Here is a 54832-nt window from a genome sequence, read left to right on the forward strand (position 1 = left end):
ACTTTGGTGGCCGAGGGCCGCGCGATGATGACCGCCGCAGCTATGGCGACCGTCGCAATGACGAGCGCCGTGGTGAACGCCGCGACAGTCGTGGAGGCGAGCCTGAAAAGCGCCATATCCCCGGCTCGTTTGTGTCGGAAGCAACCCGTCGCCCCACAACCGGCATTCGCACTTATCGTCCCGCTGCAGATGGCTCGGACCGCGCCATTCCTGTGAAGCGTGCTCCCGAAGTGGAAGCGCGCCAGGATGATCGTCCCGGTGCTATCCGCATCAACAAGCGCATTGCCGATATGGGCATGTGCTCGCGCCGCGAGGCCGATGAGTGGGTGGAAAACGGCTGGGTCACGGTCAACGGCGAAGTCGCGACTATGGGCCAGAACGTGGTGCCCGGCGACAAGATCGAGATCGATCAGAAGGCCCAGGACCGTCAGGACCAGCAAGTCACCATCCTGTTGAACAAGCCCGTGGGCTATGTGAGCGGCCAGGCCGAAGACGGCCACGAGCCCGCAGTGGTGCTGATTACCAACGAAAACCGCTGGAACGAAGACCGTAGCAAGACGCGTTTCAACTACAGCCAGCTCAAGGGTCTGGCACCTTGCGGCCGTCTGGACATCGACTCCGTGGGTCTGCTGGTGCTGACGCAAGACGGCCGTGTGGCCCGCCACATCATTGGTGAGGAATCGGAAGTCGACAAGGAATACTTGGTGCGCGTGACCTTTGGTGATCGCGACGTGGATGTGCAATCCGTCTTCCCGGAGGAAAAGCTGGAACTGCTGCGCCACGGTCTGTCGCTGGACGACCAACCTCTGCAGCCCGCCAAGGTGGACTGGCAGAACCCCGAGCAGCTGCGCTTTGTGCTGACTGAAGGCAAGAAGCGCCAGATTCGCCGTATGTGTGAGCAGGTGGGGCTGCGCGTGGTGGGCCTCAAGCGCATCCGTATCGGTGGCGTGACGCTGGGGAATCTGCCCACTGGCCAATGGCGTTACCTTGCTCCGCATGAGACTTTCTAACCCCCTGAGCGGCTTTGCCGCTTCCCCCTTTCTCTACGCGCTTTCGCGCTAAGGAAGGGGGACGATGCCTTCGCCGCGAGGCGGCTCTTGCTCGGCATCTCTGGGTTGGGGTAGTGGCGGTTTTTAAGTGAAATTGGCCTCTAACCCTTTATAGATAATCGCAAGCAGCTATTCTTTTTGAATGGCGCTTGCGATTTTTTCTTGTCCGAATAGCTCTTGAAATATCAGAGGGCAGGCCTTAGCTAACACTGCGCATCGCCTTGAGTGGATCTCCGGGCGGCTTTTGATTTCAGTTTTTCGCTCAAAAAGACATGACAAAGCAAACCCATTCCTTTCAGGCCGAAGTGGCCCAGTTGCTGCACCTGGTCACGCATTCGCTCTACTCCAACCAGGAAATTTTCCTGCGCGAGTTGATCTCCAATGCCTCGGATGCTTGCGACAAGCTGCGCTTTGAAGCGCTCAATGATTCCAGCCTCTATGGCGATCAGCCCAATTTGGAAGTGCGTGTGACCTTTGACAAGGCCGCCAAGACGCTGACGATTACCGACACCGGTATCGGCATGACCGAGCAGGAAGCCATCGACAACCTGGGCACGATTGCCAAGAGCGGGACCAAGGCTTTCATGGAAAAGCTCTCGGGTGACCAGAAAGCGGATTCGCAGCTGATCGGCCAGTTCGGCGTGGGCTTTTACTCCGGCTTCATCGTGGCCGACAAGATCGTGGTGGAATCCCGCCGCGCCGGCTTGGCTGCGTCTGAAGGTGTGCGCTGGACCAGCGGCGGCACGGGTGACTTTGAGATCGAGCAGATCGAACGTGCTGAGCGCGGAACCAGCATCATCTTGCATCTGCGTGACGACGCGCTGGAGTTTCTCAACGCGTGGAAGCTCAAGGAGATCATCGCCAAATACTCAGACCATATCAGTCTGCCCATCCTGATGGAAAAGGAAGAGTGGAAAGACAGCGACAAAGAAGGCGAGCCTGGCCAGATGGTTAAGACAGGCGAATGGGAAACCATCAACAAGGCCAGCGCGCTTTGGACGCGCCCCAAGAAAGACATTACCGAAGAGCAGTACCAGGATTTCTACAAAGCGATCAGCCATGACTTTGCAGATCCGCTGACCTGGAGTCACAACCGTGTCGAAGGCAATACCGAGTACACGCAGCTGCTCTACATCCCCTCGAAAGCTCCTTTTGACTTGTATCAGCGAGACAAGCATGCGGGCATCAAGCTGTATGTGAAGCGCGTCTTCATCATGGACGACGCCGAGGCGCTAATGCCCCAGTACCTGCGCTTCGTGAAGGGTGTGATCGACTCCAGCGATCTGCCACTGAACGTCAGCCGCGAGCTGCTGCAGGAGTCGCGTGATGTACGCCTGATCCGCGAGGGCTCGGTCAAGCGCGTCCTCTCCATGCTGGAAGACCTTGCCCGCCACGATAAGCACGAGGCGTCCGCTGAAGGCGCTGAAGTCACCGATGTGGTGGATGCCGACGACAAAGCCAAGGAAGGCAAGTACAGCCAGTTCTACGCCGAGTTTGGCGCTGTGCTCAAGGAAGGCTTGGGCGAAGACTTTGCCAACAAGGAGCGCATTGCCAAGCTGCTGCGTTTCGCCACCACCACGCACGAAGGCCTGAACACTTCGTTTGCCGACTACAAGGCGCGCATGAAGGAAGGCCAGGACGCGATTTACTACATCACGGCCGACACCCTGGCTGCCGCCAAGAACAGCCCACAGCTGGAAGTGTTCAAGAAAAAGGGCATTGAAGTGCTCTTGATGACCGACCGTGTGGACGAGTGGGCGCTGAACTATCTGCACGAGTTTGACGGCACACCCCTGCAGTCCGTGGCGAAGGGCGCCGTGGACCTGGGCAAGCTGCAAAACGAAGAAGAGAAGAAGGCCGCTGAAGAAGCTGCCGAAGCCTTCAAGCCCGTGCTGGCCAAGCTCAAAGAAGCTTTGAAGGACAAGGCCGAAGATGTCCGCGCGACTAGCCGCCTGGTAGATTCCCCCGCCTGTCTGGTGGTCAGTGACGGCGGCATGAGCCTGCAACTGGCCCGCTTGCTCAAGCAGGCTGGCCAGGCCGCCCCCGACTCCAAACCCGTGCTGGAAGTGAACCCCGATCACGCCCTGGTCAAGAAGCTGGACGGCTCCGTCCACTTCAACGATCTGGCGCAGATCCTGTTTGACCAAGCTGTGCTGGCCGAAGGCGGTATGCCTGAAGACCCCGCTGCTTACGTCAAGCGTGTGAATGCACTGCTGGCTTAAACGGCTTAGCTCTCAATAAAAATCCCCGCAGAGTGGTGGCTCTGCGGGGATTTTTTATGGAATGCGCTTGACGGCAAGCGGCCATTGATGGCTATTGGTGCTCGTCAAATGTCATGGCCTCAGAAGCTGAAGATTACGGAGTGACATCGCTTCAATCGAAAAGCCAGAAATATGCGACCGAAGCTGCACATGCCAAAGCCATTACCAGGAAGACCAAGGGCATGCCTGGAATGCCTCCGGCTCCTGTGCACTTGTGGGAGCGTGAAACCCCTTGTTCTCTCACTGACAAAGGGTCAACCCCCACCGCTCTGCCAGACACGGGGGGAACCGCCCAAACAAAGTTGGGCAAATCGTGGAAAAGTGCGCTTATTCTCGCCAAGCAATATCTTTTTTTGGGGCGCTCGCTGCTCCGCATTGTTGGGACGACTGGATCTTCAGCTTCAAGAATCTTCATGCGATAAGCACACGAGAAAAATAGCATCCAGCGCTTGCTCATAAGGCGTTTGAATAGGCTGCGGCTGTCTGGCTGCGCAGGGGCTGGCCCGCACTTCGGATGGCAAGGCTCACTGTCGCGGTACCGGCAGGGTACGTGCCCGGATGCTGATGCCTCCAAGTACGACTGAAAGAAGGCCAAGGCATGTGCAGAAACCGATCATGGCGCCAGTCAAGCCAATGTGGTCAGACAGCCAGCCCATGCCCAAAATGGGCACGATGGTGCCGATGTAGCCCACGATTAGGTAAGTGGACAGCAAGCCCGTGCGGTTGGTGGGCTTGGAGACCTTGTTGACCACCGCCATGCCTGACAGATTGCACAGCGCGTGTCCGCAGGACATGCTCAACACGCTCAAGGCGAACAGCCATGGCGAGCCCGCAAACAGATTGAGAATCAGCAGTGCATTGGTAAACGCTAGGGCAAAAAAACCGATGATGGCCAGTTGTTTGGTGGGGTAGGGCCGGGCGATCAGCTGAATGCCGGCCGACAGAAACAGGATGACGCCGATGGACAGGCCAGAGACCGCAGGCCCGTGCCAAGGCAGCATCTGGGCCATGAAGCTGGGGGCCATGGCGGCGAACAGGCTGAACATGCCGAAGGCGGAAAATGCCGCCATGCAGCCCAGTGCGTAGTGATAGAGAAAGGGCTTGCGAGGCTGGGAAATGCTGGGCAGAACGTCATGGAGTCTCAGGCTGGAAGTTCTGTGAGTGCTTGCATGGGCCGCAGGCAGCTGGATCTTGAACAGTGCATAAATACCCAAAAAGCTCAGTGCAATCGGCGGCAGGTAGCTGCTGACCAGAGGGAATGGCACCCATTGCGCCATCAATCCGCCCACCACGGGCCCCAGGCCGAAGCCGAAGGCAATCGTCAGACTTGTGGTGGCTGCCGCACGCTGCAGGTCTCCCTTGTTGTTGAGCTGAGTCATGCCGATGGAGGCCGAGGTGGTGACAAGACCCGAGGCGAGCCCGATGATGAATCGGGATGCGCCCAGACTCCAGGCATTCCATGACAGGGCCGAGCCGATGACGCCTACGGTCATCACGATCAGGCCCAGACGCAGCACCTTGAGAAATCCAAAGAGGTTGGTCAGCCGGCCCAGAAACAGCAGGCTGATCAGCGCACCCAGCATATAGGTCACGAAAATCTGCGTGATATGGCTGGCCTGCAGCCCCCAGGCTTGCTGATAAAGCGGATAGAGCGGGCTGGCAAGAGCTGTTCCCATGACGCCTACGCACATGGAAAAGCAGACCCAGGCATAGGGGCTCAGGCGAGATTGCATGGTGAAAATACGTGGTGGATTCGGCATTCCTCATGTCTTATGTGGAGAAATCTGCCGAGACTAAAATTATTAAAAGTGACTTTCTGGTCAATTTTGTCCATTCTAAAAAAGGGCCTCGAAGAATGAAGCATGGCAAGGCTGCAGCCCTTTCTACAGACTCGGATATAGCGGCGCAGACAATGCGGCGGCGCAGAACGCGCGGTCCCAGCGTGGACAAGACGGCGCAAACACGCCAGCTGATTGCGGAAGCGGCACTGGCTGAATTTGCGGAGTCTGGCGTGGCGCGCTGCACCATGGAGCGAATTGCACGCAGAGCCGGTGTTGCAAAGGGGACGCTGTATCTGTACTACCCGTCCAAGGATGAGCTGCTGCGCGGCGTGGTGGCGCATGCCCTGAGACATTCGGTTGTCTACCAGCCACTCAAGCGCAGGAAAGGCGAGACTGTCAAAGCCTTTCTGAGGCGCAGTCTGCTGCCAACGCTGGAGGCGGTGGAGAGCAGTGAGCGCGGCACGCTGGCGCGGCTGGTGCTCAGTGAGGCGCGCCATGCTCCGGAGCTGGGCAGGTTGTACAAAGAACTGGCCTTTGATACCTGGCAGCACTATGTGCAGGACTTGCTGGCACTCGCTGTCAAGGAAGGGGAGCTTAAAACACGCTCCGTGCACCGCAGTGCACAGTTGCTGGCCAGTCCGTTCTGGATGGCCTTGGTACACAACAATCTGCTGGCTCCCGGTGCATCCCAGAAGCTGGCCCTGAAACCCTTGATCGAGCTACTCATTGATAACCTTTTTGCCCGTGCAACGGATGACAATGAGACTGTTGAAAATGAATAAGTTGACGGATATGAACACTCCCTACAGACCTTATCGCGGCAAGGCACTGGGCGCAGCCTTGGCGACGGTGCTGATTCTTGCCTTGCCTGCCTGCGGCTCTGTGGGCGCAGGAGTGGGTGTGGGTATTCCGGTCGGGCCTTTTTCTGTAGGCGTTGGTCTTGGCAGCGGGGGCTTGAGTGCGGGTGTGGGAACAGGTGTTGGCCCTGTCGGTGTGGGCGTGGGAGTCAATCAGCGTGGGCAGGTCCTCGGCAGTGCCGGGGTCGGAGCCTCGACCGGAGTGGGTGCCGCGAGCGTTGGTGTTGGCGTGGGTACGTCAACCGTCTTGCATGATCCCCATCAGCAGCCGCGCCCCGCACAGGAGGCAACTGTGTTGCCTGAGCCTGTCGCAGTACCCGGCTCCAGCAATGTCCAGTGGCGTGATGCGCACGGACAAGTGGTGCCCGAATGTCGGCTGCAGGGGCGGTGCTGAATGAGTCGGTAGTGGCAGCGAATAAAGCACAGGCCGCAGGGCGGGCTGTGCTCATGGATACGCAAGGGACTCCGGCTCAGGCGTAGAGCGGCTCTGCCTGCATGGCTTCGATCTGCTCGTTGAGCATGTCCACCTGGCCTTGCCAGTAGTCAAAGCTGCCAAACCACGGGAAGTTGATGGCAAAGATGGGGTCTTGCCAGCGGCGTGCCAGCCAGGCGCTGTAATGCAGCAGGCGCAGCGTGCGCAGCGGCTCGATCAGGGCCAGCTCGCGCCGGTCAAAGGGGCGGAACTGCTCATAGCCTTCCAGCAGGGCCGATAGCTGCTGGGTTTGCTGGCCTCTGTCGCCAGACAAGAGCATCCACAAGTCCTGCACGGCCGGTCCGCTGCGGGCATCGTCCAAATCCACAAAATGCGGGCCGCCGTGGCCGTTGTCGTCCAGCGGTGTCCACAGAATATTGCCGGGGTGGCAGTCGCCGTGCAGGCGAATCTGCTTGGCACTTTGCAAGCCAAAATGGCCTGCAGCGCTTAGTCCGTCTGCAGCAGGTGCTATCAAGGCAAGAGCGGTCTCGCAAGCCTGTTGCCAGCGGCTGCGCACCTCGATAGCGACCACATTGTTGTCCAGCAGATAGCGCATGGAGTCATGGCCAAAGCTTTGCAGATTGAGCGCCGGGCGGTGCGCAAACGTCTGGGCCGAACCCACGGTGTGGATGCGGGCCAGAAAGCGGCCAATCCATTCCAGCACCTCCCAGTCATCCAGCTCGGGCCTGCGCCCGCCGCGCCAGGGACTGACGCTGAACAGAAAGCCTGCATGCTCATGCACGGTCTTGCCTTCCAGCACCAGCGGCGCAACGGCGGGAATTTCCTTGGCCGCCAGCTCTTGCGAGAAAGCATGCTCCTCCTCGATCTGCGCCTGGCTCCAGCGGCCAGGGCGGTAGAACTTGGCCACCACCTTGTCGCCATCGTCCTGATGGGCCAGATAGACGCGGTTCTCGTAGGAGCTGAGCGCCGTCAGGCGCCCGTCCGGCAGCAGACCAGTGCTGCACAGCGCATCGATCACGCAGTCCGGCGTGAGGGCGGCATAGGGGTGAGAGGGGTCTTGCAGTTCGCTCATCTAGACATTGTCATGCGCAAAGCCAAGGCTGGGTCGCAATTCACCAGACTTTGAGGTTGCGCACATTGCTTTTGATTTGATAGCTGGTTGCGCTTTGCCAGCATGGTTTAGAGTGCGATTTCTATTGAATACGCCGTAGGCAAGAGACCTCTTTGCAAACTGGCACACTCACCATCATGAATGCCAGCTACGCCCTGTCACAGCCCTGCGAAGACCGAGATTTTGCCGAGTGGCACCAAGGCTGCCCCTGGTGTGCCGTGTGGGTGGTGCTGATTGATTCCGAGGCAGTTAACGCCACGGTGCAGGCCGCACGCCATGTGCTGGGCGATGCGCTGCTGACACGCTATGCCCGCCAGCCGCATCTGACGCTGGCCTATCGTGGCCTGTGCGATGCCACACCCCACGCAGCGGCTGAATTTGCGGCTGAACACCTCCAGGCTGATCTCCACACCCTGAAAGCGCTGGCCCAGCCGCCATTTGCCGTGCAACTGCAGGGCGTGGGCAGCTTCACCACCGTGCCGTATCTGAGCGTGACGCAGGGCGCCGATATGCTGACCCGGCTACACGATGCACTACAGCCCTGGCCGCCAGAGCCGGGTTGGCACTACCAGCCGCATGTGACCCTGGGGCACTACGCCAGAGAGCTGCCATTGCTATGGGCGGTAGACCATTTGCAGTCCGCCGGTGTGGGCTTACCGCAACTGTCGATAGACGTGCAGCAACTGGCGCTGGTGCGCTACGCCAGCCACGATATTGCCGGCCCGCTGGTGGTGGAAGGCCTGTGGGATTTGCAGCGGCAGCAATACCAGCCGCAACATGGCGCGCTGTGGGCGCAGGAGCGCCCATAAAAAGCCGGGCGTTGCCCGGTTGGTGTGTGGAGCACCTGCCCAAAAGCTGGCGCGATCCAAGCCAGAAACACCGAGCAAGGGCCGCCCCACAGCGAGGGTGTTGTCCCCTCGCCCGAAGTGCGCAGCACTGCGAGAGCGAGGGGAAGGCGCAAAGCGCCACAGGGGAGTGATCGCGATTAAGCGATCTTCAGTTCCACATTGATATTGCCGCGCGTAGCGTTGGAGTAGGGGCAGACCTGGTGAGCAGCGTCCACCAGTTGCTGGGCAGCGGCCTTGTCCATGCCGGGCAGGTTGATGGTCATGCGTACTGCAATGCCGAACACCTCGCCCACGGGGCCCAGGTCCACTTCTGCGTCCACGGACAGGTCGGCGGGTAGGGCTGTTTGTGTGCGTGCAGCCACGGCCTTCATGGCACCGATAAAGCAGGCGGAGTACCCCGCGGCAAACAGTTGCTCTGGGTTGGTGCCCTGGCCAGCGCCGCCGGGGGCGGTCAGCTTGATGTCCAGACGGCCATCATCGGTGCGCGAAGCGCCCTCGCGGCCGCCAGTGGTGTGGGCGTGGGCGGTGTACAAAACCTTGTCGAGTTGGGCCATGGTGATCTCCTTGGGTTGGTAAAAGACATACGCTAACCCATGTTGATGACGCCAGTTGCTCGCAGGGGGGAGAGCGCTTGTGCGGAGAATGCACGAATCTCTGTCAGATTTGCCACCAGCGCTTTTGTGACAAGCGCTGGCAGCTATGAATTTGAGAAAGCGGCCTTAGTCGTCGTAGGGAAGATCAGCGGGGTTGACTCCCACAAAATCAGGCGCTGGTGTGACGTGCAGGCGCTGCGCCAGGATGTCCTGATGGCCCTGCACCAGCCGCTTGACGGCGCGATGCATGCCGTCCATCAGCCGGCCTTCGGCATCCAGCAAAATGGGGTAGCCGGTGTCGGCGGCATCGACGAGCTTCATATGCTCTGCAATAGAGCGCGGCGTGGGCTTGTCACCGGGCTCGCTGAACCAGAAGCACTGGTCGAGCTCGGCGATTTCGCTCAGCAGCACGGGCTGCGGCTTCAGCTTCTGATCCACTGTCAGCGCGATGAGTTTGCGCACATCCCAGGCCAGCGGGTCCTGTGCGCTGGGGCGGATATGGTATTGGGCTCGAATCGACATGCGGGCGATGATAGGTGAGGAGTCTAGAGTGATGATTGAAACTCTGGCGCAGGCATCAGGGCCTGCGCTGCGCAATTCGTTCAGAGACTACGCGCTGGACGGCGCGCTGCTGCGCTTTCATCCAGCAAGCGGCACCCACATTCGCATTGCCAATGTGGCCACGCAGCATCTGCGCCGCGTGGTGCCGCGTGTGGCGATGTTTGGCATTACCAATAAGTGCAACCTGAGCTGCGATTTCTGCTCGCGCGATGTGCAGCGCGAGAGTGCGTGGACAGTGCAGTCCGCCGCCCAAACGCTGCGCGAGTTGAGCGCAGCCGGGGTGCTGGAAGTGGCTTTCGGCGGTGGCGAGCCCTTTGCGTTTCGCGGCTTTGCTGATTTGATTGAGGAGCTGCATGAAACCACGGCGCTGGCCCTTAATGTCACCACCAATGGCTTGCTGATCCGAGACAACAGCCTTAGCCGCTATGCAGGCCGCTTCGGGCAGGTGCGGCTATCTATCTACGAAGACCCGCGCTGGCGCGATGCGGCGCAGATTTTGTCCAGCCACGGGCAAAAGTGGGGCGCTAATTTGCTGGTGGATACGCAGGCGCTGAGCTCCTTGCCCGCCTTGCTGGCGCAACTGGCGGCGCTGGGTTGTCACGACGTTTCGCTGCTGTCGTATATCGGCCCTGATCTGCGCCGGCATCTGGGGCATGAGGGCAAGGCGCGACTGGCGTCCATCGTGCAGGACTCGCCCATTGCCTGCCGTCTTTCTGTCTGCTTTGGCAATACCGTGCCGCTGCCCCGTTTGTTTGATGGTGCAGACGGCAGCGGCGACTGTGGTGCGGGCGTGGACTTTGTCTCCATCACGCCCGATCAGCGCATGCAAGGCTGCTCGTTCCATGACGGTGGCCTGCCCGCACGCAACGCCCAGGAAATTCTGGATGGCTGGCGCTTGCAACGCTCGCACCTGGCGCAGCCCAGCTTGCGCCACGGCTGCATGGGGCGCAGGCGCGGTGCGGCGCCGCATCAGCCCACCGAGAGTTCAGTTCGCGTGTGGCAGGCGTTTTCAGGCAATAACAGCGGCGAATGTGTGATGGTGGCGCGCTTTGACACCATCGACGATGCCAACGTCTATCTGGCGCAGTTGCTGCCTGGCTGGAAGCCTGAAGCCGATTACTCGCCAGAGTGGAAGCAGTTGTTTCAGGCACAGGCCGTTGCCGGGCCCGGTCTGGCGCATGGCGAGATGCCCCGCGATTTGGTGGCCATTGGCCGATCTGTGGTGGCTATGAGCTATGGCCTGGACGATATGTTCCCTGAGCTTCGTGCACTGGCCTGGAAACAGGGTGCGGCAGTGATGTCTGATGGTGTGCATTGTCATGAGGTGACGCTCTTGGCCGCAGTGCGCACGGCCAGCGCCGAGGAAGCGCGCAGTCTGGCTGCATTTGAGTTTGCTCCTGAAATGCAGGTCAAGACCTTTGTGTATGGCGACAGGCTGTTGTTGTCCATGGGCTTGTTGGGCAGCGATGGTGAGCTGGCAGATTGCAAGCAGATGCTGGAAAAACTGGCGGCGGGCAGGCCCATGGCCGCAGAAATTCTGGCCGAGGTGCTGACGCCGGAAGCGATGCTGGAGGTGCTTAAGTGCCTAGGCGTAAGCATCGACCAGAAGCCGAGATTGCTGCTGCACTTCTGGAGCGCTGAACCTGCGAAGGCACTGCAAAAAGCAGAGCGCTTTGCGCAGATGGTGACGGAGGCTGAGGTCACTTTGGCTGCTGGTTGTGTGCTGGTGACAGGCCTCGCACGGCGCAAGCGGTTGGCGGTGCTGGCCTATCGGCAAGGGGCGCAGGTGGCGGCGCTGGATACCGCAGAGCTGCAGATTCACGCTCGCATTTCCTTGCCCGAACTGCCCAGGCAGAAGGGTGTGCGTGCCGTACAGCCGCAGATCGACATTCAGGCGTTGCGCTATGTGCTGCAGCAAAGCCTGTGGGGCAAGGGAAAGCTGGAAGTGACGGAGTCCTATCGTGGCGCAGCGCAGGTGCTGGTGACCACGACGCAGCCCGAATGGGTGCTGGAGCAGCTGAAACAGACGGCCAGCAGCTTGGGGGCAGATACACGCTACTGGGTCAGCGAGACTCAGTCTCTGGCGATGACGGTGCGGCGTTTGATGGAACAGCTCAAGGAATAAGCAAAAAAGCGCATGTGGGTTTTGCTCCCACGTGCGCTTTTCGTTGTTTGAGCTCAGTCTCAGTAGGTGTACACGCCCTGGCCGGTCTTGCGGCCCAGACGGCCAGCGGCCACCATTTCGCGCAGCAGGAAGCAGGGGCGGTACTTGCTGTCGCCAAATTCCTTGAGGTAAACCTCCATCACGGCCAGGCACACGTCCAGACCAATCATGTCGGCCAGAGCCAGCGGTCCGATGGGTTGGTTGCAGCCCAGCTTCATGCCGGCGTCAATGTCTTCGGCGGTGGCCGTGCCTTCGGAGAGCACCTGGAAGGCTTCGTTGATCATGGGCACCAGAATGCGGTTGACTACAAAGCCGGGGGCGTTCTTGACGGTGATAGGAGTCTTGCCCAGCGTCTCGGACAGGGTCTTGACGGCCTCGTGCGTAGCGTCGCTGGTCTGCAGGCCACGGATGATCTCCACCAGCGCCATCATGGGCACGGGGTTGAAAAAGTGCATGCCGATAAAGCGGTCGGCGCGCTGGGTCACTGCGGCCAGCTGGGTGATAGAGATGGACGAGGTGTTGGTCGCCACGATCACGTCCTGATCGAGCAGGCCGTCGAGCTGCTTGAGGATCTTGACCTTGAGGTCGAAGTTTTCGGTCGCAGCTTCGATCACCAGCTGGGCGGCCTTCAGGTCGTCGTAGTTGGTGGAGGTCGTGATGCGGCCCAGGGCCGCGGTCTTTTCAGTTTCGCTGATCTTTTCCTTCTTGATCAGGCGGTCCAGGCTGCCAGCCACGGTGGCCAGGCCTTTTTGCACAGCGGCGTCAGAGATATCGACCATTACCACGTTGATGCCCGACACGGCGCAAGCCTGCGCGATGCCGTTGCCCATGGTGCCGGCGCCAATGATGCCTACGGTTTGGATTGCCATTTTTTGTCTCCATTCAGATAAATGCGATTGAACTGGAAAATGTTATCCCGGATCTGACCGGGTTTGACCTTAGTCGGGCATGGTTTTGCATGCTAGGCGCCACGATCATTGCTTGTCGCGTGCTTGTCAGAGGTGCTGGCTTGGGAGGTTTGAGCCTTTTTACCTCAGATATGGGCGTCTGAGGTCGGCGGTGCTGGTGGCGTCATGGTGCGAAACACCACGCGTCCACGGGCTTGTTTCTTGGCTTGCTGCAGAGCCTCGGTGGCTAGATCCGACAGTTCATTCAAGTGCAAATCCTGCCAGACAGTTGGCACCAGTACGCAGCCGGCACTGAAGTCCAGGCTGACTTGCAGTTCATATTGGGCACCCATCTGGATGGATGACTTGATCCGCGTGATCAGGGATTGAACACCGGCTTGGTTGGCATGAACCAGCAGGCAAAAGGACTCACCTTTCCAGCGAACCACCACCTCGTCGCCTCGCATCTGCTTTCGCAGGGTCAGTGACATCAACTGCAGGGCCTCATCACCCGTTTGATAGCCGTGCTTGCGGTTGACGCGAGAAAAGTGGTCCATATCCATCAAGATCATGGCCAGGGGAAGCTGCTCGCGTCTTGCCCTGTGCAGCATGAAGCGAGCCTGATTTTTGATGGCCTGCCGCCGCGGCAGCCCGGTCAGGCTATCTTCGGGAGAGTCGTAGGCTTGCTGGCGTAGCTCTTCATCTCGGCAGGCCATGAGTATGGACAGAAAGAGAGTTGCCGAGAAAAAAGGCATCAGCCATGAGAGCTGCAAGACAGGCAGAGGGGCTTGGAAGAAGCTTTGCCGCCACGGTGTTGGCAAGGCAGAGTAGCCTTTGGAGATCAGTACGTAGGCGAGCCCCATCGCCGACACCACGAATAGCGTGCGCCAGACCTTGCCGGTGTTGTGCTTGGGGCGCAAAGCGAGGCAGGCCAGTGCCGCGACGCACAGGCCGTACATGACGCTGAACCAGGCCAGGCGATAAGACTCGCTCAGGATCAGCACTATTGCGCCGGCAAGGGTCAGGAGGCACAGCACCGCCAAGGCGCGGCGCAGCTGCAGGTTGCGCGGACCAAGCCAGCCCTTGAGGGCTTTTTTCAGCTGCCACAAAGCACCTGTTGCTGCAGAGACTGCAGCGATGAACAGCAGAGAACTCCAGAAAGTGGACGCGACTTTATCCGCCGCAAAAATCAGTAGCCAGCTCAGGCCGTGCAGCAGCAGAAACTGCTGGGCATTTCGTACAGGGCGGCTGGTCTGCGAGCCCATGAACCATGGCAGGGCAAAGGCGACCGTCATCAAATTGACGGCCACCATGAGCGACATGGAAAACTGGTCGGCTTCAGGCATGCCAATGCTTACTGAAACGCCACTTCATCAAAGCTGCGCAACTTGCGACTGTGCAGTCTGTCCGTTCCGCCTTCTCGCAAGATGTCCACTGCGCGCATGCCTATGCGCAGATGCTGGTCTACACGCTCGCGATAGAAATGGTTGGCCATACCGGGCAGTTTGATCTCGCCATGTAGGGGCTTGTCGCTCACGCACAGCAAGGTGCCGTAGGGCACGCGAAAGCGGAAGCCATTGGCGGCAATGGTGGCGGATTCCATATCCAGCGCCACGGCCCGGCTTTGACTGAAGCGGCGCTGGGGAAGGTTGTCTGGCAACAATTCCCAGTTGCGGTTATCGGTGCTGGCCACGGTGCCGGTGCGCATGATGCGCTTGAGTTCGATGCGATCCATCTGCGTGACATCGGCCACGGCCTGCTGCAGGGCCACCTGAATTTCGGCCAGTGCCGGGATTGGTACCCACAGTGGCAGCTCTTCATCCAGCACATGGTCTTCGCGTACATAGGCGTGGGCCAGCACATAGTCGCCAAGCTGCTGGCTGTTGCGCAGGCCTGCGCAGTGCCCCAGCATCATCCAGGCATGGGGGCGCAGCACGGCAATATGGTCGGTAATGGTCTTGGCATTGGCTGGGCCTACGCCAATATTGACCATGGTGATGCCGCTCTTGTCGGCTCGCACCAAATGGTATCCGGGCATCTGAGGCAGGCGTGGCGGGGCGTTGCCCAGTTCATCCACGGCTTGGGCGGGCAGGCCTGTACGGCGGGTCACCACATTGCCTGGCTCGACAAAGGCAATGTATTCGCTGTCTTCCCTGGCCATCTCGGCATGGCCAAGGCGAATGAATTCATCGATGTAGAACTGGTAGTTGGTGAACAGCACAAAGTTCTGAAACCACTCGGGAGCGGTTCCTGTGTAGTGGCGCAGCCGGTGCAGCGAGTAGTCCACGCGCGGTGCGGTGAACAGCGACAGGGGCAAGGCTTCTCCGGCGGCAGCGCGCCAGGTGCCGTTGGCAATGCCGTCGTCCATGGACTCCAGGTCAGGCAGGTCAAAGACGTCGCGCATCAGCATGCGACGCTCGGGTGAGAGCGAGCCTTCGATGTGGTCGTTGTCGGCAAACGAGAAGTGAATGGGAATGGGCTTGTCGCTCAGGCCAACCTCGATGGGTACCTGATGGTGCAAGACCAGCAAGCGCAACTGCTCGCCAAAGTAGGTGGCAAACAGGTCCGGGCGCGTCAGCGTGGCCTCATAGGTACCAGGCCCTTCCACAAAGCCATAGGTCAGCTTGGTGTCCGCATGGGCCACGGTTGTGGTCTTGATGCGCACAAAGGGGTAGTAGGCGTGCACTGGGGTGGCGGGCGTCTCTCCGGCCACAAAGCGCTGCATGGCGGCGCGCAGGTGCTCGATCTGCTCGCGATACAGCTGCTGCACATGGGCCAGAGCCTGAGGGGCGTCCATATGAAACATGCTGCTGCTTTTATGCGAGGGTGTATATGTATTCGGGGCCATGCACTATTGTCTTTGTAGCAATTGACAGCGTTGCGACATCCAGGCCGAGGCGCTTTCGGCTGGTAATGGCGCTGACACGAGAAACCCCTGCATCATGGCACAGCCCATTTTTTGCAGCAGCTTTTGCTGCTCCGTGTTTTCCACGCCTTCGGCCAGCACCTCGAGGTGCAGGCTTTGCCCCATCTGCACAATGGCGTTGACGATGGCGGTGGCATCCGGGTTGTGCGGCAGGTCTGCGACAAAAGAGCGATCGATCTTGAGTCGGTCTATAGGGTGCTTGCGCAAATAGGCTAGCGATGAGTAGCCGGTGCCGAAGTCGTCAATGGCCAGCCCTACTCCCAGTGCTTTGAGCGAATGCAGGGTTTGCTGCATCTGAGTGTTGGAGAGCATCAGCGTGGTCTCGGTGACCTCGATATGCAGGTAACGCGCTTCTAGCCCTGATTCCGTCAGAGCCTGTGAGACCTCTTGCACAACATCTCGTTGGCTGAACTCTTGTGCTGACAGGTTGACCGATACGGGAATGCAAGGAAATCCAGCCAGTTGCCAGCTGCGCGCCTGGAGGCAGGCTTGGCTGAGGACCCAGCGGTCTATGGCGGCAATCAGCCCCCGGTTTTCGGCAAGGCCGATGAATTCATCGGGCGAGACCAGGCCGCGATGAGGGTGCTTCCAGCGCACCAAGGCTTCAAAGCCTGCCAGCTCGCCTGTCGCAATCATGGCTTGTGGTTGGTAATGCAGCTCGAACTCACCGTGCTCCACGGCGTTGCGCAGCATTTGCTCCTGCATCAGCATGCGGGTCGCCCGGCTCTCCAGTGCCGGCGTGTAGAACTGGGAGAGGCTTCGGCCGCGGCCCTTGGCCATTTGCTGGGCAGCCTCGGCATTGCTCAGCAAGGCCTCAAGGCACTGACCATCCTTGGGGTACATGGCAATGCCCACGCTCAGTGAGACGACCAACTGAGTTTCATCGACCAAATAGGGCGCTTCTACGGCATCGCGCAACTGAGACACGAGCGCTTCTGTCTCCAGCAAGCTGGGGTTGTCGCACAGCACGATGACGAAATCGTCACCGCCAGTGCGCGCCACGATATCCTGCGGACGCAGCGTGGTTCTAAGGCGCTGAGCCAGCTCGCACAGCATCAGGTCTCCAGCTCTGTGACTCAGTGAGTCATTGACGGACTTGAACTGGTCCAGGTCCAAGGACAGTACTGCCAGCCGCGACTCTAGGCTGGCAGCCTTTTTGATGGCATCAGCCAGCAACTGGTTCAGGTGCGCACGGTTGGGCAGGTGGGTTAGAAGGTCATGCTGAGCCAGAAAGTCCAGGCGCTGGCGCGTGCGCAGACTGTCCGTCAGGTCGCGCAGCACGACGATGCGGTGATTTTCTCTTTCATCCGGCATGGTCTTGGCCTCAACCTCCACGGGGATGAGGCTTCCATTCTTGTGAACGATGACGGATTCAAAGCGCTCTTCACGCTCTCCGCGCATGTTTTGCAAGGCAAGCAGCTTTTCTTCGGAAGAGACGTAGTCAAGAATAGGCGTGCCACGCAGCTCCTGCAGTGAGTAGCCAGACAGGCGCGAGAGTGCGTCGTTGCCATCGAGAATCAGGCCGTCACGATGGAGCACGATGGCCTCGGTGGTGATTGCTGCAAAGCGACGCATGCGCTCTTCGCTGTCGCGCATCTGCTGGGCGACAAAGTGATGGTGACTGACATCGGTCATCAGCGCTACCACGCCTTTGAGCGCACCATTTTCTTCGTGGGGCCGCAACACTGTCTCCAGATGTCGTGTACGACCTGCCCAGCTCTCAATCTGGTGGGTATAGCGCAGCGTCTGGGCCTTGTTACGACCAATGGCGTCGAGGTAAGGCTCGATCTGGGGCCAGTTGGATTCGCCCACAATATCGCTGAGGCTGAGGCCCACGATGGAATGTGGTTTGTAGCCAAAGTGCTCTGCATAACTGGCATTGGCGAAGCGGCAGGTACGACTGTCGGCATCGAAGTAGGCCAGCATGGCGGGCGCGGTGTCCGCTACCAGCCTGAGGATGGCATCCTCTTCTTCTTCAGGAGGCGGTGCTGTCAACGTATCAGCCATGTGCCTTGCCATTGTGTGGACCCTCATAGGGCAAACAGGTGAAGCCGAAATGTGACAAGGCCCACCTGATAAAGGATTTTGAGTTGTTTGACGTACAACCGGCAACGATTTTGACATTTTCAGATGATTGCGGGTATCAGGCCTGCAGGACGTGACCATGCTCAAGCCCAACGCTTTAACTTCTTCGCAATGGATGCAGCCAGACAATCTGCTGCGCATTTCTGTGGTGGTGGCTTTGCTCACCATTGTTCTCAAGACACTGGCCTGGTGGCTGACGGGCTCGGTTGGACTGCTGTCCGATGCGCTGGAGTCCTTTGTAAACCTGGCGGGAGCCATGTTCGCGCTGACCATGGTGACGGTGGCCAAGCGTCCGGCGGATACCGAGCACCCCTACGGGCATTACAAGGCCGAGTACTTCTCGGCGAGCTTTGAGGGTGTACTGGTCATCGGCGCCAGTCTGGCGATTGCCTGGGCGGCCTTGTCGCGCTTGTGGAACCCGCAGCCGCTGGAGCAATTGAGCTGGGGCCTGCTGCTGTCTTTGCTGAGCACGGTTTTCAATGGCTTGCTGGCTTGGGTCATGCTGAGGTCGGCGCGCGTATATCGTTCCATGGCGCTGGTGGGGGATGCCAAGCATTTGCTGACCGATGTCTGGACCTCGGTGGGCGTCGTGGTGGGCTTGATGGCCGCCGCCTGGACGGGCTGGCTGTGGGTGGACGCACTGGTGGCGCTGGCCGTGGCCGTGCATATATGCGTGCAAGGCGTGCAACTGGTCTGGCAGTCTGCACAAGGGCTGATGGACCAGGCGCTGGATGCGCCCCAGCGCCTCACGATAGACAACCTGCTGGAAAGCTTCACCCAGCGCAATCCTGGGGTGAGTTTTGACAACATCTCCAGCCGTCAGGCCGGTGAGCGCAGCTTTGTGGACTTCCACATGCATGTTCCGGGGGGATGGAGTGTTCAGAGGGCGGCACAATTGCGCTCTGAAATTGAGGCCGGGTTGCTGGAGGCCGTTCCAGGCCTTTACGCACGTATTGAGCTGCTGCCCCTGGGCATGAGTACCGTCAGCGAAGTGACGGATGCGGAGCTGGGCAGCGAGGCACCAAGCCCTGCAAAGGAAGATTCAGAGACATGATGAGTGTGATTCAGCGCGTGAAAAATGCGCGTGTGGAAGTCGAAGGTCAGGTCATTGGCCAGATCGAACAAGGCCTGCTGGCGCTGGTCTGCGCCGAAAAAGGCGATACCGAAGCCGAGGCCGACAAGCTGCTGGCCAAGATGCTCAAGCTGCGCATCTTCAGCGACGAGGCCGGCAAGATGAACAAAAGCGTGCAAGACGTGGGCGGCGGCCTGCTCATCGTCAGCCAGTTCACGCTGGCGGCCGACACCAGGGGCGGCAACCGCCCCAGCTTCACCGCTGCCGCTGCACCCGATGAGGGCCGCCGCCTCTATGACTACTTTGTGCAGCAGGCCCGTGCAGCCCACCCCGTGGTGCAGACCGGCAAGTTTGCCGCTGACATGCAGGTGCATCTGGTCAACGACGGGCCGATCACCATTCCCATGCGCATGGAGCCTCAGGCGCTGGCCGCACAGGGCTGATGCCCCAGAATCCTCAGGGGCCAAGCCTGTGCAGATCGGTGGTGAATGGAGCAGGGCCGGGATAATCCTGCCCCATGAACACCTCCACCAGCGCCGCCAAGGCCACTGATTCCACCGCTTTCTCGGCGCTGCCCCTGTCCCCTGAAATGTTGGCCAATCTCCAGCAGCTCGGCTATGCGCAGATGACGCCGATCCAGGCCGCCAGCCTGCCGCTGACCCTGCAGGGCAAGGACCTGATTGCCCAGGCCAGCACCGGCAGCGGCAAGACCGCCGCCTTTGGCCTGCCCATGGTCGATCGCCTCAACCCTCGCTGGTTTGCCGTGCAGGCTCTGGTGCTGTGTCCCACACGAGAGCTGGCCGATCAGGTCGCCACTGAAATTCGCCGCCTGGCGCGTGCGCAGGACAATATCAAGGTCGTCACCGTCTATGGCGGCGTGCCCTCGCGCAACCAGATCGCCTCGCTGGAAAACGGCGCCCACATCGTCGTCGGTACACCCGGCCGCGTGATGGATTTGATGGAGCGCGGCAAGCTCGATATCAGCAACCTCAAGACACTGGTGCTGGACGAAGCCGATCGCATGCTGGACATGGGCTTTTTCGCCGACATCGTCACCGTGGCCGAGCAATGCCCCGCTGACCGCCAGACCCTGCTGTTCTCGGCCACCTACCCTGAAGGCATTGCTAATCTGGCCAACCGCTTCATGCGTGACCCGCAGACCGTCAGGGTTGCCACCCAGCACAGCAGCAACAAAATTGAGCAGCGCTGGTACGAAGTGGGTGCTCGCGAAAAAGTGAGCACGGTGGCCAAGCTGCTGGCGCACTTCCGCCCCGAATCGACGATTGCCTTTTGCAACACCAAGCAGCAATGCCGCGATGTGGTGGGCGAGTTGCAGTCTCAGGGCTTTAGCGCTTTGGCTCTGTTTGGCGAGCTGGAGCAGCGTGAACGTGACGAGGTGCTGGTGCAGTTTGCCAACAAGAGCTGCAGCGTGCTGGTCGCCACCGATGTAGCGGCCCGTGGCCTCGATATTGCCGATCTGTCTGCCGTGATTAACGTCGATGTGACGCCGGATTCCGAAGTGCATATCCACCGCATTGGCCGCACAGGCCGCGGCGACGCCGAAGGTCTGGCGCTGAATCTGGTCAGCATGGACGAGATGGGCAGTGTGGGCAAGATCGAGCAGCTGCAAGGCCGTGCCTCGCAGTTCTATCCTGTGGATGAACTGACCCCTGCCGCCGGTGGCGAGCTGCTGCCCCCGATGATGACCATCCAGATCATCGGTGGCCGCAAAGAGAAGATTCGCGCCGGTGATGTGATGGGTGCCATGTGCGCCGACTTCGGCTACAGCCGCGACCAGATCGGCAAGATCAGCGTCAATGATTTTTCCACCTATGTGGCGGTGGACCGCAAGATTGCAGCGCAGGCTTGCGCCAAGCTCAACAATGGTCGCGTCAAGGGCAAGACGGTGAAGGCACGTCTGTTGTAAAAATATCTGTCTAATTGGCCTTTGACGCTTGTCCATCAAGCGCTGAGTGCTCATAAAAAGCCTTCTCAGGCCGAGAAGGCTTTTTGTTTTGAGCGGTGGTGCTCAGCCCTTGGCAAAAAACAGCGCCGCCATCACCAGTCCCGTAGCCACAATGCCCCAGCGCAGAATATGTGCGGGGATCTTGCGGGCCACGCGCGCGCCCAGATAGCCGCCCAGCGTGGCGGCCACCATCATGATGATGGCCTGCTGCCACTGCACAATTCCGCCCACGGCGTAGATGGCCACGGCAATCGCGGTCAGCAGGGCGGAGACCAGATTTTTCATGCCATTCATGGCGTTGAGCGAGGTCTGACCCAGCAGGCCGAACAGGGCCAGCAGCAAAATGCCCAGCCCGCCATTGAAATAGCCGCCGTAGATGGCGACGATCAGCATGCCGACGGCGGCCTTGGTGGCGGAGGCTGCCGCGGCGTCCGCATTCTTGCCCGAAGCCCAGGCGCGCAGCTGCGGCCCAAAGGCAAACATGGCCGTGGCGGCCAGCAGCAGCCAGGGCACGACCTTGCGGAAAGTGGCATCGGGCGTGAACAGCAGCAGCGCGGCGCCGGCCGATCCTCCAATCAGCGACAGCAGCACTACCTGCTTCATCGACAGGCCGGGCGGGGACTGCATATCGTCCTTGAAGCCCCAGGCGCCAGCCATATAGCCGGGCAGCAGGGCCACGGTGCCCGTGGCATTGGCAACCACGGGTGGCACGCCCGTAAAGACCAGTGCGGGTAAGGTCAGAAAGCTGCCGCCGCCGGCCACGGCATTGAGCGCGCCGGCGGTAAAGGCCGCCACCAGCAGCAGGGCGAGATGGCCCAGATCTTCCATGTTGTTGTCTCCTGATTTTGTAAAGCAGCTTGGTGCTGCGTCTTGTTGTGTGCCGATCTTAGTGTGGCGCTGCGCGGTGCTTGCAATAGCAAGCGGTGTTGCTTATTATTTTTTGAAATAAAAAAATACGAAAACAGTATTTTGAAGAATAAACAATTGTTTTGACAATCAACTCCTTAGTTAAGGAGTTTTGCCGTGAATCTGCCCCGTTTCCTCTCTCGCACTGCTTGGGTCATGCTGGCTGCAACCTGTGTGTCGGGCGCAGCCATGGCGCAGCAGCCGGACTTTCCTGCGCGCTCGGTCAAGCTGGTCGTGGCCAATGGCCCCGGCAGCGCCCCCGACCTGCTGGCCCGCCAGCTGGGCAATGTCGTGGGCAAGGACTGGAAACAGGCTGTGGTGGTGGAGAACAAGGGCGCAGCAGGCGGCGTCTCGGCCGTGGATGCCGTGGTCAAGGCCCAGCCCGATGGCTACACCTTGCTGGTGGGCGGTGACAGCGCCATCACCATCATGCCCAATGTTCAGCGCAATCTGCCCTATGACGTCAAAAACGACTTGCTGCCCGTGACCAAGCTGGGCCAGTCCGACTTTGTGCTGGTGGCCAACCCCAAAAAGGGCTTCAAGAACGTGCAGGACTTTGTGAGCTACGCCAAGGCTCACCCCGGCAAGATCAACTATGCGTCGTCCGGCACAGGCGGCGCCCAGCATCTGGCCATGGAGCAGTTCAAGCAGCGTGCGGGCTTTTTTGCCACGCATATTCCTTATCGCGGTGGCCCCCAGGGTTTGCAGGATGTGCTGGCCGGTCAGGTCGATGTGATGCTGATTGCCATCGCGCCTGCGCTCACGCAGATTCAAAGCGGCAAGCTCACGGCGCTGGCCGTTTCCGGCCTGCAGCGCCATGCCCTGCTGCCCCAGGTTCAGACTTTGGCCGAGAGCTACAAAGGCTTTGAAGCCGGTGCCTGGTTTGGACTGTTTGCCCCCAAGGGCACGCCCGCTGCCGTGGTGCAGGCTATTGCCCAGGACACCGACAAGGCGCTGAAAGCCCCCGAGCTGCGCAAGAGCCTGCTTCAGCAAGGCATCACGCCTGTGGGTGAAGGCCAGCAAGTCTTTGCCAAGCAGATCAAGACCGAAGATGTGCGCGTGGCGCAGCTGGTGCGCACCATTGGTTTGAGCGTGGAGTGAGAGCTGCGGCTGGTCTCAGCTGCTATTTCGTCGACTTGTTAAAAATGCCCAGAACTCATGCGAGTTGCTGGGCATTTTTGTCGCTGCAAAGAGGGATGAAGTTAGCACGGGGCCGTTTGTGCTTGTCTCTGGCTGAACCAGAGCTGACCTTTATTGAAATAGAGAAAACAGAACGTAGATTGCCGTCAGAAGCCAAGTGATTTATTCGCTGCAACCACGCTTTCGGACGTTATCGGGACCAGTTCCACGCGCCTCCACACCCGGGTAGTGACGCTGGCTGAGTACACAAGCTGTCTAACAACTGCGTCAAGCCGCGACAAGATAAGGCAGACCAAAGCTGAAGAGTGCCACCCCCACCAATACCCAAGTCAAACCCGTCACGATGCGCGCCACTTTGTGCCGCCAGGCGTGCTCAGCTGGCGCTGCCTGTTCCTGCGATGACTGCGCGAGTCTTAGTTGCCTGATCATAAAACCCAACCCAATAAAACTGACCACCACAGCGCCAAACAACCATGGATGTTCGCCTGGCAGAAATCCGCGTAGATATTCACCGTGGTTCGACAGCGTAGCCTCCCAATGGGCGGGAATCACGGCGCCATTTGCCCTGGCCTCTTCTGCAGGGGTTGAGGCAACAAAAGCGATGAGCAGATAAAAGCTTAAAAATGATGGCACTGCCAGCAGTAGCTCCAGGCCGTGAGTCCAAGGGAATGGAAGACGTTTGAAAATGATGTAGCCCCTGTTTTATGGAGTTCTCAGCCCGCCTGATTAGGCGGTCCTTTTTTGCTCAGTGCCTCGTACCCGTCTTGCTCGTATTGCATGGACTGAGAGAGCCTAAGCTGCGAATGCAGTCTGTGGGAATTATAGAAGGCCATCCAGTTCATGATGGCAGGTTTCGCTTACTCCAGGGTAGTGAAGCGGTGGCCTTGTACACAAGCAGTTGGGCTGCTGTTGGTCACATATCAGCCAAGATTAGCAAAGGCAAGCGAATGACTGCTCATGGCCGTTAGCTGATGCTCGATAAGTAAAAATATCAGTCGCTACAAATTTCTAACTCGTTCACCGCCACATGGACAACCTGCTTAAGATTTTTCTGTTTCCACTATTGTGGTTCGCGGTCGCCGCTGCACTACTTTTCATACTTGCGGGCGCCTATGTTCGGGCTTTGCTTCTGGCCGCGCGTCTGCGTGGACTACTTAGGGTTTCACTTTCTGCCTTGCTTTGGCTGATGTTCAGTGCCGCTTTCGTTACTCCCATGTGCCTATGGCTGCTCATTGCTCGCCTGTACCTTCCTGCCTCCCTAGAACTCCCACCATTGCTCTGGCCATTGTTCTGCTTCGGCATGTGTTTTGTGGCGGTGTATCGCCCGATCAAACTTCGTCTACCTGAGTTACAGGCTGCGGGTTTCTTTCGTCAATGACAGCTAACACTTGCTCTGGGGCAGGCTATGACAGCCGACCCGCAACCGATGCTGTTGCCTTGAGCTAGCTGCCAAACAGAACTCCGACTCACATTACCTAGTTTGTGGTTGTGCAAGCGAAAAACTATAGGCAATGATTCCCTTGCCCATTCTTGTTGGGCGACCGCTCCTGGCCGCTCAGAGGCCGCCAACCGTACTTTGTCTGAGGTAATTGCTCTTATAAAAAGAGCTGCATGCGCAAGTCAATCAAGGAGTTCAAGGCTTATTCGCTTTGAATAGCAAGAAAGACCAGCGCAGGCAGCTCTGCTTTCAGGAGCTTGATCCGGAATAGTGCTTATTGGGCGTACGGGTCTTCGTAACCCAGCTCTTTCATGATGTCGGTCTCATAGGCTTCCATCTCTTCGGCGTCTTGCTCGCTGGTTTCGTGGTCCCAACCCTGGGCGTGCAGCGTGCCGTGCACCAGCAGGTGGGCGTAGTGCTCTTCCAGCGTCTTGTTCTGCTCCTTGGCTTCGCGCTCCACCACGGGGGCGCAGAGCACCAGGTCGGCCATCACGGTGGGTTCCTGCTGATAGTCAAAGGTCAGCACATTGGTGGCGTAGTCTTTTTTGCGGTAGGCGAGATTGAGCTTGTGGCCTTCCTCGGCATCGACGATGCGCACGGTGATCTCGGCATCCACGGCCAGCGCATGGCGAACCCAGCGCGTGACATTGGCGCGGCTGAGCAGCTCGCGGTGGGCAGTGGCTTCAGCGCTGTCGCCAAACTGCAAAGACAGTTGCAATTGATTTAAGGTCATTTTGGCTTTTAGCCCTTGCTGAGCAAGCGCTAGTAGCTATGAATTTTGATTAAAGCTCGTCGGCCGATGGCAAAGGGCGAACGGTGCGGGTACGGGGCTTGGGAGCCGATGTGCCCTGAGAGACACGGCCATGGGCGTCATAGGCATCCACAATGCGGGCCACCAGCGGGTGACGCACCACGTCGGCACTGGTGAAGTGGTTGATGGAGATGCCCTTGACGCGGCGCAGCACGCGCTCGGCATCGACCAGGCCGCTGGGGGCGCCCTTGGGCAGGTCGATCTGGCTGACGTCGCCCGTGACCACGGCCTTGGCGCCAAAGCCGATGCGGGTGAGGAACATTTTCATCTGCTCGGGCGTGGTGTTCTGGGCTTCGTCCAGAATCACAAAGGCGTTGTTCAGCGTGCGCCCGCGCATAAAGGCCAGCGGGGCGATTTCCAGCGCATTGCGCTCAAAAGCCTTCTGTACTTTTTCGTAGCCCATGAGGTCGTAGAGCGCGTCATACAGAGGGCGCAGATACGGGTCGACCTTCTGCGTCAGGTCGCCGGGCAGAAAGCCCAGACGCTCGCCGGCTTCCACGGCAGGGCGGGTCAGCACAATGCGTTGCACGGCGCTGCGCTCCAGCGCATCGACGGCGCAGGCCACAGCCAGATAGGTCTTGCCGGTGCCGGCAGGGCCGATGCCAAAGGTGATGTCGTGCTTGGCGATGTTTTCCAGATATAGCGCCTGATTGGGCGTGCGGGCACGCAGGTCGGCGCGGCGCGTGGTCAGCTGCGGTGCGCAGATGTCGGCTTCGAGCATCTCGGCATCGCCCGCCAGCATGAGTTGCAGGGTATCTTCGGCAATGGCATCGTCCGCGATTTCGTAGAGCGCCTGCAGCAGCTCCAGCGCTTCATTGGTCTTGGCCTTGGAGCCATCGATCTTGAACTGCTCGTGGCGGTGGGCAATCTTGACGCCCATGGCGATTTCGATGGTGCGCAGATGCGCGTCTGCCGGGCCGCAAAGATGGCTCAGGCGCGTGTTGTTATGGGGAGTGAAGGTGTGGCGCAGGATCACGCGGATAATTTCTCGCAAAGAATCGCCGCACGGTGCGGCAAAGGATTTCAATGATAGGCAAATTGACGGGAACGCTGCTCGAAAAAAACCCGCCAGAGGTTCTGGTGGACTGCGGCGGTGTGGGCTATGAAGTGCAGGTGCCCATGAGCACCTTCTACAACCTGCCCGCCAACGGCGCCAAGGTGGCGCTACTGACCCACTTTGTGGTGCGCGAAGACGCGCAGCTGCTGTTTGGCTTTGCCACGGTCAGAGAGCGTCAGACTTTTCGCGAACTCATCAAAATTACCGGCATTGGCCCGCGCATGGCGCTGGCCGTCTTGAGCGGCATGAGCATTGATGATCTCGCGGAAGCGGTATCACAGCAGGAAGCAGGGCGATTGGTCAAAGTGCCCGGCATCGGCAAGAAAACGGCCGAGCGATTGCTGCTGGAGCTCAAGGGCAAAATTGGCGCTGATACGGGTGCGCAGTCGCTGTTTGCCAATAACAATGACCAGAACGATATTCAGCAGGCGCTGATGGCGCTGGGCTACTCGGACAAGGAAGCTTCTGCGGCACTCAAGAAGCTACCGCCGGATGTGGGGGTGTCCGAAGGTATCAAGCTTGCTTTGAAGGCATTGACGAAGTAGCAGGGCACCTCCTGAGGCGCTGCGTGCCTTCCCCTCTCTGCTTCGCGGAGGGGGACGACGCCTTCGCTGCGAGGCGGCTCTTGCTTGGCGTCTCTGGAGCAAGGGGCGGTTTTAAGCGCTGTGGGGTGTGGAAAGTTTGCCGGGTTCATGGGCTTTTTTCGGCGGTCTGGCGGCTGAAAATAAAGCATGAAATACCCATCAAACGATTGATGGGTAAGCGGTGACAGCTCATTTTTTGATATTGCTCTGCAGCTGTCTGACGGCAGTCTGGGTCTGCTGGACATGGGCCATGGGGTCGCTGCTGACGAGGGCGAATTTCACCTTGCCGTCCTGCCCAATCACATAAGAGATGCGGTCGGCCATGGCCGGGTTGGCGGCGGCAGCGGCGTCGTAGGCCTTGATGGTTTGCGCTTTTGGGTCAGAGGCCACGGCGAATTGGTCGCGGCAGGCTTCGGTGGAGAAGCGCTTGAGCGTGTCGATATCGTCATGCGACATGCCCACCACCGTGGCATTCATGGCCTTGAACTGGGGTGTAGCCTCGGCAAATGCATGGGCTTCCACCGTACAGCCACGGGTAAAGGCTTTGGGGAAGAAGTACAGCACCACCGGCCCTTTTTGCAGAGCAGCCTTCATATCAAAGTCAAACGCCTTGCCTGCCACGGCGGCGGGCGTGCTGAAGTTGGGGGCGTTGTCGCCCACCTTGAGTGCGGCTTGGGCGGTGGCCGTCAGGCAAAGCAGGGCGGCCGTGCAGGCCAGAGTGTGAAAACGCATGGGAAACCTCCTGAAATCCATGGCAGTCATTGTGCGCAAGTAGCGGCTGAGCTTGCCGCGAGTGCGAATATCAACTGTGGGATTTTGTTTAACCCTGTATTTTTAATCAGTGCTTATCTTGGGCTTGGGGCACAATTGCCGCCATGACGATTCAAATGGACGAATTTGCGGCCAGCCCCGCTCCCGCCAGAGCCGCGCGCAAGGCGCGTGCTGTGGCATCTGAAGCCGAGGCCAGCGAGCCACGCATGGTGTCAGCCGGGCATTCGACCATGGGCGAAGAGGCGCTGGAGCGCGCGCTGCGTCCCAAGCAGCTTGACGAATATGTGGGTCAGGCCAAGGCGCGCGAGCAGCTGGAAATCTTCATTGGTGCGGCCAAAAAGCGCAGCGAGGCGCTGGACCATGTGCTGCTGTTTGGCCCGCCCGGCCTGGGCAAGACCACGTTGTCCCACATCATTGCGGCCGAGCTGGGGGTGAACCTGCGCCAGACCAGTGGCCCGGTGCTAGAAAAGCCCAAGGATCTGGCGGCGCTGCTCACCAATCTTGAGCCCAACGATGTGCTGTTCATCGACGAGATTCACCGTCTCTCGCCCGTGGTCGAGGAAATCCTCTATCCGGCGCTGGAGGACTATCAGATCGACATCATGATCGGCGAAGGACCGGCGGCACGCTCTATCAAGCTTGATCTGCAGCCCTTCACACTGGTGGGCGCCACTACGCGCGCTGGCATGCTCACCAACCCGCTGCGCGACCGCTTTGGCATTGTGGCGCGGCTGGAGTTTTATACGTCCGAGGAGCTGTCGCGCATCGTCAAGCGCAGCGCGGGTTTGCTGAACGCACCGATTGATGCGGAAGGCTGCTTTGAGATTGCGCGCCGCTCACGTGGCACGCCGCGTATTGCCAACCGCCTGCTGCGCCGTGTGCGCGACTATGCCGATGTGAAAGGCGATGGCCGCATCACCCGCGAGATTGCCGACAAGGCGCTGGCCATGCTGGACGTGGACCCGCAAGGCTTTGACATCATGGACCGCAAGCTGCTCGAAGCCGTGGTGCACCGCTTTGATGGCGGCCCGGTGGGCCTGGACAATATCGCGGCCAGCATTGGCGAGGAGTCCGGCACCATCGAAGATGTGATCGAGCCTTATCTGATTCAGCAAGGCTTTTTGCAGCGCACACCGCGCGGTCGCATGGCGACGAAGGCTGCGTATCTGCATCTGGGCCTGCAGGCGCCCGCAGACGATTCATCGGCGTAAAGCCAGGAAGCGACGCAAAAAACTGGCGCACTCCAAGCGAGAGACATCGAGCAAGGGCCGCCCCGCAGCGAAGATGTCGTCCCCCTGGGGGGAAGCCGCAAAGCGGCTCAGGGGGGAGTTAATTTTGCGGTCCTGCGTTCCAAAACGCCTGTACCACACCGGGCATGGCTTCGATCTGTGCCAGCACCTGATCCAGCTCCTCGGCATGAACTGCCGTGGCAAACAACTCGGCCTCCACTTCGCAGCTATTGGGCGGAATATCGTGCTTGGAGACCGTGCGCACCGGGTAGTTGGCGGCCTCCAGCAACTCCTGCATGCGCTCGCGCACATCGGCCTGTACTTCGCGCTGGCAAATAGCGTAGACGTAGTAGGTCGCTTCACTGGCGTGCTCTGCGACGGGGTGGCGGTTGATGTAGTTGACCACGGGACGCAGCAAGGTATTGCTGGCCAACACGAACAGGGTGGCAATACCGGCCTCGGGCAACATACCCGCTCCCGCGCAGGCGCCCACGGCGGCAGAGCCCCACAAAGTGGCCGCAGTGTTCAGGCCGGTGATGTTCGCGCCTTCCTTCATGATGGCGCCCGCGCCCAGAAAGCCCACGCCCGAGACCACATAGGAGATCACGCGGGTGGAGCCATCCGCGCCAGAGATGCGCATGGCCAGATCGACGAATACGGCAGCGCCTACGGCCACCAGGGTGTTGGTGCGCAGACCCGCCGTGCGCTGGCGAATCTGGCGCTCAAGGCCAATGATGCTGCCGCAGACAAAGGCCACCAGCAGGCACAGGATGGTGTTCAGCGTCGAGAGCAGATGAAAGTTTTGCAGGGATTGCATGCGATGAACTTTTATTCTTGATTAGGTGGTCGCCAGGCGGTGCTTCTGCTGTATGGCTCAATGAAAGAGCATAGGGTTTTCAGATGACAGCAGCGGGGCCTTTTGGTGGCAGTGCATCAGCCTTGCCGCAGCGCACGGTACAAGTTGCGCAGCCAGGTGCTGGGGCGGGCCTTTTTCAGGCGAGCCGAGGTGCTGGTCGATGCGTTGGCCGATGACCCGGCGGATGCGCCGCTGCAAAGCCATTGCTTGCGGGCATACCGAGGCAGGTGGCGGAGCACGGATTCGCGCTGGCAGGGCTCCAGCAGGGACAGTACATCATCGCGCTGACGCGCTGGCAGGGCGGCGAGCACGGAGGCGAATTCGGCCGTGCTCTCTGCATTGCGGTGGTTTGATCCCAGGTGGCGCAGCACCTCGGTGTGGCGAAGCTCCAGTGCGCGGACCACGGCTCTTTGCAGGCCTTGTGGTGCGGCATGGGGATGAGTGGGAAGCAGCTTGCGCTGCAGAAGGCGTTGCATGGGCTAACTCCTTGATGGCCATGAAGGCCGGAGTCAGCCTGGGACTTCAGTCCGCGGCTTTGACGATACCGGCCCTGAGGGCGTGTGAAAACAATGGGTGCGCGCCCTGGCTTGGGCCAGCGAACACGCACGCAGCAATGGCGGGCACCTGCGCATATGCAGCAGCGGTGCAGCAAGATCGGCTAGGGTCGGGGTCCATGCGTGTTCCTCGATGGTTTGAAAAATCCCCGTGCCCAAGTCGGCGCGGGACCGGTCATGCGTGCAGCTCAGTCGGCGCGGCGGTGAGCGCGCTGCGTGAGCAAAAAGCTGCGAATGCGATGCGTGGGCCAGTGGGTTTGGGCATCGAGCTCGGCTGCTTGCTCCATAGCCTGTGGCGTTTGCGCAGAGCGAACCACGGAAGACTGGGCTGAGCCTTGGCGGCGCAACTGGCAGATGAGGCGGTTGAGTTGATGGCGCATGGCGTACTCCTTCTTGTCGAGCAGGAACGGAACGCACAAGTTCTCAACAGGTTCTTTGGAATGCCGCAAAAACGGCACGCTAAAGGCGTTGATTTTTCAGTGATGCACAGACCCAAAATCGCCAGGCATCAGCAGATGCAGGCAGATGAAAACAGTCTGGAAAATCGGGGGCGCGAGGCATGGAGCGGGTGGGTCGATGACGACTCCCGCTCTGAAGAGAGTCTGTCAGCGAACCAGCTTCGCAGCCATTGCGGCAAGCGATAAATCACTGGTTGAACTGGCACTGTCCACGTGGGGACTCCTGAAATGGCAATCGGGGGATTATCTCTGCACAGGCTCATCGGGTCAACCCTTAGAGGTTCCTCGCAGAGTGTGCTCATGGGATCAGGGCAAGATTTGTGCGCAGTCTGGTGATGGCACAGGCCGCAGGGCGGCGAGGCAAGAAGATCAGTATTCCAGCAAGGCAGTCGTCCTAAAGCAAAGAGGCTTTCTTGCAGGTTTCAGGCTGGATTTGTGTCGCCGGGGCCAGTGCGCAAAGTGGTCACCATGCCATGCACGATCAGAGCCTGGGCCAGGTAATAGGTGCTGAGAACGCCTATGGCAGACCAGGGCAGGGGCTTCACAAAACGGTTGATGGCCAGCAGAGAGTCACTGAGCATGAAGAGGCCCGATCCCAGCGCGACGAGCAGCGACGCTGGCGTGCGCAGTTGGTGATGGCGGCTCCATGCCTGTGCAGCCATCAACGCGATGATGGCGACGTAGGCGGCGACGGGAAGGCGCAGTGCGGTGGGCAGGCCGTTCGCCCATAAAAACGCATACATGGCGCAGCCTGTGACGGCGCAAAGAAGCAGCGAGGGGCGATGGGAAAACCAGCGCGCATCTGCGCCGAAAAGAACGATGTAGCAGACATGGGCCAGCAAAAAGCTGACCAGGCCGGGGATGAAAAGGCTGGATGAAAAGTGACCATCCAGCATTAGGAATATATCGCCACCCAAAGAGAAAACAATAGCTGCCAGCAGAAGGAAAGTCTGCTTTGTAGATGGTTTTAGGCCTGAATTGAAGGTGTTGCGTGCGCTGGCAGCTATGTAGATGAGAGCAAGCACCATGGTTGCCGGCTTGAACAACCAGTGCCACTGCTGCAGCCCCAGTGCAGCAGTGGCGGTGGCCAGAGCACCGCTTTGCAGCATCAGTGCAAGCCAGGGGCTGATGCGCGCTTGCAGCGTGGCGCCCAGCGTCCATTGCGCGGTCAGCAGCACGCCAAAGCCGATCAGGTTGTGGGAAAGCGGCGATTGGTCGGCCTGCCAGAGAAAAGCAGCTGTCCCGGTCAGTAGTGCCAGAAACTGCAAGCTGGCAAACCAGCGCAGCGCTTTGCTCAGAGGCGGGGCGTAGATGATGCGATGTTCGTCCAGGTCAAAGTCCGGGCGGGGAAAGCGTTGGGCTACATCGGCAGGCCGCCAGCCCGGCGGCTTGAACCAGATGCGAAGCTTGTCCGGCCAGTTGCGGGCATGCCAGCTGTCGTGTGCCAGTTGGTGATAGACGGTGAAATTCGCCCAGACAGGGTCCCAGCTTTTGAGCAGCCCCCGCGTGCCGTAGACGCAGGGCTCGCTCTCGTCTTCTTCTTTGTACGTGCCAAAGATGCGGTCCCAGACAATGAGAATGCCGCCGTAGTTCTTGTCCAGATACCGGTCGTTGACGGCGTGGTGCACGCGGTGATTGCTGGGCGCGCAGAACCAGCGGTCAAACCAGCCCAGCTTCTTGACCTGCTCGGTATGCACCCAGAACTGGTAGAGCAGATCGATCAGCCCGACCACGGCAAACACCAGCGGCGGCACGCCAGCCAAGGCCATGGGTAGATAGAAAATCCAGCCCAGCAGGGCACCCGAGCTGGTCTGGCGCAGCGCCGTCGAGAGGTTGTAGGCCTGACTCTGGTGATGCACGGCGTGCGCCGCCCAGAGCACGCCCACTTCGTGGCCCCTGCGGTGCAGCCAGTAGTAGCAAAAATCGTAGAAAACCAGGGCCAGCAGCCAGCCCGGCAGGCTCATCCAGAACGCATCGGCCTCGAGCAGCGCCACATGGCTGGCAACGGCGGTGTAAATGCCCAGCGTCAGCAGCTTGGTGAAGACCGCGCTGGTCTGACTGAGGATGCCCAGGTTCAGCGAGCTGATGGCATCGGCCAGCGCATAGGCATTGCGACCGCGCCTGAGGCTGATGGCCCACTCCACGGCCATCAGCACCAAAAATACGGGCGTGGCCACAACAATGATCTGACTGGGAGAAAGCATGGTCTTGGATTCTGGGCTGGCCTGCAGTCAGCGGGCTTGGCGGCAACCCTAGGGCGCTGTGAACGAGGTTTGGGTTGGTGGTCTAGGGGTGAATGAGGATTGCTAAGTAATTTCAGTTATGGCAGTGATTTTGCCGTCGGCAGATAATCGAAGACTGACTAACCTGCCGCCTTGCTGTGCCGCCGTTTGCGCTGGTGCTGGCAGGGCTGCATTTTTGCTGCCTGCCCATGACCACATCTCGTCGCACTTTTGTTGCCGCCGCTGCCTTGGCTGCGGCTGGCGTTTCTGCCCCTGCACTGGCTGCGGGCGACGCCTGGCCCGCTGCCAAGCCCATCACGCTGATCGTTCCCTTCAGCGCCGGCGGCAATGTGGACACCACGGCCCGCCTGATCGGCCAGAAACTGGGCGAGCGCCTCAAGCAGTCCATCGTCATCGACAACATGCCAGGTGCTGGCGGCGTGCTGGGTGTGAGCAAGGCCGTCAAGGCCCCGGCCGACGGCTACACCTTGCTCATGGGCTTTGACGGCCCCATCAGCATTGCCCAGCTGGTGAACTCTGCCGTCAAGTACGACGCGGAAAAAGATCTGGCTCCCGTGGGGCTGGTGACGATTGCACCTGTGGTGGCCGTGGCCCGTCCCGGCCTGCCTGCGCACAACCTCAGCGAACTGATTGCGCTGGCCCGCTCCAAACCCGGATCGCTGACTTACGCCACCTCGGGCGTGGGCACCATGCTGCACCTGTCCATGGAAATGCTGCAAGAGCGCGCCAAGATCAAGCTGGTGCATGTGCCCTACCGTGGCGGTGCGCAGATCACCAGCGATGTAATGGGCGGACAGGTCGATGTGGGCATGCTGGTGACCACCAGCGCCACCCCCATGATTCAGCAGAAAAAGCTCGAAGGCCTGGGCGTGACATCGGCACAGCGCATTGACTCCATCCCCAATGTGCCGACCTTTGGCGAAACCCCTGAGCTCAAGGGCTTTGACCTCAACACCTGGACGGGCCTGTTTGCACCCGCCAAGACGCCGCAGGCCGTTGTGACGCGCCTGGCCACCGAGCTCGATGCTGTGCTCAAGATGCCCGATGTGAAAAAGCGCCTGGAAGACGGTGGTGCAACACCGGGCTCCGGCACGCCGGCCAGCTTTGCCCAGTTCCTGAAGAAGGAAAAAGCGGGTTACGCGCAAATCGTGAAATCAGCCCATATTCAGGCGGAATAAGTCATGGTGACTCCGCTGAATCCCGTGCATCACGCACTGCCGGATTTGCCGGTGCTGCCCGAAGTGGCAGCCATTGCGCAGGACATGCTGGCCCTGCGCCACGATCTGCATGCCCACCCCGAGCTGGCCTATGAAGAGCACCGCACGGGCGATATCGTGGCTGCCAAGCTGGCCGAATGGGGCTACACCGTGCACCGCGGTCTGGGCGATACCGGCGTGGTGGGCCAGTTGCGCTGCGGTGACCATGAAGGTGGCAAGCGTTTAGGTTTGCGCGCCGATATGGATGCGCTGCCGATCCGTGAAACCACGGGCCTGCCTTACGCCAGCCGCCATGAAGGCAAGATGCACGCCTGCGGGCATGACGGCCACACGGCCACGCTGCTGACGGCGGCCAAAGTCATTGCAGAGCGCAAAGACCAGCTGAACGGCACCATCAATCTGATTTTTCAGCCGGCCGAAGAAGGCCACGGTGGCGCGCAGAAGATGGTCGACCAGGGGCTGTTCGATCTGTTCCCCTGCGATGCGCTCTATGCCTTTCACAACGAGCCCGGCTACCCCGCTGGCCAGTTCGGCTTTCGCTCGGGCGTGATGTATTCCAGCTCGGACACGGCCATCATCACCATCCGCGGCAAGGGCGGCCACGGTGCCATGCCGCATGTGGCGGTGGACCCCATCGTCGTCGCCTCGCACCTGGTGCTGGCGCTGCAGACTATTCGCTCGCGCGAGATCGACCCCAACGACATGGCCGTGGTCAGCATTGGCGCGATTCATGCGGGCGATGCGCCCAATGTGATTCCTGAAACCTGCGAGCTGCGCGTGACCATCCGTGCGCGCTGCCCTGAGGTGCGCCAGCAGCTGCGTGAGCGCATCACTGCCATGGCGCACGCCCAGGCGGCGGTGCACCGCGCCACGGCTGAGGTGGATTACAAATGGCGTTACCCGCCCGTCATGAATGACGTGGCTGCTACCGATTTTGCAGTGGGGGTAGCTCGCGAATTTTTGGGCGATGAATGGCTGATTCCCGATCTGCAGCCACTGCAGGCCAGCGATGACTTCGCCATCATGCTGAACGCCGTTCCCGGCAACTACTTCATCGTCGGCAACGGCATGGGTGAGGGCGGCTGCATGGTGCACAACGCGGCCTATGACTTCAACGACAACCTGCTGCCCGTGACCGCTTCGTACTGGGTGAAGCTGGCTGAAGCATATCTGCGCCGCGACTGAGATTTGTATGAGTGAAATTGCATCACCGGTCGATTTGAGCGGCCAGAATCTGCCCGGCTTTGACGCCACGACCGACTACTGGCAGAGCATCGTTACTGAGGCAGAGCTGACCCAGTCACCGCTGCCGCCCTATGCCAAGAGCTACCCGGCCCAGCTGCCCGATGGCCGCTATCTGGTGCTGCCGCTGCGCGGCATGCCCACGGCCGACGGCTCTGCGCCGGATCGCTGCGTGGCCTCGCTGATTGCGAACCAGGCATCGCTCGATGTGGTGGAGCAGTTGGCGCTGCACATGGCCGAAGCTGCCAAGGCACATGACTTTGACGTGGTCGTTGGACTGCCCACGCTGGGCCTGGCCTTTGCGCCGCTGGTGGCGCGCCATCTGGGCCACAGCCGCTATGTGCCGCTGGGCTACTCTCGCAAATACTGGTACCGGGAGGAGCTGAGCGAACCCGTCAGCTCCATCACCACGCCGGGCAAGGGCAAGCTGCTCTATATCGACCCCAATCAGCTGAGCCTGATTGCCGGCAAGCGCGTGCTGGTGGTGGACGATGCAGTCAGCTCGGGTACGACCATGGTCTCGGGTCTGCGTTTGCTCGAGCGCTGCGGTGCCCAGGTGGCTGCCATTGCCGTGGCCATGCGCCAGGGCACGCAATGGCAGCAAAAGCTGCTGCGCGCCGATGGCAGCGCCATCCCCGTGGTCGGTGCCTACGACTGCCCGCGCATGGAGCGTCGGGCAGATGGCTGGTGGCCCGAGGGCTGAAGTCTGGCGGCAGGCTGGGCGCTGGTTGTTGGACGCTAGTGTCAGCGCTTGCCAAGTGCCCTCTCGATTTTTTTATCGGTCTGGTACTGATTCAATGCGTAGACGGCCCAGATGGCGGCGGGAATCCAGCCAATCAGCGTGATCTGCAGCACCAGGCAGATCAGGCCTGAAAAGGGCCGGCCAATGGTGAAGAACACGGAAAACGGCAGAAGCAGGGCCAGAAGCAAACGCATAAACAATCCAATTGTTGAAAATAAAGACCAGTGCGATGAAGCCGGAGAAATATCCCAGCTCCATGCGACGACGGGTGACGCATCGCAGTGCCTGCAGGCATTGTGAATGAATTGATAGCTGCTTGCGCTTGCTGATGAAGCAATTCAGGGTGTTTTGACCTTGAATTGCAATGTAGTCAAGCGCTGCAAGCTATCAAAATCAAGTCAATGCACCGCGCCCATCGACGGTAAAGATGCGCTCGACCACGCCTTTCAGACGACCTCCGCGTACGCCGATCAGGTGGTCGTGCAGGTTGACCGTGGGGTCGCAGTGGCCGGGAATCAGCCATAGCGTCTCGCCCAGCGCGGGCAGCCAGCCGCTGGTGTTGCCCGCTTCGGCATCGGGGTGCAGCACGCCATGCTCATCACCGCCGTTGGCAAAGCGCAGTGCGTGTTCGGGCGCCAGCGCGTGGAGCTTGGGCAGTCCGGAGTCAATGGCGTGGGCCTTGTGACCCGCATCGCAGACGGCGTGCTTGTCGTTGCGCGACATGACCTGCGTCTTGACGTAGAGCGCATGCTCGAACAGGGGCTGGGCCGCGTCGCGCTGGTTGCTGGCGTAGTCGGCATCCATGAAGAGAAAGGAGCCGGGCTGGATCTCGCCATAGATGCCGCTGGCAGCTTCATTGACCATGGTGCCCGTGCCCGCGCCGGTGATCAGCGGGATGGCGATATTGGCGCGGTCAAACTCATGGTGCGTGCGCTTGACCAGCGTGAGCACCTGCTCGATGGCCGCTTTGCGCTCCTCGGCGCTGCGCAGGTGCTGTGCACCGCCGTGATAGGCCTGCAGGCCCGCAAAGCGCAGCGTGGGCTGGGCAGCAATGGCTTGAGCCAGCAGCAAGGCGGCTTCGCCGGGCTCGGCGCCGCAGCGGTTCTGGCCCACGTTGATTTCCACCAGCGCATCGATGGCGGCATTGCCCGCTTGCGCATCCTGCATGGCTTGGGCCAGGCGCGTCACGCCTTCTTCGCTGTCCACGCAAATGGCCAGACGCCCGCCCTCGGCGCTCAAGGCCTTGGCCAGCGCAGCCACTCGAGCCAGCTTGAGCGGGGCGATGACTTCGTTGCTGATGAAGATGTTGGTGATGCCGCCTGCCGCCAAAGCCTCGGCTTCGCTGACTTTTTGCACGCAGTGGCCTACGGCTCCTGCGTGCTCCAGCAGATGCGCGATATGTGCAGATTTATGTAGCTTGGCGTGGGGGCGCCACAGCACGCCATGCTGCTGGGCAAAGCGGGCCATGCGTTCGATATTGCGGTCCATGGCGTCCAGGTCTATGACCAGGGCCGGGGTGTCAATGCGCTTGACGGCCTGGCCGACCAAATTTTGCAAATGCTCAGGAATGGGCTTCATCTCGACTGCCTTGCTGAAGGTGTGCGGTATCTGCCCAGCCTACCAAAGACAGGCCGTCAGGTGTCCAGAGCAGGCGATTGATGGCGCAGTTGCTCAGCTCCCAGGTGCGGGGGGCTTGAAAATCCTGGCGCGTGGCCAGGCGGTACAGGATGTCCATCACGCCGCCATGGGCGACCAGCACGATCTGCTCACCCTCATGCTGGCGCGCAATCTGGTCCACGGTGCTGGAGATGCGCTCGCGCAGGGCCAGCAGCGAATCGCCGCCGCCGGGCGGGGCGTAGGCCGGGTTGCGTGTGCGCCAGAGCTGGGCGTCTTCGGGCTGGCTCTCTTCCACGTCCTTGAAGGTGCGGCCCTGAAAGTCGCCAAAGCAGCGCTCGCGCAAGCCGGTGGTGGTGTGCAAAGCGGCCTTGGCAACACGGGCAATGGCCTGGGCCGTGACATGGGCGCGTTGCAAGTCGCTGCTGTAGATGGCGGCAATCGGCTCATCGGCCAGCGCCTGCGCGGCCTGATCGGCCTGCCACAGGCCGGTGTCGTTCAAGGGGATGTCCAGATGGCCCTGGATGCGGCCATCCACGTTCCAGGTTGTCTCACCGTGGCGGATGGCAATGATGCGCGTGGCGTGCATGGCTTGGCTTGTTGTCCGTAGTTGTTTTCTCAGACGATCATTGTCTTGCAAACCGCTTGCAGCTGTGTTGTGTGGCGTACTTACCGCTTTTCCTGCCACAAGTCATTGTTGTAAAAGGGCAGTCTGCTCTTGTTTTTGATGGTGTGGTGAGGTGCTCCGGGCGGCTTTTCATGCAAAAAGGCCTGCGTGAAATTGCAGGCCTTTGGGGGCTCTAGCGCTTATGTAGAAAGCGCTGATAGCTATGCTTTTAGATCAGAGCAGCGACTTGGCATTGTCCAGCACGAAGTCGCAGGCTTTTTCCTTGAGGTTGCCCTTGATCTTGTCCAGGCTGAAGCTTTGACCGTCCGAGCCGGTGACCATGCCCAGCAGGCCATTCTGGTAGCCCTGATCCTTGGGTTCTTCCTTCTGACCCAGGCCCAGCTTGCCCAGCAGCTGATCTTTGACCTGAGCCGCCTTGTTGGCGTTCAGATAATTGTTTTTCATGCAGTAGGTGATGACACCGGCCGCATTGCTGGCCGTGCCCGAGCTGGCCAGGCCGCCCAGACCCAGGGCGGAGAGCGCAGAGGAACCACCGGCACCACCTGCGCCCGCGCCCAGCATGCCGCCCAGGCCTGAAGAGCCTGCACTGCTTTCGGCGGCACTACCGCCGAGCTGGCCGCGCAGAGCATCGCCCAGACCGCTGGCATGAGCGCTGATGGAGCCTGCGGCCAAAGCGGCGCAGACAAGGCTGGAGAGAGCAAATTTCTTCATGAGTGCCATCCTTTGCGTGAGGAGAAGGTGCTTGAGTTCAGGCCCTGTTTGAGACTGAGCCGCACGTTAGCACGTGGTGGCGCAGTCAACTGTTGAAGATTGCAAATCAAGGTGCGGGTGTGCTGGTCGCGGGTGTTGCCTGTGTGGCCCGCGGTGTGACGGGTACTACGGGCTGCGTCACCGGTGCCGCTGTGGCTGGCTGCTGTGCTGGTGCAGGGGGCTGGATGATGGTGCGCACATTGCGCGGGCCCTGCGGCGGCTTGGGAAAGCCCGTCAGCGCCGCATCGAACAAGATGCCAAAGATGGCGGGGTCGTCGGTCCAGACATCCTGGCGCTGGGCCGAGGTTTCATAGACGATCTGCTGGGTCTTGATATCGCGCATGACGATGCTCACAGCGCGGTAGTACTCCAGCGGCGGGCCATCCATCATCATCATGCTGCCGCCAAAGCCCCAGCCGAAGCCGCGGCCATAGCTCATGCCCCAGCCCCAGCGCGGGCCCCAATAGGGGTCGTAATAGGGCCAGCTGGCGTAGTCGCGTGCATAGCGGGCCACGGCGCTGATCTGCACCACCACGCCGGGACGCGAATCATCGCGTGTCATCCCCACGCGTGCCAGTGCATGCTGGGCCTGGGCTTCAATGGCGGGAAAGTTCATCTGGCCTTGCTGAGAAGGCAGAGTCTCCAGCCGGTAGGTGGCAGGCACGGGAATGGTGTTCAGCGCGGAGAAGCTTTGAACCGTGCTGTTGACTTCACGCACGGTGCTGCAACCCGCCAGCAGGGCGCTGGCCGTCAGCGCCGCAAGGCCAATCCAGCGAAGAGAGGTTTTGCGCAGATTCATGGTGATGCTTTCGATACAACAAAGGCCCATCGAGATGGGCCTTTGTTGGGACTTCAGTGTCCAGGATTAGTTCAAAAGTCCGCTCAGGACAGTTGTACCACTTGCACGCCGCCAGGCAGGGCGGCCATGGTGGGCAGCTCTTCATGGTCAAAGGCCATATCGCCATTCGGATCGGCAACGCCGGTGGCCTTGGCGCCCTTGAAGTCGTGCAGCTGGGGATCCATCATGTGCGTGGTCACGATGTTGCCCATGGCGCGGAACATGCTCTCGATGCGGCCGGGGAACTTCTTTTCCCATTCGCGCAGCATCTCGCCGATGGCCACGCGCTGCAGGCCGTCCTGGCTGCCGCACAGGTTGCAAGGAATGATGGGGAAGCCTTGGTACTGTGCCCAGCGTGCCGTGTCTTTCTCGGGCACATAGCACAGGGGGCGAATCACCACATGCTTGCCGTCGTCACTCACCAGCTTGGGTGGCATACCCTTCATGCGGCCGCCGTAGAACATGTTGAGCATCATGGTCTGCACGATGTCGTCGCGGTGGTGGCCCAGGGCCACCTTGGTGCAGCCCAGCTGATCGGCCACCTTGTACAGAATGGCGCGGCGCAGGCGCGAGCACAGGCCGCAGGTGGTCTTGCCTTCGGGAACGACGCGCTTAACGACACTGTAGGTGTCCTGGTTTTCGATGTGATAGTCCACACCGATGCTCTCGAAGTACTCGGGCAGGATGTGCTCGGGGAAGCCGGGCTGCTTCTGGTCCAGGTTCACGGCCACGATGTCGAACTTCACGGGCGCGCGCTTTTGCAGCTTGCGCAGAATGTCCAGCAGGGTGTAGCTGTCCTTGCCGCCCGACATGCAGACCATGATCTTGTCGCCTTCTTCGATCATGTTGAAGTCGAGGATGGCCTTGCCCACTTCGCGGCACAGGCGCTTTTCGAGCTTGTGCTGCTCGCGTTCAATCTTGATCTTGCCGGGCTTGGCGGCTTCTTCGCCAGTGGCGCCGGCGGGGTTTGCTGCAGCCGCAGTGTCAGCGGCCTCTGCCTCTTCGGCAATCCAGGGGTTGTCGTTTACTGCATTCATGGGTTTCACCATTGTCCGGTTTCGATGCGAATGGCTACTTCGCAGTCGTCAAAAATTTCCAGCTTTGCAATTTTCACACGCACGCCGCGCACGCCGGGCAACTGCATCAGGCGCTGGGCCAGCTTGCCGATCAGGCTCTCAAGCAGGTTCACATGCTCTGCCGTGCATTCGTCGATGATGATCTGGCGAACCTTGCGGTAGTCCAGCACATGAAGAATGTCGTCGTCACGCGGGCTCAGAGGCTGAGGGCCGAGGTTGAGTTCTGCGTCGACCTGGATGGGCTGAGGCTCTTGCTTTTCATGCGCAAGAATGCCGAGGCTGGCGTCAAAGCGCAGTCCGGTCAGCGTGAGGATCTGGGTTCCCCCCTGAGCGGCTGCGCCGCTTCCCCCCAGGGGGACGACGCCCTCGCTGCGAGGCGGCTCTTGCTTGGCGTCTGCTGGTTGGATTGTGCTTGCAACAGGAGCTGCAGACGATGTTGGGTTGAAAGTCATGGAAAAAGCGGTGCGGCCTCGGCGGCCTCACATCATCGAAAAATCACGCTCGAAGCGCTGTAAGTGCTGGCCGCCATCGACCAGCAGGGTGGTGCCTGTGATGGCACGGTTTTCCAGCGCAAAGCACACGGCGCTGGCAATGTCCTCGGGCGAGGACGAGCGGCCCAGCGGGCTCATGGTGTGCAGGGCCTCGAACTTTTCCTGGCTCAGCATATGGCTGGTCAGCGTCAGGCCCGGGGCTACGCCCACCACGCGCACGCGTGGTGCCAGCGCTAGGGCCAGCATGGTGTTGGCGGCTTCCAGAGCGGCCTTGGAGAGGGTGTAGCTCAGAAAGTCGGGGTTCTGGTTCCACAGCTTCTGGTCCAGCACATTGACCACGGCGCCATGGGCGGTCTCGTCGCCCACCCCTTCAGCATTCGCCACGCGCTGCTGAATATGAGCGTGCAGCGCTTGCGCCAGCAAAATGGGCGCGCCCGTGTTGCTGCGCAGGTGTGCCTCCAGCGCCACATAGCTGAAGCTCTGGGCATCGTCATGCTCGAACAGCGAGGCGTTGTTGACCACGGCGTCGATGCGGCCAAAGCGCTCGATCACACGCGGCACCAGCGAGCGCACGGACTCCTCGTCAAAGAAATCAGCATCAAAAGCCGCGCTATCGCCGGATAGATCTGCGCATTCAGCTACGGTTTGCATAGCGTCGTCATGCGAATCACGGTAATGCACGGCGACCTGCCATCCCGCGCGGGCGAGAGCCAGGGCCATGTCACGACCCAGGCGACGGGCAGAGCCGGTCACCAATACTGTGCGTAGTCGGGCGGGTGAGGACATTCGTGGAAAATGCGGGTTGTGACGACAGAACCTTCAAGTTTAACGAGCGCCTTGCAATCCCGCATTGCCAAGGAAATTGCCGCCGTGGGCGGTTGGCTGCCTTTTGGCCGATTCATGGAGCTGGCGCTCTATGCGCCGGGACTGGGCTATTACGCCAATGAAACGGCCAAGTTCGGAGCCATGCCAGAGTCGGGAAGCGACTTTGTGACCGCCCCTGAAATTTCCCCTATTTTTGGCCAATTGGTGGCGTCCCAGCTGCGTGAAGCGCTACAAAAAACGAATACCCAAGAGATCTGGGAATTCGGCGCTGGTACCGGCGCGCTGGCGCTGCAAATCCTCGATGAACTGGCCGCGCAGGGCGCTTTGCCCCAGCACTACACCATCGTCGATCTGTCCGGCACGCTGCGTGCGCGCCAGAAGCTGGCGCTGGCCAAATACGAGCATCTGGTGCGCTGGGTGGACATGCTGCCCGAAGCGATGGAAGGCGTCATCATCGGCAACGAAGTGCTGGATGCCATGCCCGTGCAACTGCTGCAGCGCACCAAAGGCCAGTGGCACGAGCGCGGCGTGGTCATGAACGGTGATGAATTCGCTTGGGAAGACCGCCCCACTGATCTGCGCCCCCCTGTGGATATTGGTGGCTCGCATGATTTTCTGACCGAAATTCACCCTCAGGGCGAGGCGTTTATCCACACCCTGGGCGAGCGATTGACTCGGGGTGCTGCTTTTTTCATCGACTACGGGTTTGGCGAGAGCGAGTACTACCACGAGCAGCGCCACATGGGCACGCTGGTCTGCCACTACCAGCACCAGGTGGACAACGATCCGCTAGTGCTGGTCGGTCTCAAGGACATCACGGCCCACGTCAATTTCACGGGCACGGCCGTGGCGGCCCAGGATGCGGGCTTTGAGGTGCTGGGCTATACCAATCAGGCGCACTTTCTCATCAACTGCGGGCTGGCTCCCAAGCTCGATGCCGCTGGCATCAAGGCGCGCTCCATGGCCTCCAAGCTGGTGATGGAGCACGAGATGGGCGAGCTGTTCAAGGTGATTGGCTTGGTCAAGGGCGTGGAGCCCTGGCTGCCACTGGGCTTTGTGCAGGGCGATCGCACGCATAGGCTGTGATCAGCCTGTCATGAGCAGTCCGTCTCATCGCCCCATCAAGCCCCCGCTGTCACGTTGGCTGCTGGCCATCGGCATCGATGCACTGCTGCTGGTGCTGCTGTGGTGGGAGCATCTCTACCCCAGACGCGCTGCCTTTGAGCTCGGGGGCTTGCTGGTGTTGATGGTTGCCGTGAATAGCTGGGAGCAACTGCTGCGCCACTTCTGGCTGCGCGTAAAGGTACGCAGGGTTTTTGGCCGCTCTATTGAGCATCTGCGGCCTTTGCCGCTTTCACTGGCTTATCGGTGCGTCAGTGGCTTGGGGGATCTGCTGGTGACCGCCAGCCTGATCGCCACGGGGCTGCCCTGGCTGGCATGGGCTTATGGCCTGGCGGCCTTGCTGGTGCAGGCAGGCCAGTGGAAGCTGGCCAGAGCGAGGTAGTCGCGTTTGCAGCTCTGACTTCAAGCCTTCACCGCAAGCTTTTACACTGCAGCTCATGATTCGCTGGTTGATCGTTATTTTTCTGGCCCTGTTGCTCATCAATGGCCTGCACTCCTGGCTGCAGCGCATTGGGCTGGGGCGGCTGCCGGGCGATCTGCGCTTCAAGATCTTTGGGCGCGAGTTTTTCCTGCCTATTGCCAGCACCGTGGTGCTGAGCCTGGTCGCTGCGTTGATTGCCCGTTTTGTGAAGCTGTAGTTCAGGGCTGGCGCGCTGTATGTCTTGAATCCTGGCCCATTGGCTGCACATATTCCCGAGAATCTCCAGAAGACCCGCCGTGTTCTGCTGGCCTCCCAAGAAAGGTTGCCCATGTCCCAATCCATTCACTACGTCTGCCCTCACTGCCATACGACCAATCGCATTGCTGCCGAGCAACTGGGCAACCAACCCGACTGCGGCAGCTGCCACCAGCCGCTGGTAACGGGCGAGCCCGTGGCGCTGGATAACGACAGCTTTGCCAAGCATATTGGCCGCAGCCAGCTGCCCGTGGTGGTGGACTTCTGGGCTCCCTGGTGCGGCCCCTGCCGCATGATGGCTCCGGCCTTTGCACAGGCGGCGCAGCAACTGGCAGGGAAGGCGCAACTGGCCAAGCTCGATACCGAGGCTTATCCACAGTCCGCTGCCCCCTTTGGCATTCGCAGCATCCCCACCATGGTGATCTTCAAGGAAGGCAAGGAGCTGGCCCGTGTCTCGGGAGCCATGCCTGCGGGCGAGATCGTGCGCTGGATTCAATCGGCAACCGCCTGAGCGCGCAGCGCGCCTTCCACCAAGGGGGCGCCTGCCTCGGTGCGCGGCGGCGCTTGCTCGCCGTCTCTGGCTTGGGATAGGCCAGTACAGGGCAGTTCAATCAGCAGCGCAGATCCCTAAAGGCTTTGCGCGCTTTGAACAGGCTGGCCTCGGCCTGCTCTTTCTCGTGAGAGTGGGCCTTTGCTGCGGTTTCCTCGATTGCTGGCAGTCTTACGTCCCACGCAGCGCATTCGAGTTGAGCGGTGCGAGAGAGCTTTTGCCGTTGCGCAAGGCGCATATGCGTTTCCGGGCTGAGGCCTGTCACGGTGCTTGAGAGGGTGCCAAGCTGTCTGCGGAATTCATCGCGCTGGACATCGGCCCCTTTCTTGGTCTGACCTGTCATCTTGTCCATGCCTTGCGTTGGCGTGGTGTCTATGGCCTTGGCCCCTACGCAGGGTTCGTGTGAATAGCCAATTTTTCCATTGGCTTCGCAGCGGTAGACCTGCTGGGCCATGGCGGCAAGTGGCGCGATCAGGGCGCTAGAGAGCAGCAGTTTCAGAATGTCTCTCTGATGCATGGCTGCCAGTATTACGCAGGAGCTTGTTTGCGCAATACCAGCAGACCTCCAGCGCGCTCAAAAGGCGCAGTTGTTCAGGGGCGCAATCAGAGGGCTTGCATGCTGCGAGCTACGACAGCGCTGCCAGCCCCTTGATGAAGTTGACCTTGCGCTGAAATCGCTGGCGCAGATCTTCCAGCCAAGGCGTGACCGCTTCTGGCGGCAGCCGCGCCCAGATCAGGCGCACCAGCTGCAGCTCTTCCTGATAAGGACTGTAGGCCGAAGGCATGTTCTGCTCCAGTATCTCTTGCAGGAGCTGCACGGCGCGTGGGTATTGTCCGGCGGGCAGGTGCAAGGCCAGCTTGCGCCGCGTGCTTGAATCGCAAAACACCTGCGCTTGATCGAGCAAGGCCAGCGCCTGCTGCCACTGGTCCTCGCGCAGCAGCCAGTGAACCGGGGCGCTGATGTCGGTGCATTCTTTCCCGTGAATGTTCAGGCTCTTTCGCGTCAGCGCATAGGCCACTTCGGCCTGCAAAGCCGTTTCTTTGCTTTGCCCCAGTGCAGCGGCGCATTGCAGCACCGCATCCAGCCGCTTCAGGTCATCGGGGCGCTGGCGCAGCAGTTTTTGCGCCAAGGCCAGCGCTTCCTCATCCCAGCCGTCGCGCTGGTAGCAGTGCAGCAACTGCGTCTGCAGCCCCAGATGATCCGGGTGCGCCTGCAAACCCATCTGCACGCAGGCCATGGCTTCGCGTGGGTGATTTTGGGCTTCGCAAAACGCCACTGCCTCCGTCCAGTCGCTCTCGGATTGGGCGGTTTGCTGCATCAGCAAGATCAGCCCGGGCGTGTCCAGACTGGCCTTCATGGCCAGCAAGTAGCGTTTGCGCAGCGTGCTGCGCTCGCGGGAGCGCATCCAGTCATCAGAGACGTAACCGCGTCTGGGTTTGATCGTGCTGCCTGGGTGGTCCTGGCACCACTGCTGCCATGCGGCAATGGCCTGCTGGTAGTAAGCCTGCTGCAGCGCCGTGCCGCCCAGCGTCAGAATGCCTTGCTCGTTCCAGTCGCCCATGGGGTCGGCCTGCATCAAAGCCATCCAGTCTTTGAGCCAGCTGGCCGGCGGCGCTTCCGCGCTCAGGCTTTGCAGCAGCAGATCGCGCAGCCAATCGTGCAAGTCGTGGAGCTGACCCTGCGAGTCATCGGCGGTCTCCCACAACTTATAGAGGCGCATCAGCGCGATGGTGGCGGCGGCCCGGATGTTGCCCGGCTGGAGCGGCAGTTGCTGCGCCAGCGGCTGCAGCGCTTGCTGGGCATCGGTGGCCCAGCGCTGCAGCTCGCGGCCATACAAATCCCGACGCTGGGGCATGGCTTGCGTCAGGTATTTGCGCCACTGGGCGGGCGTTTGCGGGCTGTTCAAGGTGCTGGTTCGCCACAGGCTCAGTTGCTTGGCCAGTTGCGGGTCGCGGTCGCATTGCTCGCCAATCCACTGACTCAGCTGCTCGGCGGACCGGGATTGCAAAAAATCCACATTGGCCTGCATCTCCTGCAGGCGTGCGCTGGCCTTGGCCGTTTTGCCAGCGGCGGTGCGCAGGATGGCAGGCGGTGCGCCTGCGTGGGCAGACATCCAAGCGGCCACCATGTGCTTGCAGACCGCCACCGATTCAGCGTGGGGGCAGTCGCAATAGCTGCGCAGCGGCTGTTGCAAGTCCAGCATCACGTCGTACTGTGCGCTGCCTTGCACGATGAAATAGCGCTCGTGCGCGGCGCTGGGGGTGTCTATTTCTTGCACTTTGTTCTGCAAAAAATAGTTCACCCCGCGGTCATACACACCGGGGTCGGTGATGCCTTGCCAGCGTTCGGGCAGATCGGGTAAATCTGTCATGGAGCGGGGCATTTTCAGGGGGAGGTTAATTGCAACGCAATCGCCTGCTCGCGCGCCTGGCTCACAGCGTCGCCAATGGCCTTGCCTTTGAGCCCGCGCTGCGCGGCAGCCTGTGCGACGGGTGCGGTTTCCACGGCCAGTGCGGCCTGCAGTGCGCCACTCAGGCGCTGGCGCTGCGGGTAAGGTGCTTCTTCAAAACCCAGGCGACCACGGGCATCGCATTCGCAGGCCAGCAGCGCCTCTTCAAACCGTTCGGGCTTGCGGATGGCGTCGCAGCGCTCCAGCAGGCGCAGCAGGGCGGCGGCGTTGAGCTCACTGCTGCGGTGAATATTGCCGTGCTCGCGGGCCACGACTTCGGCCAGTTCCTTGCAGTCATTGGGCACGCGCCAGCGGTCGCAGACCTGCAGCAGCAGGCGGGCGCTGCGCTGCTCGTGGCCGATATGACGGGGCAGCACATCGGCGGGCGTCGTGCCCTTGCCAAAGTCATGGCACAGGCAGGCAAAGCGCACGGCCAGCGGTGCCTGCAGGCGGGCGGACATGTCCAGCACCATCATGGCGTGAATGCCGGTGTCCACCTCGGGGTGGTATTGGGCACGCTGGGGCACGCCCCAGAGCTTGTTGAGCTCGGGCAGCAGCCGCTGCAGCGCGCCGCAGTCGCGCAGGATGTTGAACATGCGCGAGGGCTGCGCCTCCATCAGGCCGCGGCTGATTTCCTGCCAGACGCGCTCAGGCACCAGGGCATCGACTTCGCCAGCCGCCACCATTTCGCGCATCAGCGCCAGGGTTTCGGGCGCAACGGTGAAATCGGTAAAGCGGGCCGCAAAGCGGGCCAGGCGCAGAATGCGCACCGGGTCTTCGCGAAAGGCATCGGTCACATGGCGCAGCACCTTGCTTTGCAAGTCCTGCTGACCGTTGTAGGGGTCTACTAGGTCTTTTGGGTCGCTAGCGCTTGTCCAGTCTGCGGGAGCAGCTATGGAGTTGATAGTGAGATCGCGCCGGGCCAGATCTTCTTCCAGCGTCACATCGGCGGCGGTGTGCACCACAAAGCCGCGATAGCCCATGCCGTTCTTGCGCTCGGTGCGGGCCAGCGCATATTCCTCATGCGTCTTGGGATGCAGAAACACCGGAAAGTCGCGCCCCACGGGCACAAAGCCGCGCGCCGTCATCTGCTCGGGCGTGGCGCCCACCACCACCCAGTCCGTGTCGTGGACGGGCAGGCCCAGCAATGCATCGCGCACTGCGCCGCCGACCTTGTAAACCTTGAATTCGCTCATGCTGCAATGGTAGTGGCTGCGCGCTGCGGCGCCAGACGCTTGTTGGCTTCAGCGCTGGGTGCGGTAAGGCTCTTCAAACGACAAAAAGTCCTGCTCGGCCAGCGCGGCCTGCATCCATTCCTGGGTGGCGGGCAGCTGGGTGACGCGCTGCACATAGGCGCGCACGGGGGCCGAGGTTGGCAGGCCGTAGCAGTTGATGCGCATGCAGACCGGGGCGAAAAAAGCGTCGGCAATGCTGAACTGCTCAAACAGCATGGGGCCGTTGGCGGCGCTCAGCAGCGGGATCCAGAGCTCTTCGAGCTGCTGCATATCGCTGCGCAGATCGGCATGCTTGGCCCAGAGCTGGGCACCGACCTCCTGCAGCTGGGCTTCGATATTCATGGGGCAGAGGCTGCGCAGCGCGCCAAAGCCGCTGTGCATCTGTGCGACCAGGCTGCGTGCGCGGGCTCGCTGTGCAACAGCTTGTGGCCAGAGGTGCTTTTCGGGAAAGCGCTCGGCCAGATACTCGCAAATCGCCAGGCTGTCCCAGATGATTAGCCCTTCGTCGACCAGCAGCGGAACCTTGCCCGTGGGGGCGAGGGCCAGCGCCTGCAGCTTGAAGCTGGAGCCGGGCGCAAAGCTGTCAAAGCGCAGCGTGACTTCTTCAAAGCTGATGCCGCTTTGGCGCATCAGCACCCAGGGCCGCATGGACCAGGACGAGTAATTCTTGTTGCCGATATAGAGCTTCATGGCGCATTCCTCGCAGGAGATGAACAGGCCCTTCCAGCTTATCAAGCTTGGGTGTTACGGTCTGTGTGTTGATGCCCATGAACCGGGGCGAGTGCCGTGGCTGATGATGTAATTGCGGCCTATGGCAAATACATCCATTTCTTCTGCAAACGTGGCTGGCGCAGGCCACCACAAGGGCGCGCTGGTACTGTTTTCAGGTGGGCAGGACTCGACCACCTGCCTGGCGCAGGCCCTGTCCATGTTCGAGCGTGTGGAAACGCTGGGCTTTGACTATGGCCAGCGCCACAGCGTGGAGATGCAGGTGCGCGCCGGTGTGCGCGAGCAGCTGGTACAGCGCTTTGCGCAATGGGCGCCGCGCCTGGGCGAAGACCATGTGCTGTCGCTGGATGTGCTCAAGCAGATCGGCGGCTCGTCGCTGACCGACGATGTGGCCTTTGCCATGCAGGCCGACGGCCTGCCCAACACCTTTGTGCCGGGGCGCAACCTCTTGTTTTTGACGCTGGCCGGTGCACTGGCTTATAGACGCGGCCTCACGGTCATCGTGACCGGCGTCTGCGAGACCGATTACTCAGGCTACCCCGACTGCCGCGACGACACCATGAAGGCCCAGCAACTGGCGCTGAACCTGGGGCTGGAGCGCCGCATGCGCATCGACACCCCGCTGATGTGGCTGGACAAGGCCCAGACCTGGCAACTGGCACACGACCTTGGCGGCAGCGCGCTGGTGGAGCTGATTCGTGTGGAGACCCACACCTGCTACCAGGGTACGCGCGATGTGCTGCATGACTGGGGTTATGGCTGCGGCAGCTGCCCGGCCTGCGAGCTGCGCGCATCGGGCTGGCAGAACTGGCGCGCCAGCCAGGCATCTTGAAAATTGATAGCTGCAAGCGCTCAATAGTAAAAGGGTTCAAGGTATTTTTGCCTTGAACCCTTTGTTTTATGTGCGGTGGCAGCTATCAATTTTTGAGGAGAGGAGAAGCTCGGGCTCCCTCAATCACCATCTTCCGTCTTGAGCTTGCCGGCCATCGAGGCCAGCAGCGCCCGTGTGCGGCGTTGCCGCAAGACACGCAGCACATTGAAGAGCACCAGCACGGCAATCAGCAGCAGCAAGAACAGCTCCCGCCCCGTGAAGGCCCAGAGTGCGACAAAGACGGCGGGCGGCACGACCTCCACCGCCAGCAGGTTCAGAAAGTGCCAGCGCCCTGTGGGCAGACGCTGATACTGCGCAAGCAGCGCCTGCTCTGTCGGGCTCAGCTTCGGCTTCATGCCTTGGTCGCGGGGCGCAGCGCTTGTTGTCCGGCTTGAATCTGGCTTGTCATATGGCCCAGCCAGGCGTGGCTTTCCGGCAGGTCGAACAGAAAGTCCCAGATGGCATTGTGCTGACCGGGCGTCAGGCTGCGCGGGCCGTGGCGGCGCATATGGGACTGCAGGCGCTGCACCTCTGCACGCGTGAGCGGCTGCTGCATGACGGTCAGGGGAGGGCGCGGGCGATAGCGGCGCTGGGGGATGTTTTTGTTAGGGCGACTCATGAAGGACAGTTGTCAAGCCCACCGAACCTAATCTGTGGGCTGCGGTGGCAGTGCTTGATTTTAGAGCGTCAACATCTTCCTATACGGGCCAGACCACGCCGTTGTCGTTAAGGATGGCGTCCAGCGGGAGATCATGCGCCTCGGGCTGGAAGTCATCGACATAGGCATTGGTGTAGCCCAGGCCCACGGTAAATGGACGGGGAGTGAGTTCGGCCAGCGTGCGGTCGTAGAAGCCGCCGCCATAACCCAGGCGATAGCCGCCTGCGGCATAGCCCACGCAGGGCACAAAGAGCAGCGTGGGCTCCAGCACCTCGGTATCCTTGGGTTTGGGAATGCCATAGGCATCTTCTTCCATGGGGCAACCGGGGTACCAGGCATGAAAACTCAGTGTCTTACGCTGCTTATCGATAACGGGCAGGCCAATCTTGCGCCGTTGTGGGGTACCCTGTAGCTCGCCATCTTCTTTCCAGCGATGCAGCGCTGGCAGCGGGTCAAACTCAGCCTTGATGGGCCAATAGGCACCAATCACGGTATCGGGCCGCTCCATCAACCAAAAGCGCATCACCTGCTGCAGTGCATCGGCGCGCTGCAGGCGATCTGGAAGGTTGAGGCGCAATTCAATCAACTTGCGGCGTAACGCTGCTTTGTCCATCGGGTAATTTCCTCCATGCACTGGCTGAAGATTTTGACACCGCTTTGTGCGGTTTCCATGCTGACTGTAGCTGCTCCTTTTGCGCAGGCACAAAACTCTGGTGATGCCGTGTTGCTGGATATGCAAAAAGCATTCCGTGCGCGCAATCAGCAGGCCCTGACCCAGTTACTGCCGCAGGCCAGCGGCCACCCGCTGGAGCCTTGGGCGGCATATTGGGAGCTCAAGAACCGCCTGGAAACCGCTGCTCCCGATGAGATTCAGGGCTTTCTGACCCGCTATGCGGGCACCTACCAGGAAGACCGTTTGCGCAACGACTGGCTGCTGCTGCTGGGCAAGCAGCGCGACTGGAGCACCTTCGCTCAGGTTTATCCGAAGTTTCGCATGCGTGATGACAAGTCCGTCACTTGCTACGCGCTGCTGGTCGATGCCAGCCAGGGCCGCGCAGCGCCCAATGTGGGCCAGCAGGTGCGAGAGCTGTGGATGTCGCAGCGAGATGCCGATGACGGCTGCACCACGGCCGCGGGCCAGATGTATGCCAGCAAGCTGATCAGCGAAGACGATGTCTGGCGTCGCGCCCGAGTGGCTGCAGAGAACAACCGCCAAAAGGCCGTGCGCGATGCCGTGGCCATCGTCGCACCCGAGTCCGTTGACCAGGTGGCGCAGGTGTTTGCCTCGCCCGCCAAATACCTGGCAGGTCAGAGCAAGGCGCGTGGTCGCGAGCGCAAGGAGCTGGCGCTGCTGGCGCTGATCCGCATGGCGGCCAGCGCCCCCGACGCTGCTGCCGCGCAGATTGAAGGCGGCTGGGGAGCCCAGCTCACTGGCGAGGAGCGTAACTGGGCCTGGGCCGTGGCTGGCAAGCAGGCGGCCTTCAGACTCTCGCCTGATGCCCACACCTACTTCAGCAAGGTGCGCCGCAATGAAGACCTGAGCGATGAACTGCTGAGCTGGAAGACCCGTGCCGCACTGCGTGCCGGTGACTGGAAGGCCGTGCGCCGCGCCATCGATGCCATGGGGGGCGAGCGAACCGACCCTGCCTGGGCTTACTGGAAGGCCAAGGCCATGCTGGCAGGCCGTCCCAACGCCGAGGAAAAGGCCGAAGCCCGCCAGTTGCTGGAGGACACGGCAGGCACGGGCAGCTTCTATGAACAACTGGCGCTGGAGGAAATTGGCCAGCGCATCACCGTGCCGCCCGCGCCCGCGCCCTTGACGGCGGAAGAAAAGGCCGCTGCCCGTGCCAACCCCGGCCTGCGCCGTAGCCTGTATGCGATCAGCATGGGGCTGCGCAGCGAAGGGGTGCGCGAGTGGAACTACTGGACCAATCTGCACCAGCCCGGCGGCATGGAAGACCGTGAGCTGTATGCCGCTGCCGATCTGGCCTGCGAGCGACAGGTCTGGGATCGCTGCATCAACACCAGCGAGCGCACCAAGACCTTTGCCGACTGGAGCCAGCGCTTTCCCATGCCTTATCACGACACGGTGCTGGCCAAGTCGCGCAACATCGGTCTCGACCCGGCCTATGTCTATGGCCTGATTCGCCAGGAAAGCCGTTTCATCATGGATGCCCGCTCGGGTGTGGGCGCCTCGGGTCTGATGCAGGTTATGCCTGCCACGGCGCGCTGGACGGCGCGCAAGATCGGCATGACCGATTTCACGCCCGGCATGATCAACGACCGCGACACCAACATCACCATCGGCACCGCTTATCTCAAGCTGGCGCTGGACGATTTTGACGGCTCCATGGTCATGGCCGCAGCCGGTTACAACGCCGGCCCCGGCCGCCCACGCAACTGGCGCAACGGCCCTACGCTGGATGCCGCCATCTGGGCTGAAAACGTGCCTTTCACGGAAACGCGTGACTACGTGAAGAAGGTGCTTTCCAACACCACCAACTATGCGGCGCTGATTACCGGCCAGCCGCAATCGCTCAAGGCCAGGCTGGGCACAGTGGGGCCACGCCCGACCAATGAACCAGAGCCCATGAAAGACCTGCCTTGATGGCCTGACGGAGCCGTCATCCATAAAAAAAGCGCTCGCCCCAAAAGGGTTGAGCGCTTTTTTTGACAGACCGGAAGGATGATCAAGACCCGAGCAAACGCAGTGCTCTCACGCACACGGATAGCAGATTCTTGCTTTCATAGGTTAATTTCCTACAAAGTTAAGGTTAATGAGATTGGTTTGCGTTTACAAAAATACATAATTGCAACCTTCAAAGCTCATAAATCACAACATCTCAACGGCTTTGTCTCTACAGGCTGACGCACCAGTCGCCACGTATACGCAGGCCCGATGGGTCCACGCACCTCTGTCTTACCTTTTGAAAGCGGCCCCAGCCATTGGGGTCAGGAGTCATCATGTCCAACGCAGCGACACGTCGCCCCCTTTGGCTTGCCCCTATGGGCCAACCCCGTCTGCTGGCTCTGGCTGCAGCAGCACTCTGCGCCAGCACTAGCGCTCTGGCCCAGGCCAAGGAATCCACCATGGAGGAGGTGGTGGTTTCTGCTTCCGGTTTCGAACAGGAGCTGAAAGACGCACCGGCATCGATCTCCGTCGTCACGCGCAAGGAACTGGAGACCAAGAATTTTCGCGATCTGGCCGAAGCGCTGCAAGGCGTGGAAGGCATTGACGTGATGGGCGGCACGGGCAAAACCGGCGGCCTGGATATCAGCATTCGCGGTATGCCCAGCGACTACACGCTGATCCTGATCGACGGCCGCCGCCAGAACGTGGCGGGCGACGTCACGCCCAACGGCTTTGGCGCGGCGCTGACCAGTTTTATGCCCCCCATGTCGGCCATCGAGCGCATTGAAGTCATTCGCGGCCCCATGTCCACGCTCTACGGCTCGGATGCGATGGGCGGCGTGATCAACATCATCACGCGCAAGGTTGCCAAGGAGTGGGGCGGCGAGGTCAGCGTGGGCGCAGGCATTGCGCAAGACAGCGAATGGGGCAACCAGTACAAGAGCAGCTTCTACATCAACGGCCCCATCAAGCAGGATGTGCTGGGGCTGGCCGTGCGCGGCAACACCTTTAACCGCGATGCGGCCGATTGGGTGCTGGCCCCTGGTGCCGCCCAGCCCGCACAGGCGCGCAACCCCGCCCCGGCCCAGAGCCGCCAGCACAGCCTGGGAGCCAAGCTGACGCTGACGCCCAACCGCTATCACGATATCTGGCTGGACGTGGATCAGGCCCGTACTTGGTACAACAACGAAGACGGTCGCCTGGGCAGCCGTGATGCGCTCATGCCTGTCGACAAGAAGGGCAACTTGGCGTTGCCCGGTTATCGCGACGCGCTGCGCTTTAACCGCGATCAGGTCAGCATCGGTCACACCAGCCGTCTGGGCTTTGGCACGCTGGAAAGCAGCCTGATGCACACCGAAACTGAGACCATTGGCCGCACCATTCCCAGCGCGGCAGTGCCTGTGGGTGATCCACGCGGCGGTACAGACCGCGAACTCAAGACCACCAATGTGGTGCTGGACAGCAAGCTGGTGGCCCCTCTGGGCGATGCGCACATGGTTACCGTGGGTGGTCAGGTCTGGGATGCCAAGCTCAAGGATGGCCTGCTGCCGCAAAACCACAAGCAAACCATGTGGTCGCTGTTTGCCGAAGACGAATGGCGTCTGGCTCAGGGCCTGACAGCCACGCTGGGCGGCCGTTATGACCACCACGATGCCTTTGGCGGCCACTTCAGCCCGCGCGCGTACATGGTCTGGGATGCGACGACAAACTGGACCTTCAAAGGCGGTGTAAGCCAGGGCTTCAAGGCACCACGCCTGAATCAGCTGATCGACGGTGTCAGTGGCGTCAGTGGCCAGGGGCAGACCATCAATATCGGCAACCCCAACCTCAAGCCAGAGACCAGCA

The 54832-nt window shown here is 60.7% G+C and carries 55 protein-coding genes (1 of these 55 cut by a window edge); 23 read left to right on the top strand and 32 right to left on the bottom strand.

Annotated features, from left to right (window positions below):
* Both AC2I9W_RS16445 and htpG read left to right on the top strand, forming a co-directional pair.
* Positions 1-1010, top strand: a 1010-nt coding sequence (locus AC2I9W_RS16445) for a pseudouridine synthase (RefSeq protein ID WP_486411001.1), incomplete at its 5' end; no start/stop codon positions are given.
* A 311-nt stretch (positions 1011-1321) separates the two neighbouring features.
* Positions 1322-3271 (top strand): molecular chaperone HtpG, encoded by a 1950-nt coding sequence (gene htpG / locus AC2I9W_RS16450; RefSeq protein ID WP_486411002.1) that lies wholly within the window; start codon positions 1322-1324, stop codon positions 3269-3271.
* A gap of 563 nt (positions 3272-3834) precedes the next feature.
* Here the strand turns inward: htpG and AC2I9W_RS16455 are convergent.
* Positions 3835-5043: an MFS transporter gene (locus AC2I9W_RS16455; protein WP_486411003.1), complete on the bottom strand. Its 1209-nt coding sequence runs from the start codon at positions 5041-5043 to the stop codon at positions 3835-3837.
* 122 nt (positions 5044-5165) lie between these two features.
* Here AC2I9W_RS16455 and AC2I9W_RS16460 point away from each other — a divergent pair, with 122 nt between their 5' ends.
* Positions 5166-5873 (top strand): TetR/AcrR family transcriptional regulator, encoded by a 708-nt coding sequence (locus AC2I9W_RS16460; RefSeq protein ID WP_486411004.1) that lies wholly within the window; start codon positions 5166-5168, stop codon positions 5871-5873.
* Between the two features lie 10 nt (positions 5874-5883).
* Positions 5884-6342 (top strand): hypothetical protein, encoded by a 459-nt coding sequence (locus AC2I9W_RS16465; protein ID WP_486411072.1) that lies wholly within the window; start codon positions 5884-5886, stop codon positions 6340-6342.
* 76 nt (positions 6343-6418) lie between these two features.
* On the opposite strand, the gene AC2I9W_RS16470 is transcribed toward AC2I9W_RS16465, so the two are convergent.
* The gene (locus AC2I9W_RS16470) at positions 6419-7453 is read right to left on the bottom strand and encodes a serine/threonine protein kinase (protein ID WP_486411005.1); all 1035 of its coding nucleotides are present in this window, start codon (positions 7451-7453) and stop codon (positions 6419-6421) included.
* Between the two features lie 152 nt (positions 7454-7605).
* Between AC2I9W_RS16470 and AC2I9W_RS16475 the strand changes: the two genes are divergently transcribed.
* On the top strand, positions 7606-8301 hold the full coding sequence (locus AC2I9W_RS16475; protein ID WP_486411006.1) for a 2'-5' RNA ligase family protein: 696 nt from the start codon (positions 7606-7608) through the stop codon (positions 8299-8301).
* A gap of 176 nt (positions 8302-8477) precedes the next feature.
* Here the strand turns inward: AC2I9W_RS16475 and AC2I9W_RS16480 are convergent, their stop codons facing one another.
* Together AC2I9W_RS16480 and AC2I9W_RS16485 are read right to left on the bottom strand one after the other, a co-directional pair.
* Entirely contained in the window at positions 8478-8894 is a 417-nt protein-coding gene (locus AC2I9W_RS16480) for an organic hydroperoxide resistance protein (RefSeq protein ID WP_486411007.1), read from the bottom strand.
* 165 nt (positions 8895-9059) lie between these two features.
* A complete protein-coding gene (locus AC2I9W_RS16485) occupies positions 9060-9455 on the bottom strand; it encodes a hypothetical protein (protein ID WP_486411008.1) in 396 nt (131 codons plus the stop codon).
* Positions 9456-9486: 31 nt separating this feature from the next.
* Between AC2I9W_RS16485 and AC2I9W_RS16490 the strand changes: the two genes are divergently transcribed.
* A complete protein-coding gene (locus AC2I9W_RS16490; protein ID WP_486411009.1) occupies positions 9487-11619 on the top strand; it encodes a radical SAM protein in 2133 nt (710 codons plus the stop codon).
* Positions 11620-11678: 59 nt separating this feature from the next.
* Here the strand turns inward: AC2I9W_RS16490 and AC2I9W_RS16495 are convergent, their stop codons facing one another.
* The 4 genes from AC2I9W_RS16495 to AC2I9W_RS16510 all read right to left on the bottom strand — a co-directional run bounded on the left by AC2I9W_RS16495 (position 11679) and on the right by AC2I9W_RS16510 (position 17478).
* Complete coding sequence (locus AC2I9W_RS16495) at positions 11679-12527, bottom strand: 3-hydroxybutyryl-CoA dehydrogenase (RefSeq protein ID WP_486411010.1); 849 nt, start codon at positions 12525-12527, stop codon at positions 11679-11681.
* Between the two features lie 164 nt (positions 12528-12691).
* Positions 12692-13891: a GGDEF domain-containing protein gene (locus AC2I9W_RS16500; protein WP_486411011.1), complete on the bottom strand. Its 1200-nt coding sequence runs from the start codon at positions 13889-13891 to the stop codon at positions 12692-12694.
* 8 nt (positions 13892-13899) lie between these two features.
* Positions 13900-15351 carry an AMP nucleosidase gene (locus AC2I9W_RS16505; RefSeq protein ID WP_486411012.1) on the bottom strand — a complete coding sequence of 484 codons (1452 nt, stop codon included), beginning with the start codon at positions 15349-15351 and terminating at the stop codon, positions 13900-13902.
* Positions 15352-15396: 45 nt separating this feature from the next.
* Positions 15397-17478, bottom strand: a complete 2082-nt coding sequence (locus tag AC2I9W_RS16510; protein WP_486411013.1) for a putative bifunctional diguanylate cyclase/phosphodiesterase — start codon at positions 17476-17478, stop codon at positions 15397-15399.
* Between the two features lie 157 nt (positions 17479-17635).
* On the opposite strand from AC2I9W_RS16510, the gene AC2I9W_RS16515 reads away from it, so the two are divergent.
* From AC2I9W_RS16515 to dbpA, 3 genes are all read left to right on the top strand, one after another.
* On the top strand, positions 17636-18610 hold the full coding sequence (locus tag AC2I9W_RS16515; protein ID WP_486411014.1) for a cation diffusion facilitator family transporter: 975 nt from the start codon (positions 17636-17638) through the stop codon (positions 18608-18610).
* Complete coding sequence (gene dtd, locus AC2I9W_RS16520) at positions 18607-19071, top strand: D-aminoacyl-tRNA deacylase (RefSeq protein ID WP_486411015.1); 465 nt, start codon at positions 18607-18609, stop codon at positions 19069-19071. The genes AC2I9W_RS16515 and dtd overlap by 4 nt, the downstream gene beginning before the upstream one ends.
* A 74-nt stretch (positions 19072-19145) precedes the next feature.
* Positions 19146-20555, top strand: a complete 1410-nt coding sequence (dbpA, locus tag AC2I9W_RS16525; RefSeq protein WP_486411016.1) for an ATP-dependent RNA helicase DbpA — start codon at positions 19146-19148, stop codon at positions 20553-20555.
* Between the two features lie 102 nt (positions 20556-20657).
* Here the strand turns inward: dbpA and AC2I9W_RS16530 are convergent, their stop codons facing one another.
* Positions 20658-21422 carry a sulfite exporter TauE/SafE family protein gene (locus tag AC2I9W_RS16530; RefSeq protein WP_486411017.1) on the bottom strand — a complete coding sequence of 255 codons (765 nt, stop codon included), beginning with the start codon at positions 21420-21422 and terminating at the stop codon, positions 20658-20660.
* 195 nt (positions 21423-21617) lie between these two features.
* Between AC2I9W_RS16530 and AC2I9W_RS16535 the strand changes: the two genes are divergently transcribed.
* Positions 21618-22601 (top strand): Bug family tripartite tricarboxylate transporter substrate binding protein, encoded by a 984-nt coding sequence (locus AC2I9W_RS16535; protein ID WP_486411018.1) that lies wholly within the window; start codon positions 21618-21620, stop codon positions 22599-22601.
* A 306-nt stretch (positions 22602-22907) separates the two neighbouring features.
* Here the strand turns inward: AC2I9W_RS16535 and AC2I9W_RS16540 are convergent, their stop codons facing one another.
* Complete coding sequence (locus AC2I9W_RS16540) at positions 22908-23273, bottom strand: hypothetical protein (RefSeq protein WP_486411019.1); 366 nt, start codon at positions 23271-23273, stop codon at positions 22908-22910.
* A gap of 394 nt (positions 23274-23667) precedes the next feature.
* Between AC2I9W_RS16540 and AC2I9W_RS16545 the strand changes: the two genes are divergently transcribed.
* Entirely contained in the window at positions 23668-24018 is a 351-nt protein-coding gene (locus tag AC2I9W_RS16545) for a hypothetical protein (RefSeq protein ID WP_486411020.1), read from the top strand.
* A gap of 334 nt (positions 24019-24352) precedes the next feature.
* Here the strand turns inward: AC2I9W_RS16545 and ybeY are convergent, their stop codons facing one another.
* Both ybeY and AC2I9W_RS16555 read right to left on the bottom strand, forming a co-directional pair.
* Positions 24353-24811 carry an rRNA maturation RNase YbeY gene (gene ybeY, locus AC2I9W_RS16550; RefSeq protein ID WP_486411021.1) on the bottom strand — a complete coding sequence of 153 codons (459 nt, stop codon included), beginning with the start codon at positions 24809-24811 and terminating at the stop codon, positions 24353-24355.
* A 49-nt stretch (positions 24812-24860) separates the two neighbouring features.
* A complete protein-coding gene (locus AC2I9W_RS16555; RefSeq protein ID WP_486411073.1) occupies positions 24861-25865 on the bottom strand; it encodes a PhoH family protein in 1005 nt (334 codons plus the stop codon).
* A 50-nt stretch (positions 25866-25915) separates the two neighbouring features.
* On the opposite strand from AC2I9W_RS16555, the gene ruvA reads away from it, so the two are divergent.
* On the top strand, positions 25916-26491 hold the full coding sequence (gene ruvA, locus AC2I9W_RS16560; protein ID WP_486411022.1) for a Holliday junction branch migration protein RuvA: 576 nt from the start codon (positions 25916-25918) through the stop codon (positions 26489-26491).
* 228 nt (positions 26492-26719) lie between these two features.
* Here the strand turns inward: ruvA and AC2I9W_RS16565 are convergent, their stop codons facing one another.
* Positions 26720-27262, bottom strand: a complete 543-nt coding sequence (locus AC2I9W_RS16565) for a peroxiredoxin (protein WP_486411023.1) — start codon at positions 27260-27262, stop codon at positions 26720-26722.
* Positions 27263-27405: 143 nt separating this feature from the next.
* Here AC2I9W_RS16565 and ruvB point away from each other — a divergent pair, with 143 nt between their 5' ends.
* Entirely contained in the window at positions 27406-28512 is a 1107-nt protein-coding gene (gene ruvB, locus AC2I9W_RS16570) for a Holliday junction branch migration DNA helicase RuvB (protein WP_486411024.1), read from the top strand.
* Between the two features lie 118 nt (positions 28513-28630).
* Here the strand turns inward: ruvB and AC2I9W_RS16575 are convergent, their stop codons facing one another.
* The 4 genes from AC2I9W_RS16575 to AC2I9W_RS16590 all read right to left on the bottom strand — a co-directional run bounded on the left by AC2I9W_RS16575 (position 28631) and on the right by AC2I9W_RS16590 (position 32602).
* Positions 28631-29347, bottom strand: coding sequence for an MgtC/SapB family protein (locus AC2I9W_RS16575; RefSeq protein WP_486411025.1), 717 nt, complete (start codon positions 29345-29347; stop codon positions 28631-28633).
* A gap of 116 nt (positions 29348-29463) precedes the next feature.
* A complete protein-coding gene (locus tag AC2I9W_RS16580) occupies positions 29464-29862 on the bottom strand; it encodes a hypothetical protein (protein WP_486411026.1) in 399 nt (132 codons plus the stop codon).
* Between the two features lie 266 nt (positions 29863-30128).
* Positions 30129-30320, bottom strand: a complete 192-nt coding sequence (locus tag AC2I9W_RS16585; protein ID WP_486411027.1) for a hypothetical protein — start codon at positions 30318-30320, stop codon at positions 30129-30131.
* Between the two features lie 500 nt (positions 30321-30820).
* Complete coding sequence (locus tag AC2I9W_RS16590) at positions 30821-32602, bottom strand: lysoplasmalogenase family protein (RefSeq protein WP_486411028.1); 1782 nt, start codon at positions 32600-32602, stop codon at positions 30821-30823.
* 227 nt (positions 32603-32829) lie between these two features.
* Between AC2I9W_RS16590 and AC2I9W_RS16595 the strand changes: the two genes are divergently transcribed.
* From AC2I9W_RS16595 to AC2I9W_RS16605, 3 genes are read left to right on the top strand one after another with little or no spacing between them, the layout of a single operon-like run.
* Positions 32830-33819 carry a Bug family tripartite tricarboxylate transporter substrate binding protein gene (locus tag AC2I9W_RS16595; RefSeq protein ID WP_486411029.1) on the top strand — a complete coding sequence of 330 codons (990 nt, stop codon included), beginning with the start codon at positions 32830-32832 and terminating at the stop codon, positions 33817-33819.
* Between the two features lie 3 nt (positions 33820-33822).
* Entirely contained in the window at positions 33823-35043 is a 1221-nt protein-coding gene (locus tag AC2I9W_RS16600) for a M20 aminoacylase family protein (protein ID WP_486411030.1), read from the top strand.
* Positions 35044-35050: 7 nt separating this feature from the next.
* Positions 35051-35803: a phosphoribosyltransferase gene (locus tag AC2I9W_RS16605; protein WP_486411031.1), complete on the top strand. Its 753-nt coding sequence runs from the start codon at positions 35051-35053 to the stop codon at positions 35801-35803.
* Between the two features lie 41 nt (positions 35804-35844).
* On the opposite strand, the gene AC2I9W_RS16610 is transcribed toward AC2I9W_RS16605, so the two are convergent.
* From AC2I9W_RS16610 to AC2I9W_RS16645, 8 genes are all read right to left on the bottom strand, one after another.
* A complete protein-coding gene (locus tag AC2I9W_RS16610; protein ID WP_486411032.1) occupies positions 35845-36036 on the bottom strand; it encodes a YqaE/Pmp3 family membrane protein in 192 nt (63 codons plus the stop codon).
* 199 nt (positions 36037-36235) lie between these two features.
* Positions 36236-37420 carry a DSD1 family PLP-dependent enzyme gene (locus AC2I9W_RS16615; protein ID WP_486411033.1) on the bottom strand — a complete coding sequence of 395 codons (1185 nt, stop codon included), beginning with the start codon at positions 37418-37420 and terminating at the stop codon, positions 36236-36238.
* Positions 37404-38045: a histidine phosphatase family protein gene (locus tag AC2I9W_RS16620; protein ID WP_486411034.1), complete on the bottom strand. Its 642-nt coding sequence runs from the start codon at positions 38043-38045 to the stop codon at positions 37404-37406. Before AC2I9W_RS16620 ends, AC2I9W_RS16615 begins: the two co-directional genes overlap by 17 nt.
* 252 nt (positions 38046-38297) lie before the next feature.
* Positions 38298-38795, bottom strand: coding sequence for a YjjA family protein (locus AC2I9W_RS16625; protein WP_486411035.1), 498 nt, complete (start codon positions 38793-38795; stop codon positions 38298-38300).
* Positions 38796-38901: 106 nt separating this feature from the next.
* Complete coding sequence (locus AC2I9W_RS16630; RefSeq protein WP_486411036.1) at positions 38902-39633, bottom strand: DUF4136 domain-containing protein; 732 nt, start codon at positions 39631-39633, stop codon at positions 38902-38904.
* An 83-nt stretch (positions 39634-39716) separates the two neighbouring features.
* A complete protein-coding gene (gene ttcA, locus AC2I9W_RS16635) occupies positions 39717-40721 on the bottom strand; it encodes a tRNA 2-thiocytidine(32) synthetase TtcA (RefSeq protein WP_486411037.1) in 1005 nt (334 codons plus the stop codon).
* Positions 40715-41101, bottom strand: a complete 387-nt coding sequence (locus AC2I9W_RS16640) for a dihydroneopterin aldolase (protein WP_486411074.1) — start codon at positions 41099-41101, stop codon at positions 40715-40717. The genes ttcA and AC2I9W_RS16640 overlap by 7 nt, the downstream gene beginning before the upstream one ends.
* Before the next feature lie 126 nt (positions 41102-41227).
* Positions 41228-42025: an SDR family oxidoreductase gene (locus AC2I9W_RS16645; protein WP_486411038.1), complete on the bottom strand. Its 798-nt coding sequence runs from the start codon at positions 42023-42025 to the stop codon at positions 41228-41230.
* Positions 42026-42034: 9 nt separating this feature from the next.
* Here AC2I9W_RS16645 and AC2I9W_RS16650 point away from each other — a divergent pair, with 9 nt between their 5' ends.
* From AC2I9W_RS16650 to trxC, 4 genes are all read left to right on the top strand, one after another.
* On the top strand, positions 42035-43150 hold the full coding sequence (locus AC2I9W_RS16650) for a class I SAM-dependent methyltransferase (RefSeq protein WP_486411039.1): 1116 nt from the start codon (positions 42035-42037) through the stop codon (positions 43148-43150).
* 10 nt (positions 43151-43160) lie between these two features.
* Entirely contained in the window at positions 43161-43568 is a 408-nt protein-coding gene (locus tag AC2I9W_RS16655) for a hypothetical protein (RefSeq protein WP_486411040.1), read from the top strand.
* A 55-nt stretch (positions 43569-43623) separates the two neighbouring features.
* Positions 43624-43824 carry a DUF2905 domain-containing protein gene (locus tag AC2I9W_RS16660; protein WP_486411041.1) on the top strand — a complete coding sequence of 67 codons (201 nt, stop codon included), beginning with the start codon at positions 43624-43626 and terminating at the stop codon, positions 43822-43824.
* 111 nt (positions 43825-43935) lie between these two features.
* Positions 43936-44373 (top strand): thioredoxin TrxC, encoded by a 438-nt coding sequence (gene trxC / locus AC2I9W_RS16665; RefSeq protein ID WP_486411042.1) that lies wholly within the window; start codon positions 43936-43938, stop codon positions 44371-44373.
* 100 nt (positions 44374-44473) lie between these two features.
* On the opposite strand, the gene AC2I9W_RS16670 is transcribed toward trxC, so the two are convergent.
* The 4 genes from AC2I9W_RS16670 to AC2I9W_RS16685 form a co-directional block, all read right to left on the bottom strand.
* A complete protein-coding gene (locus tag AC2I9W_RS16670) occupies positions 44474-44929 on the bottom strand; it encodes a DUF4124 domain-containing protein (protein WP_486411043.1) in 456 nt (151 codons plus the stop codon).
* 109 nt (positions 44930-45038) lie between these two features.
* On the bottom strand, positions 45039-46784 hold the full coding sequence (locus tag AC2I9W_RS16675; protein WP_486411044.1) for an SWIM zinc finger family protein: 1746 nt from the start codon (positions 46782-46784) through the stop codon (positions 45039-45041).
* Between the two features lie 14 nt (positions 46785-46798).
* The gene (locus tag AC2I9W_RS16680) at positions 46799-48058 is read right to left on the bottom strand and encodes a multifunctional CCA addition/repair protein (RefSeq protein WP_486411045.1); all 1260 of its coding nucleotides are present in this window, start codon (positions 48056-48058) and stop codon (positions 46799-46801) included.
* A 48-nt stretch (positions 48059-48106) separates the two neighbouring features.
* Entirely contained in the window at positions 48107-48787 is a 681-nt protein-coding gene (locus tag AC2I9W_RS16685) for a glutathione S-transferase family protein (RefSeq protein ID WP_486411046.1), read from the bottom strand.
* 121 nt (positions 48788-48908) lie between these two features.
* Here AC2I9W_RS16685 and queC point away from each other — a divergent pair, with 121 nt between their 5' ends.
* On the top strand, positions 48909-49658 hold the full coding sequence (gene queC / locus AC2I9W_RS16690) for a 7-cyano-7-deazaguanine synthase QueC (RefSeq protein ID WP_486411047.1): 750 nt from the start codon (positions 48909-48911) through the stop codon (positions 49656-49658).
* Between the two features lie 119 nt (positions 49659-49777).
* Here queC and AC2I9W_RS16695 read toward each other — a convergent pair whose 3' ends face one another.
* The 3 genes from AC2I9W_RS16695 to AC2I9W_RS16705 form a co-directional block, all read right to left on the bottom strand.
* Positions 49778-50053, bottom strand: a complete 276-nt coding sequence (locus AC2I9W_RS16695) for a hypothetical protein (protein ID WP_486411048.1) — start codon at positions 50051-50053, stop codon at positions 49778-49780.
* Positions 50050-50316, bottom strand: coding sequence for a hypothetical protein (locus tag AC2I9W_RS16700; RefSeq protein ID WP_486411049.1), 267 nt, complete (start codon positions 50314-50316; stop codon positions 50050-50052). Before AC2I9W_RS16700 ends, AC2I9W_RS16695 begins: the two co-directional genes overlap by 4 nt.
* A 79-nt stretch (positions 50317-50395) precedes the next feature.
* Entirely contained in the window at positions 50396-50968 is a 573-nt protein-coding gene (locus AC2I9W_RS16705) for a 5-formyltetrahydrofolate cyclo-ligase (RefSeq protein WP_486411050.1), read from the bottom strand.
* A 15-nt stretch (positions 50969-50983) separates the two neighbouring features.
* On the opposite strand from AC2I9W_RS16705, the gene AC2I9W_RS16710 reads away from it, so the two are divergent.
* On the top strand, positions 50984-52963 hold the full coding sequence (locus AC2I9W_RS16710; RefSeq protein ID WP_486411051.1) for a lytic transglycosylase domain-containing protein: 1980 nt from the start codon (positions 50984-50986) through the stop codon (positions 52961-52963).
* A gap of 356 nt (positions 52964-53319) precedes the next feature.
* A protein-coding gene (locus tag AC2I9W_RS16715; protein WP_486411052.1) for a TonB-dependent receptor domain-containing protein crosses the window boundary here: on the top strand, positions 53320-54832 show its 5' portion. The gene runs 692 nt beyond the window's last position; 1513 of the gene's 2205 nt are visible here — the first part of the coding sequence; its start codon is at positions 53320-53322; its stop codon lies off the right edge, out of view.

The organism is Comamonas sp. FUJ_7 (assembly GCF_057369555.1).

Bases quoted from the DNA above. Each gene is read 5' to 3' on its own strand.
- AC2I9W_RS16515 (WP_486411014.1), top strand. From the start codon at position 17,636: ATGCTCAAGCCCAACGCTTTAACTTCTTCGCAATGGATGCAGCCAGAC.
- ruvB (WP_486411024.1), top strand. From the start codon at position 27,406: ATGACGATTCAAATGGACGAATTTGCGGCCAGCCCCGCTCCCGCCAGA.
- AC2I9W_RS16605 (WP_486411031.1), top strand. From the start codon at position 35,051: ATGAGTGAAATTGCATCACCGGTCGATTTGAGCGGCCAGAATCTGCCC.
- AC2I9W_RS16650 (WP_486411039.1), top strand. From the start codon at position 42,035: ATGCGGGTTGTGACGACAGAACCTTCAAGTTTAACGAGCGCCTTGCAA.
- AC2I9W_RS16565 (WP_486411023.1), bottom strand. From the start codon at position 27,262: ATGCGTTTTCACACTCTGGCCTGCACGGCCGCCCTGCTTTGCCTGACG.
- AC2I9W_RS16505 (WP_486411012.1), bottom strand. From the start codon at position 15,351: ATGTTTCATATGGACGCCCCTCAGGCTCTGGCCCATGTGCAGCAGCTG.
- AC2I9W_RS16495 (WP_486411010.1), bottom strand. From the start codon at position 12,527: ATGGCAATCCAAACCGTAGGCATCATTGGCGCCGGCACCATGGGCAAC.
- AC2I9W_RS16710 (WP_486411051.1), top strand. From the start codon at position 50,984: ATGCACTGGCTGAAGATTTTGACACCGCTTTGTGCGGTTTCCATGCTG.
- ttcA (WP_486411037.1), bottom strand. From the start codon at position 40,721: ATGGTGAAACCCATGAATGCAGTAAACGACAACCCCTGGATTGCCGAA.
- AC2I9W_RS16660 (WP_486411041.1), top strand. From the start codon at position 43,624: ATGATTCGCTGGTTGATCGTTATTTTTCTGGCCCTGTTGCTCATCAAT.
- AC2I9W_RS16675 (WP_486411044.1), bottom strand. From the start codon at position 46,784: ATGACAGATTTACCCGATCTGCCCGAACGCTGGCAAGGCATCACCGAC.
- AC2I9W_RS16590 (WP_486411028.1), bottom strand. From the start codon at position 32,602: ATGCTTTCTCCCAGTCAGATCATTGTTGTGGCCACGCCCGTATTTTTG.
- ruvA (WP_486411022.1), top strand. From the start codon at position 25,916: ATGATAGGCAAATTGACGGGAACGCTGCTCGAAAAAAACCCGCCAGAG.
- AC2I9W_RS16610 (WP_486411032.1), bottom strand. From the start codon at position 36,036: ATGCGTTTGCTTCTGGCCCTGCTTCTGCCGTTTTCCGTGTTCTTCACC.
- dbpA (WP_486411016.1), top strand. From the start codon at position 19,146: ATGAACACCTCCACCAGCGCCGCCAAGGCCACTGATTCCACCGCTTTC.
- AC2I9W_RS16500 (WP_486411011.1), bottom strand. From the start codon at position 13,891: ATGCCTGAAGCCGACCAGTTTTCCATGTCGCTCATGGTGGCCGTCAAT.
- AC2I9W_RS16645 (WP_486411038.1), bottom strand. From the start codon at position 42,025: ATGTCCTCACCCGCCCGACTACGCACAGTATTGGTGACCGGCTCTGCC.
- ybeY (WP_486411021.1), bottom strand. From the start codon at position 24,811: ATGACCTTAAATCAATTGCAACTGTCTTTGCAGTTTGGCGACAGCGCT.
- AC2I9W_RS16680 (WP_486411045.1), bottom strand. From the start codon at position 48,058: ATGAGCGAATTCAAGGTTTACAAGGTCGGCGGCGCAGTGCGCGATGCA.
- AC2I9W_RS16615 (WP_486411033.1), bottom strand. From the start codon at position 37,420: ATGAAGCCCATTCCTGAGCATTTGCAAAATTTGGTCGGCCAGGCCGTC.
- AC2I9W_RS16655 (WP_486411040.1), top strand. From the start codon at position 43,161: ATGAGCAGTCCGTCTCATCGCCCCATCAAGCCCCCGCTGTCACGTTGG.
- AC2I9W_RS16700 (WP_486411049.1), bottom strand. From the start codon at position 50,316: ATGAGTCGCCCTAACAAAAACATCCCCCAGCGCCGCTATCGCCCGCGC.
- dtd (WP_486411015.1), top strand. From the start codon at position 18,607: ATGATGAGTGTGATTCAGCGCGTGAAAAATGCGCGTGTGGAAGTCGAA.
- AC2I9W_RS16455 (WP_486411003.1), bottom strand. From the start codon at position 5,043: ATGCAATCTCGCCTGAGCCCCTATGCCTGGGTCTGCTTTTCCATGTGC.
- AC2I9W_RS16485 (WP_486411008.1), bottom strand. From the start codon at position 9,455: ATGTCGATTCGAGCCCAATACCATATCCGCCCCAGCGCACAGGACCCG.
- AC2I9W_RS16705 (WP_486411050.1), bottom strand. From the start codon at position 50,968: ATGGACAAAGCAGCGTTACGCCGCAAGTTGATTGAATTGCGCCTCAAC.
- htpG (WP_486411002.1), top strand. From the start codon at position 1,322: ATGACAAAGCAAACCCATTCCTTTCAGGCCGAAGTGGCCCAGTTGCTG.
- AC2I9W_RS16630 (WP_486411036.1), bottom strand. From the start codon at position 39,633: ATGAATCTGCGCAAAACCTCTCTTCGCTGGATTGGCCTTGCGGCGCTG.
- trxC (WP_486411042.1), top strand. From the start codon at position 43,936: ATGTCCCAATCCATTCACTACGTCTGCCCTCACTGCCATACGACCAAT.
- AC2I9W_RS16595 (WP_486411029.1), top strand. From the start codon at position 32,830: ATGACCACATCTCGTCGCACTTTTGTTGCCGCCGCTGCCTTGGCTGCG.
- AC2I9W_RS16625 (WP_486411035.1), bottom strand. From the start codon at position 38,795: ATGAAGAAATTTGCTCTCTCCAGCCTTGTCTGCGCCGCTTTGGCCGCA.
- AC2I9W_RS16480 (WP_486411007.1), bottom strand. From the start codon at position 8,894: ATGGCCCAACTCGACAAGGTTTTGTACACCGCCCACGCCCACACCACT.
- AC2I9W_RS16460 (WP_486411004.1), top strand. From the start codon at position 5,166: ATGAAGCATGGCAAGGCTGCAGCCCTTTCTACAGACTCGGATATAGCG.
- AC2I9W_RS16670 (WP_486411043.1), bottom strand. From the start codon at position 44,929: ATGCATCAGAGAGACATTCTGAAACTGCTGCTCTCTAGCGCCCTGATC.
- AC2I9W_RS16465 (WP_486411072.1), top strand. From the start codon at position 5,884: ATGAACACTCCCTACAGACCTTATCGCGGCAAGGCACTGGGCGCAGCC.
- AC2I9W_RS16620 (WP_486411034.1), bottom strand. From the start codon at position 38,045: ATGCACGCCACGCGCATCATTGCCATCCGCCACGGTGAGACAACCTGG.
- AC2I9W_RS16545 (WP_486411020.1), top strand. From the start codon at position 23,668: ATGGACAACCTGCTTAAGATTTTTCTGTTTCCACTATTGTGGTTCGCG.
- AC2I9W_RS16575 (WP_486411025.1), bottom strand. From the start codon at position 29,347: ATGCAATCCCTGCAAAACTTTCATCTGCTCTCGACGCTGAACACCATC.
- queC (WP_486411047.1), top strand. From the start codon at position 48,909: ATGGCAAATACATCCATTTCTTCTGCAAACGTGGCTGGCGCAGGCCAC.
- AC2I9W_RS16490 (WP_486411009.1), top strand. From the start codon at position 9,487: ATGATTGAAACTCTGGCGCAGGCATCAGGGCCTGCGCTGCGCAATTCG.
- AC2I9W_RS16585 (WP_486411027.1), bottom strand. From the start codon at position 30,320: ATGCGCCATCAACTCAACCGCCTCATCTGCCAGTTGCGCCGCCAAGGC.
- AC2I9W_RS16695 (WP_486411048.1), bottom strand. From the start codon at position 50,053: ATGAAGCCGAAGCTGAGCCCGACAGAGCAGGCGCTGCTTGCGCAGTAT.
- AC2I9W_RS16530 (WP_486411017.1), bottom strand. From the start codon at position 21,422: ATGGAAGATCTGGGCCATCTCGCCCTGCTGCTGGTGGCGGCCTTTACC.
- AC2I9W_RS16470 (WP_486411005.1), bottom strand. From the start codon at position 7,453: ATGAGCGAACTGCAAGACCCCTCTCACCCCTATGCCGCCCTCACGCCG.
- AC2I9W_RS16580 (WP_486411026.1), bottom strand. From the start codon at position 29,862: ATGCAACGCCTTCTGCAGCGCAAGCTGCTTCCCACTCATCCCCATGCC.
- AC2I9W_RS16600 (WP_486411030.1), top strand. From the start codon at position 33,823: ATGGTGACTCCGCTGAATCCCGTGCATCACGCACTGCCGGATTTGCCG.
- AC2I9W_RS16685 (WP_486411046.1), bottom strand. From the start codon at position 48,787: ATGAAGCTCTATATCGGCAACAAGAATTACTCGTCCTGGTCCATGCGG.
- AC2I9W_RS16510 (WP_486411013.1), bottom strand. From the start codon at position 17,478: ATGGCTGATACGTTGACAGCACCGCCTCCTGAAGAAGAAGAGGATGCC.